This window comes from Sulfuritalea sp., assembly GCF_031426875.1.
Taxonomy (GTDB): Bacteria; Pseudomonadota; Gammaproteobacteria; order Burkholderiales; family Rhodocyclaceae; genus Sulfuritalea.
In genome coordinates this window covers 1-54,938 of sequence record NZ_JASJPC010000028.1, presented here as the reverse complement: position 1 = coordinate 54,938, position 54,938 = coordinate 1, and the positions used below count along the sequence as shown (strand labels likewise).

The 54,938-nt window shown below is 64.5% G+C and carries 60 protein-coding genes (1 of these 60 running past the window's edge); 35 read left to right on the top strand and 25 right to left on the bottom strand.

All coding sequences use genetic code 11. The features are described from left to right. The 14 genes from RMO95_RS13095 to RMO95_RS13030 all read right to left on the bottom strand — a co-directional run. Window positions 1-180, bottom strand: the 5' portion of a protein-coding gene (locus tag RMO95_RS13095) for an iron-sulfur cluster biosynthesis family protein (RefSeq protein ID WP_310451078.1). 162 nt of this gene lie to the left of the window's left edge; the window shows 180 of its 342 coding nt (coding positions 1-180); it begins with the start codon at window positions 178-180; its stop codon lies off the left edge, out of view. After that, a complete protein-coding gene (locus tag RMO95_RS13090) occupies window positions 168-1,616 on the bottom strand; it encodes a cobyrinate a,c-diamide synthase (RefSeq protein ID WP_310451077.1) in 1,449 nt (482 codons plus the stop codon). Before RMO95_RS13090 ends, RMO95_RS13095 begins: the two co-directional genes overlap by 13 nt. Beyond that, complete coding sequence (nrfD, locus tag RMO95_RS13085) at window positions 1,613-2,812, bottom strand: NrfD/PsrC family molybdoenzyme membrane anchor subunit (protein WP_310451076.1); 1,200 nt, start codon at window positions 2,810-2,812, stop codon at window positions 1,613-1,615. Before nrfD ends, RMO95_RS13090 begins: the two co-directional genes overlap by 4 nt. A gap of 2 nt (window positions 2,813-2,814) precedes the next feature. Further along, complete coding sequence (gene dsrO, locus RMO95_RS13080) at window positions 2,815-3,576, bottom strand: sulfate reduction electron transfer complex DsrMKJOP subunit DsrO (protein WP_310451075.1); 762 nt, start codon at window positions 3,574-3,576, stop codon at window positions 2,815-2,817. Beyond that, window positions 3,573-3,965, bottom strand: coding sequence for a hypothetical protein (locus RMO95_RS13075; protein ID WP_310451074.1), 393 nt, complete (start codon window positions 3,963-3,965; stop codon window positions 3,573-3,575). The genes dsrO and RMO95_RS13075 overlap by 4 nt, the downstream gene beginning before the upstream one ends. 6 nt (window positions 3,966-3,971) lie before the next feature. Continuing rightward, complete coding sequence (locus tag RMO95_RS13070) at window positions 3,972-5,942, bottom strand: NAD(P)-binding protein (protein WP_310451073.1); 1,971 nt, start codon at window positions 5,940-5,942, stop codon at window positions 3,972-3,974. Between the two features lie 27 nt (window positions 5,943-5,969). Next, window positions 5,970-7,574, bottom strand: a complete 1,605-nt coding sequence (dsrK, locus tag RMO95_RS13065; RefSeq protein ID WP_310451072.1) for a sulfate reduction electron transfer complex DsrMKJOP subunit DsrK — start codon at window positions 7,572-7,574, stop codon at window positions 5,970-5,972. Window positions 7,575-7,688: 114 nt separating this feature from the next. Beyond that, window positions 7,689-8,414, bottom strand: a complete 726-nt coding sequence (locus tag RMO95_RS13060) for a respiratory nitrate reductase subunit gamma (RefSeq protein WP_310451071.1) — start codon at window positions 8,412-8,414, stop codon at window positions 7,689-7,691. Window positions 8,415-8,547: 133 nt separating this feature from the next. Continuing rightward, window positions 8,548-8,883 (bottom strand): TusE/DsrC/DsvC family sulfur relay protein, encoded by a 336-nt coding sequence (locus RMO95_RS13055; RefSeq protein WP_310451070.1) that lies wholly within the window; start codon window positions 8,881-8,883, stop codon window positions 8,548-8,550. Between the two features lie 53 nt (window positions 8,884-8,936). Next, on the bottom strand, window positions 8,937-9,239 hold the full coding sequence (gene tusB, locus RMO95_RS13050) for a sulfurtransferase complex subunit TusB (protein WP_310451069.1): 303 nt from the start codon (window positions 9,237-9,239) through the stop codon (window positions 8,937-8,939). A gap of 89 nt (window positions 9,240-9,328) precedes the next feature. Then, complete coding sequence (tusC, locus tag RMO95_RS13045) at window positions 9,329-9,700, bottom strand: sulfurtransferase complex subunit TusC (RefSeq protein ID WP_310451068.1); 372 nt, start codon at window positions 9,698-9,700, stop codon at window positions 9,329-9,331. Window position 9,701: 1 nt separating this feature from the next. Then, window positions 9,702-10,061, bottom strand: coding sequence for a sulfurtransferase complex subunit TusD (tusD, locus tag RMO95_RS13040; protein ID WP_310451067.1), 360 nt, complete (start codon window positions 10,059-10,061; stop codon window positions 9,702-9,704). A gap of 23 nt (window positions 10,062-10,084) precedes the next feature. Then, window positions 10,085-11,173: a dissimilatory-type sulfite reductase subunit beta gene (gene dsrB / locus RMO95_RS13035; protein WP_310451066.1), complete on the bottom strand. Its 1,089-nt coding sequence runs from the start codon at window positions 11,171-11,173 to the stop codon at window positions 10,085-10,087. An 11-nt stretch (window positions 11,174-11,184) separates the two neighbouring features. Further along, entirely contained in the window at window positions 11,185-12,492 is a 1,308-nt protein-coding gene (locus RMO95_RS13030; RefSeq protein WP_310451065.1) for a sulfite reductase, dissimilatory-type subunit alpha, read from the bottom strand. A gap of 192 nt (window positions 12,493-12,684) precedes the next feature. Here RMO95_RS13030 and RMO95_RS13025 point away from each other — a divergent pair, with 192 nt between their 5' ends. From RMO95_RS13025 to RMO95_RS12990, 8 genes are all read left to right on the top strand, one after another. Next, window positions 12,685-12,924, top strand: coding sequence for a DUF6967 family protein (locus tag RMO95_RS13025; RefSeq protein WP_310451064.1), 240 nt, complete (start codon window positions 12,685-12,687; stop codon window positions 12,922-12,924). Further along, complete coding sequence (gene cas6, locus RMO95_RS13020) at window positions 12,921-13,550, top strand: type I-MYXAN CRISPR-associated protein Cas6/Cmx6 (RefSeq protein ID WP_310451063.1); 630 nt, start codon at window positions 12,921-12,923, stop codon at window positions 13,548-13,550. Before RMO95_RS13025 ends, cas6 begins: the two co-directional genes overlap by 4 nt. Before the next feature lie 25 nt (window positions 13,551-13,575). Beyond that, the gene (locus RMO95_RS13015) at window positions 13,576-14,058 is read left to right on the top strand and encodes a sulfurtransferase TusA family protein (protein ID WP_310451062.1); all 483 of its coding nucleotides are present in this window, start codon (window positions 13,576-13,578) and stop codon (window positions 14,056-14,058) included. Window positions 14,059-14,144: 86 nt separating this feature from the next. After that, window positions 14,145-14,483: a TusE/DsrC/DsvC family sulfur relay protein gene (locus RMO95_RS13010; protein ID WP_310451061.1), complete on the top strand. Its 339-nt coding sequence runs from the start codon at window positions 14,145-14,147 to the stop codon at window positions 14,481-14,483. Between the two features lie 111 nt (window positions 14,484-14,594). Next, window positions 14,595-15,203, top strand: a complete 609-nt coding sequence (locus RMO95_RS13005) for a hypothetical protein (protein ID WP_310451060.1) — start codon at window positions 14,595-14,597, stop codon at window positions 15,201-15,203. 137 nt (window positions 15,204-15,340) lie between these two features. Further along, entirely contained in the window at window positions 15,341-15,625 is a 285-nt protein-coding gene (locus RMO95_RS13000; RefSeq protein ID WP_310451059.1) for a type II toxin-antitoxin system prevent-host-death family antitoxin, read from the top strand. Continuing rightward, window positions 15,622-16,062, top strand: coding sequence for a type II toxin-antitoxin system VapC family toxin (locus RMO95_RS12995; RefSeq protein WP_310451058.1), 441 nt, complete (start codon window positions 15,622-15,624; stop codon window positions 16,060-16,062). The genes RMO95_RS13000 and RMO95_RS12995 overlap by 4 nt, the downstream gene beginning before the upstream one ends. 30 nt (window positions 16,063-16,092) lie before the next feature. Next, entirely contained in the window at window positions 16,093-16,995 is a 903-nt protein-coding gene (locus tag RMO95_RS12990; protein ID WP_310451057.1) for a TauD/TfdA family dioxygenase, read from the top strand. Window positions 16,996-17,010: 15 nt separating this feature from the next. Here RMO95_RS12990 and RMO95_RS12985 read toward each other — a convergent pair whose 3' ends face one another. Both RMO95_RS12985 and paaX read right to left on the bottom strand, forming a co-directional pair. After that, the gene (locus RMO95_RS12985) at window positions 17,011-18,333 is read right to left on the bottom strand and encodes an FAD-dependent oxidoreductase (protein WP_310451056.1); all 1,323 of its coding nucleotides are present in this window, start codon (window positions 18,331-18,333) and stop codon (window positions 17,011-17,013) included. Further along, entirely contained in the window at window positions 18,330-19,280 is a 951-nt protein-coding gene (gene paaX / locus RMO95_RS12980; protein WP_310451055.1) for a phenylacetic acid degradation operon negative regulatory protein PaaX, read from the bottom strand. The genes RMO95_RS12985 and paaX overlap by 4 nt, the downstream gene beginning before the upstream one ends. A 325-nt stretch (window positions 19,281-19,605) precedes the next feature. Here paaX and RMO95_RS12975 point away from each other — a divergent pair, with 325 nt between their 5' ends. From RMO95_RS12975 to RMO95_RS12965, 3 genes are all read left to right on the top strand, one after another. Beyond that, window positions 19,606-20,412: a Phenylacetic acid catabolic protein gene (locus RMO95_RS12975; protein WP_310451054.1), complete on the top strand. Its 807-nt coding sequence runs from the start codon at window positions 19,606-19,608 to the stop codon at window positions 20,410-20,412. Window positions 20,413-20,415: 3 nt separating this feature from the next. Continuing rightward, the gene (locus RMO95_RS12970) at window positions 20,416-20,814 is read left to right on the top strand and encodes a hypothetical protein (RefSeq protein WP_310451053.1); all 399 of its coding nucleotides are present in this window, start codon (window positions 20,416-20,418) and stop codon (window positions 20,812-20,814) included. A 113-nt stretch (window positions 20,815-20,927) separates the two neighbouring features. Next, window positions 20,928-21,311, top strand: a complete 384-nt coding sequence (locus RMO95_RS12965; RefSeq protein WP_310451052.1) for a hypothetical protein — start codon at window positions 20,928-20,930, stop codon at window positions 21,309-21,311. 36 nt (window positions 21,312-21,347) lie between these two features. On the opposite strand, the gene RMO95_RS12960 is transcribed toward RMO95_RS12965, so the two are convergent. The 4 genes from RMO95_RS12960 to RMO95_RS12945 are packed head-to-tail and all read right to left on the bottom strand — an operon-like array spanning window position 21,348 to window position 24,686. Beyond that, complete coding sequence (locus RMO95_RS12960; RefSeq protein ID WP_310451221.1) at window positions 21,348-21,533, bottom strand: hypothetical protein; 186 nt, start codon at window positions 21,531-21,533, stop codon at window positions 21,348-21,350. 43 nt (window positions 21,534-21,576) lie between these two features. Then, the gene (locus RMO95_RS12955) at window positions 21,577-22,461 is read right to left on the bottom strand and encodes a DUF6279 family lipoprotein (protein WP_310451051.1); all 885 of its coding nucleotides are present in this window, start codon (window positions 22,459-22,461) and stop codon (window positions 21,577-21,579) included. After that, a complete protein-coding gene (locus RMO95_RS12950; protein WP_310451050.1) occupies window positions 22,442-23,068 on the bottom strand; it encodes a response regulator transcription factor in 627 nt (208 codons plus the stop codon). Before RMO95_RS12950 ends, RMO95_RS12955 begins: the two co-directional genes overlap by 20 nt. Then, window positions 23,055-24,686 (bottom strand): ATP-binding protein, encoded by a 1,632-nt coding sequence (locus RMO95_RS12945; protein ID WP_310451049.1) that lies wholly within the window; start codon window positions 24,684-24,686, stop codon window positions 23,055-23,057. Before RMO95_RS12945 ends, RMO95_RS12950 begins: the two co-directional genes overlap by 14 nt. A gap of 178 nt (window positions 24,687-24,864) precedes the next feature. Here RMO95_RS12945 and RMO95_RS12940 point away from each other — a divergent pair, with 178 nt between their 5' ends. The 14 genes from RMO95_RS12940 (at window position 24,865) to RMO95_RS12875 (ending at window position 37,772) form a co-directional block, all read left to right on the top strand. Further along, window positions 24,865-25,341, top strand: a complete 477-nt coding sequence (locus RMO95_RS12940) for a Na+/H+ antiporter subunit E (protein WP_310451048.1) — start codon at window positions 24,865-24,867, stop codon at window positions 25,339-25,341. Then, window positions 25,338-25,637, top strand: coding sequence for a monovalent cation/H+ antiporter complex subunit F (locus RMO95_RS12935; RefSeq protein ID WP_310451047.1), 300 nt, complete (start codon window positions 25,338-25,340; stop codon window positions 25,635-25,637). The genes RMO95_RS12940 and RMO95_RS12935 overlap by 4 nt, the downstream gene beginning before the upstream one ends. Then, window positions 25,634-25,972: a monovalent cation/H(+) antiporter subunit G gene (gene mnhG / locus RMO95_RS12930; protein ID WP_310451046.1), complete on the top strand. Its 339-nt coding sequence runs from the start codon at window positions 25,634-25,636 to the stop codon at window positions 25,970-25,972. Before RMO95_RS12935 ends, mnhG begins: the two co-directional genes overlap by 4 nt. After that, complete coding sequence (locus RMO95_RS12925) at window positions 25,957-26,502, top strand: DUF4040 domain-containing protein (protein WP_310451220.1); 546 nt, start codon at window positions 25,957-25,959, stop codon at window positions 26,500-26,502. Before mnhG ends, RMO95_RS12925 begins: the two co-directional genes overlap by 16 nt. Then, window positions 26,492-26,929, top strand: coding sequence for a Na(+)/H(+) antiporter subunit B (locus RMO95_RS12920; RefSeq protein WP_310451045.1), 438 nt, complete (start codon window positions 26,492-26,494; stop codon window positions 26,927-26,929). The genes RMO95_RS12925 and RMO95_RS12920 overlap by 11 nt, the downstream gene beginning before the upstream one ends. Before the next feature lie 2 nt (window positions 26,930-26,931). After that, a complete protein-coding gene (locus RMO95_RS12915; protein WP_310451044.1) occupies window positions 26,932-27,315 on the top strand; it encodes a cation:proton antiporter subunit C in 384 nt (127 codons plus the stop codon). Beyond that, window positions 27,312-28,826 (top strand): monovalent cation/H+ antiporter subunit D family protein, encoded by a 1,515-nt coding sequence (locus RMO95_RS12910; RefSeq protein ID WP_310451043.1) that lies wholly within the window; start codon window positions 27,312-27,314, stop codon window positions 28,824-28,826. The genes RMO95_RS12915 and RMO95_RS12910 overlap by 4 nt, the downstream gene beginning before the upstream one ends. Next, window positions 28,823-30,280 (top strand): proton-conducting transporter membrane subunit, encoded by a 1,458-nt coding sequence (locus tag RMO95_RS12905; protein WP_310451042.1) that lies wholly within the window; start codon window positions 28,823-28,825, stop codon window positions 30,278-30,280. Before RMO95_RS12910 ends, RMO95_RS12905 begins: the two co-directional genes overlap by 4 nt. Further along, window positions 30,277-30,534 carry a hypothetical protein gene (locus tag RMO95_RS12900; protein WP_310451041.1) on the top strand — a complete coding sequence of 86 codons (258 nt, stop codon included), beginning with the start codon at window positions 30,277-30,279 and terminating at the stop codon, window positions 30,532-30,534. The genes RMO95_RS12905 and RMO95_RS12900 overlap by 4 nt, the downstream gene beginning before the upstream one ends. Beyond that, window positions 30,527-32,227 carry a Na(+)/H(+) antiporter subunit D gene (locus tag RMO95_RS12895; RefSeq protein ID WP_310451040.1) on the top strand — a complete coding sequence of 567 codons (1,701 nt, stop codon included), beginning with the start codon at window positions 30,527-30,529 and terminating at the stop codon, window positions 32,225-32,227. Before RMO95_RS12900 ends, RMO95_RS12895 begins: the two co-directional genes overlap by 8 nt. 113 nt (window positions 32,228-32,340) lie before the next feature. Next, the gene (locus RMO95_RS12890) at window positions 32,341-32,823 is read left to right on the top strand and encodes a universal stress protein (protein WP_310451039.1); all 483 of its coding nucleotides are present in this window, start codon (window positions 32,341-32,343) and stop codon (window positions 32,821-32,823) included. 184 nt (window positions 32,824-33,007) lie between these two features. Continuing rightward, complete coding sequence (locus RMO95_RS12885; RefSeq protein ID WP_310451038.1) at window positions 33,008-35,248, top strand: trehalose-6-phosphate synthase; 2,241 nt, start codon at window positions 33,008-33,010, stop codon at window positions 35,246-35,248. Then, window positions 35,245-36,006 carry a trehalose-phosphatase gene (otsB, locus tag RMO95_RS12880; protein ID WP_310451037.1) on the top strand — a complete coding sequence of 254 codons (762 nt, stop codon included), beginning with the start codon at window positions 35,245-35,247 and terminating at the stop codon, window positions 36,004-36,006. Before RMO95_RS12885 ends, otsB begins: the two co-directional genes overlap by 4 nt. Continuing rightward, window positions 35,994-37,772, top strand: coding sequence for a glycoside hydrolase family 15 protein (locus RMO95_RS12875; protein WP_310451036.1), 1,779 nt, complete (start codon window positions 35,994-35,996; stop codon window positions 37,770-37,772). Before otsB ends, RMO95_RS12875 begins: the two co-directional genes overlap by 13 nt. A 63-nt stretch (window positions 37,773-37,835) precedes the next feature. On the opposite strand, the gene RMO95_RS12870 is transcribed toward RMO95_RS12875, so the two are convergent. Next, window positions 37,836-38,003 (bottom strand): EF-hand domain-containing protein, encoded by a 168-nt coding sequence (locus RMO95_RS12870; RefSeq protein WP_310451035.1) that lies wholly within the window; start codon window positions 38,001-38,003, stop codon window positions 37,836-37,838. Between the two features lie 305 nt (window positions 38,004-38,308). Beyond that, a complete protein-coding gene (locus RMO95_RS12865) occupies window positions 38,309-39,127 on the bottom strand; it encodes an IclR family transcriptional regulator (RefSeq protein WP_310451034.1) in 819 nt (272 codons plus the stop codon). 77 nt (window positions 39,128-39,204) lie between these two features. Here RMO95_RS12865 and RMO95_RS12860 point away from each other — a divergent pair, with 77 nt between their 5' ends. The 5 genes from RMO95_RS12860 (at window position 39,205) to RMO95_RS12840 (ending at window position 46,336) form a co-directional block, all read left to right on the top strand. Continuing rightward, complete coding sequence (locus RMO95_RS12860; RefSeq protein WP_310451033.1) at window positions 39,205-39,999, top strand: 3'-5' exonuclease; 795 nt, start codon at window positions 39,205-39,207, stop codon at window positions 39,997-39,999. Further along, window positions 39,993-40,535, top strand: a complete 543-nt coding sequence (locus RMO95_RS12855) for an isochorismatase family protein (protein WP_310451032.1) — start codon at window positions 39,993-39,995, stop codon at window positions 40,533-40,535. Before RMO95_RS12860 ends, RMO95_RS12855 begins: the two co-directional genes overlap by 7 nt. A 143-nt stretch (window positions 40,536-40,678) precedes the next feature. Continuing rightward, the gene (locus RMO95_RS12850; protein WP_310451031.1) at window positions 40,679-42,469 is read left to right on the top strand and encodes an acyl-CoA dehydrogenase C-terminal domain-containing protein; all 1,791 of its coding nucleotides are present in this window, start codon (window positions 40,679-40,681) and stop codon (window positions 42,467-42,469) included. 145 nt (window positions 42,470-42,614) lie between these two features. After that, entirely contained in the window at window positions 42,615-45,002 is a 2,388-nt protein-coding gene (locus RMO95_RS12845) for a 3-hydroxyacyl-CoA dehydrogenase NAD-binding domain-containing protein (RefSeq protein ID WP_310451030.1), read from the top strand. A 137-nt stretch (window positions 45,003-45,139) separates the two neighbouring features. Beyond that, window positions 45,140-46,336: an acetyl-CoA C-acyltransferase gene (locus RMO95_RS12840; RefSeq protein ID WP_310451029.1), complete on the top strand. Its 1,197-nt coding sequence runs from the start codon at window positions 45,140-45,142 to the stop codon at window positions 46,334-46,336. A 62-nt stretch (window positions 46,337-46,398) separates the two neighbouring features. On the opposite strand, the gene RMO95_RS12835 is transcribed toward RMO95_RS12840, so the two are convergent. Together RMO95_RS12835 and RMO95_RS12830 are read right to left on the bottom strand one after the other, a co-directional pair. Further along, window positions 46,399-47,670: an EAL and HDOD domain-containing protein gene (locus tag RMO95_RS12835; RefSeq protein WP_310451028.1), complete on the bottom strand. Its 1,272-nt coding sequence runs from the start codon at window positions 47,668-47,670 to the stop codon at window positions 46,399-46,401. A 70-nt stretch (window positions 47,671-47,740) separates the two neighbouring features. Further along, window positions 47,741-48,316: a TetR/AcrR family transcriptional regulator gene (locus tag RMO95_RS12830; protein WP_310451027.1), complete on the bottom strand. Its 576-nt coding sequence runs from the start codon at window positions 48,314-48,316 to the stop codon at window positions 47,741-47,743. A gap of 130 nt (window positions 48,317-48,446) precedes the next feature. Here RMO95_RS12830 and RMO95_RS12825 point away from each other — a divergent pair, with 130 nt between their 5' ends. Genes RMO95_RS12825 through RMO95_RS12810 form a run of 4 tightly spaced genes read left to right on the top strand, consistent with a single transcriptional unit; the run spans window position 48,447 to window position 52,665 of the window. Then, window positions 48,447-49,211 carry an electron transfer flavoprotein subunit beta/FixA family protein gene (locus RMO95_RS12825; RefSeq protein ID WP_310451026.1) on the top strand — a complete coding sequence of 255 codons (765 nt, stop codon included), beginning with the start codon at window positions 48,447-48,449 and terminating at the stop codon, window positions 49,209-49,211. Then, window positions 49,208-50,152: an electron transfer flavoprotein subunit alpha/FixB family protein gene (locus RMO95_RS12820; RefSeq protein WP_310451025.1), complete on the top strand. Its 945-nt coding sequence runs from the start codon at window positions 49,208-49,210 to the stop codon at window positions 50,150-50,152. The genes RMO95_RS12825 and RMO95_RS12820 overlap by 4 nt, the downstream gene beginning before the upstream one ends. Before the next feature lie 17 nt (window positions 50,153-50,169). Continuing rightward, a complete protein-coding gene (locus RMO95_RS12815; RefSeq protein WP_310451024.1) occupies window positions 50,170-50,847 on the top strand; it encodes an energy-coupling factor ABC transporter permease in 678 nt (225 codons plus the stop codon). Window positions 50,848-50,862: 15 nt separating this feature from the next. Further along, on the top strand, window positions 50,863-52,665 hold the full coding sequence (locus RMO95_RS12810) for an acyl-CoA dehydrogenase (RefSeq protein ID WP_310451023.1): 1,803 nt from the start codon (window positions 50,863-50,865) through the stop codon (window positions 52,663-52,665). Window positions 52,666-52,743: 78 nt separating this feature from the next. Here RMO95_RS12810 and RMO95_RS12805 read toward each other — a convergent pair whose 3' ends face one another. Further along, window positions 52,744-54,375: an electron transfer flavoprotein-ubiquinone oxidoreductase gene (locus tag RMO95_RS12805; protein ID WP_310451219.1), complete on the bottom strand. Its 1,632-nt coding sequence runs from the start codon at window positions 54,373-54,375 to the stop codon at window positions 52,744-52,746. 111 nt (window positions 54,376-54,486) lie between these two features. On the opposite strand from RMO95_RS12805, the gene RMO95_RS12800 reads away from it, so the two are divergent. Continuing rightward, a complete protein-coding gene (locus RMO95_RS12800; RefSeq protein WP_310451022.1) occupies window positions 54,487-54,858 on the top strand; it encodes a thioesterase family protein in 372 nt (123 codons plus the stop codon). Window positions 54,859-54,938 lie beyond the last annotated feature (80 nt).

The following is a 54,938-nucleotide window of genomic DNA, read 5'->3' as shown; positions in this document are numbered from 1 at the left end:
GCCGCCGCCGGCGTCTAGCACCAGGTCGTCTTCGCGTTCCTCGTCGAAGCCCATGCCATAGACCAGTTCGCCATCGTCTGCGTCGTGCTTGGCGGCCACGCGCAGCATCGGCTTGCTCTCGGCTTGTTCGGCGGCGGCGCGCGCGATTTGTTCGGCAGCGAGAGGGGTCAGGGTGAACATGGGATGGCTTCCTTGGTATCGGTAGTGAGGCAGGCGCGCACGTGCTGGACGAACTTCGCCGGCCAGTCGCAGCCGGTGGTGGCGCGCAGATGGGTGTAGGAGGCGAGCAGGCGGTGCAGCAGCACGCCGTCGTGCTTGCCATCGACACCATAGCCGCGGCGCACCGTGTAGGCGTAACGGGTGTCGGCGGGCAGGCCGTCGAGGCTCGAATAGTGGAATTCGTGGGCATGCAGCGGGGCCGACGCAACGCCCATCGCGGCCTGGCGCCAGGGGTGCTCGGCGTTGGCTTCGAGGATCACGTAGCCGCGGCCCACGGGTTTGGCATGCATCTGGATGTCGCCGGGGATCACGCCGACCATTTCGGCGCGCCGCCCTTGCCATTCGATGCTGCGCGCCAGATACATCAGGCCGCCGCATTCGGCGTAGGTGGGCAGGCCGCCTGCGATGGCGCGGCGGATGTCGGCACGCAGCGCGGCGTTGGCTTCCAGTCCGTCGAGGAAGCATTCGGGAAAGCCGCCGCCGATCAAGAGGCCGTCGCAGGGCGGCAGTTTGGCGTCCTTCAGGGTATCGAAATACACGGTCTGCGCACCGGCCGCGGCCAGCGCATCGAGGTCGTCGGCGTAATAGAAGCCGAAGGCGGCGTCGCGGGCGATGGCGATGCGCACCGGCTTCTCGCGACTCGGTGCCGGCAGCGCGGGTGCCGCCAGGGCCGTGTCGGTATGGCTGATGGCGAGCAGGCGGCCGAGGTCGACCTGGTCGGCGATGCGCTCGCCGATGGCGGCGATGTGGCGTTCGGCCTCGGCGGTTTCGTTCGCCGGCATCAGGCCCAGATGGCGTTCGACCAGCGCCAGTTCGGCGTCTTCCTGCACCGCGCCGATCACCGGGACGTCGGTGTAATGCTCGATCACAGCGCGCAGCTTGGCTTCATGACGGCGGCCGCCGAGGCGGTTGAGGATCACGCCGGCGATGCGGATGTTGCGGTCGAAGGCCTGGTAGCCGAGGATCAGCGGCGCGATGCCGCGCGTCATGCCGCGCGCATCGAGCACCAGCACCACCGGCAGGTCGAGCAGGCGCGCCAGCGCGGCATTGCTGTTGGAGCCCTGCAAGTCGAGCCCGTCGTAGAGCCCCTTGTTGCCTTCGACCAGGCAGACTTCGGCGTCATGGCCGTGGCGGGCGAACTGCTCCTTCAGCTCGGCATCGGGCGAAATGAAGAAGTCCAGGTTGTAGCAGGGACGGCCGGCGGCAACCGAAAGCCAGAGTGGATCGATGTAGTCCGGCCCCTTCTTGAAGGGCTGCACGGAGCGCACGGGCTGACCGTGCTTGCCGGAGCTCAGTGCCGCCGCCAGGCCGATGCTGATGGTGGTCTTGCCCGAGGACTTGTGCGCGGCTGAAATCAGGAAGCGATGCATGGCGCGCTGGCCGTACTGCGAAATCAATCCGTGATGCCGGACGCCGCTTCGAGTTCGGCCAGGTCGTCCTGCGGCAGGAAGTGCAGGATGCGCACGCCGATCGTGGTCATGGTGAAGGCGATGGCCAGACCGCCGACGGCGAGCAGGACTTCCGGCAGGCTGGCGCTGTAATGATCGACCGCACCATCCATGAAACTGCTCTTGACGTCGTAGCCGGGGAATATCTCCAGCGGGAAGGCCTGGCCGCCGATGATGAAGACATAGAGCTGGAAGTAGGCGCCGAGGATCACCAGCAGGGCCGCGACATTGACCCACAGCACCTTGTCGCGGGTACTCGGGCTGAACAGCAGGACCAGCGGCAGCAGGCTGCCGAGCAGCACCTGGCCGATCCAGAACTGGCTGGCGAACTCGCTGTCGAACAGGATGAAATATTCGAAGGCGATGTTCTTGGCGAAATAGGCGTTGACCAGGTGCAGCATGAAGGTGAAATACAGCACGGCGGCGACGAACGTGGCCAGCAGGTTCTTCATGCGCTTCTGGATCAGCGGCGGCAGGCTCATGTTGTTCCAGGCATACATCGTGGTTTGCACCACGAGGAACACGGCCAAGCCCCAGGAGAAGGACATGATGATGAACATCGGCGCCAGCAGGGCACTGCCGTAGGCCTGGCGGGCGACCAGGAAGGCGAAGATGGAGCCGGTGCCGCTGGTCAGCACGACACGCCAGACAAAGGTCGCCAGGCCGGCTGCCTTCGAATAGGGGTTCATGCGGCGTTCCATCATGGTCCACAGATAGACCCCGACCAGGGCGTAGAACACCGGGTAGAGGATCACGTTCCAGCCGAACACCGAGGTCGGATTGAAGTGCGTCGCGGCGACGATCAGCCGGTCGGCGCGGCCGAGGTCGAGCATGATGACGAACAGGCCGCCGCTCAGCATGGCGATGGCGAGCAGGCCGGACAGCGGCGCGCGAGGCTTGTAGAGCACGCGGCCGAAGACCGAGCCCATCGAAGCGACGTTGAGCACGCCGGAGGCGGCGATGATCAGGAAGATGGCAATGACGTGGGGCAGGCCCCAGACGATCTGGTTGTTCATGCCGGTCACGACATGGCCCGAATGTTCCATGTAGAGCGCGGCGGCGAAGCCGATCGCCGACACCAAGCCGCCGATGCCGGCCAGCAGGTAGAAGAAGCCTTCTTCGTGGCGGGGATTGAGGATGGCCATGGTCAGATTCCCTGGTAGCGCACGCCTTGATTCAGGCGCAGGTCGCTACGAACTTGCGTGGTCGGCACGCTGGCGATGCGCTTGGCAATATCGCTGGCGGGGTCGTTGAGGTCGCCGAAGGTCATTGCGCCCGTCGGACAGGATTCGACGCAGGCCGGGGTCTGGCCCTTGTCCACGCGATGCACGCAGAGCGTGCAGGATTCGACGCAGCCCTGGCCGCGCGGAACTTCGGGGTTCTGCTCGGTCAGCGGCGCATGGACGAAGGAGCGCGCCTTGAACGGACAAGCCATCATGCAGTAGCGGCAGCCGATGCAGGTGTGACGATCGACCAGCACGATGCCGTCGGCGCGCTTCATCGAGGCGCCGGTGGGGCAGACGTCGACGCAGGGCGGCTCGGCGCAGTGCTGGCACATCATGGGAAGTTGCGTGACGCGGCCGTCGCGGCGATCGACCAGTTCGATCTTGCGTATCCATTGCGAGTTCTGGCGCGGATCGGGCAGCTTCTCGCTGACGCCGTTTTCGGTGTGGCAGGCATCGATGCACTTGGTGCAGCCCGGCGCGCACTTGTTGGCGTCGATCAGCAGGCCCCAGCGTACGGCGGGCGAGGCGGCGGTGCCGGCCTTGCGCGCTTCGGTGGCGGCTACAGCTTCACCGACAGCCATCAGGTGCAGCCCGGGGGCGATCACCGTGAAGCCGAGGCCGGCAACGCCGGCGCCGGCGGCGGCGATGAATTTGCGACGCGGATTGTTGTCGGGGGTATTCATGGCTTCAATCCTGCGGCCTTGAATTTGGCCTTGGGCTGGTGGCACTCGAAGCAGTCGAGCTTCACCGCGACGTAGCTGTGGCAGCTTTCGCAGAAGTTTTCCTTGCCGCCCAGCACCGAACCGGTTTTCTGGCTGGCATGGCACTCGATGCAAGCGTTGAGCGAGGCCGGCTCGCCACGGATACCGGCGCGCAAGGTGCGGTCGCGCTGGTGCTTGAGCATTTCCATGTGGTTGCGGCGCATCTCCTCGGCCGGCGCCACGCACTTGCCGGGGTTGGCGATCGTTATCACCGGCTTGGCCGTGCGGCCACCTTCGCCGGCAAGAGTCGGCGCTGGCGACACGGCGACAAAAGCCGTGACAGCGGTGACGAGGAGGCGCAGCAGCTTCATGGCAGCTTATTCACCTAAACCCATTTGAATATAACCCGTCGGGCAGACATCGGCACAGATGTGGCAGCCGATGCACTTGTCGTAGTCGGTGGCGACGTAGCGGCCGGTCATGGTCTCGGTCTTCTTGACCTTGTACACGGCGGTCTGCGGGCAATACACGACGCAGTTGTCGCACTCGAAGCACTGGCCGCAGCTCATGCAGCGCTTGGCCTCGGCGACGACTTGCGCTTCGGTCAGCGCATCGATGCGCTCGTCGAAGTTGCCCAGCGCCGAATCCTTGTTCAGGTGCGTGATGTGGCGCTTGTTGCGATCGGTGTATTGGAAGTGACCGAGGAACAGCTGGTCGTGCGGAATCACGTAGCGCTCGGAACGGTTCTCATAGTTGTGCACCACTTCCTTGCTCTTGTCGGTACCGAGCGTGGCGCCCTTGACCTCGCCGAACTGGATGCCCTTCTCGACGTACTTGCGCATCAGGTCGAAGGCATGCACGTCGATCTTGGGCCGGCGCACCATTTCCTGGCCGGCGAGGAACTGGTCGATGCCGTCGGCGGCAATTGCGCCATGGCCCACGGCGGTGGTCAGCAGGTGGGGGCGGATCACGTCGCCGCCGGCGAACACGCCCGGCTTGCCGGACACCTGGTAGTTCTTGTCGGCCGCGACCATGCCCTTGCCGGCGTTGAATTCCTCGATGCCGGTGAAATCTACGGCCTGGCCGATGGCGGAAACGATCAGGTCGGCCGGCAGTTCCTTTTCCGTGCCTTCGATCTTCTTGATGTCGAGGCGGCCGGAAATCATCTTGGCTTCGCACTGCATGACGCGCAGCGCGGTGGCGCGGCCGTCCGCGCCCTTGACCACGCCGATCGGCATCCAGCCGCCCATGATGGTGATGCCTTCGGCCTGGGCGTGGTCGATTTCCGGCTGGCTGGCGGTCATATAGACGGAGGTCAGCGTCACTTCAGCGCCCTGGCGCAGGGAAATGTCGGCGACGTCCTGGGCCATGTGGCCGGCGATGGCGCCTTCGAAATCCGTCGGATTGACCTTTTCGATGTGGCCGAGGCGACGCGCCACGGTGGCGACGTCCATCGAGGTGTCGCCGCCGCCTACCACCACCACGCGGTGGCCGACGGTCTTCAGGCGGCCGTCGTTGAAGGCCTTGAGGAAGGAGGTGGCGGTCACCACGTTCGGCGCGGCATGGTCTGCCGGATCGCCGGGCAGCGGCAGGGCGCGGCCGGCCTGGGCGCCGAGGCCGAGGAAGATCGCGTCGTAGCTGGCGCGCAGTTGTTCCAGGGTGACGTCGGTGCCGATGCGGGTCTTCAGGTGCACGTCGACGCCGAGGTCGAGGATGCGCTGGATTTCGGCATCGAGCGTGTCGCGCGGCGTGCGGTAGCCGGGAATGCCGTAGCGCATCATGCCGCCGAGGAATTCATGCTCGTCGAATATGGTGCAGCTGTGGCCCTTGAGCGTCAGATGGTAGGCCGCGGAGAGGCCGGCCGGGCCGCCGCCGATGATGGCGACCTTCTTGCCGGTCTTGTGTTCGGGTGCCTTGAACTTCAGATTGTTCTGGATCGCCCAGTCACCGAGATAGTGCTCGACCGAGTTGATGCCGACGTGGTCTTCGACCTGGTTGCGGTTGCAGCCGGTTTCGCAGGGCGCCGGGCAGACGCGGCCCATCACCGCGGGCAGCGGATTGGCTTCGGTCAGGCGGCGCCAGGCGTATTCCTGCCAGGTCATGCTGGGCTTGCCGTCGGCGCCGACCGGGGGCTTCTCGATGCCGCGCACGATATTCAGGTAGCCGCGGATGTCCTCGCCGGACGGGCAGGAACCCTGGCAGGGCGGCGTCGACTGGACGTAGGTCGGGCACTTGTAGGAGTAGCTGGCCTGGAAGATCTGCTCCTGCCAACGTTTGACCTTGGTATCGCCTTCCTTGTAGCGGCGGAAAGTCAGTTTCTCGGTGCGTGTTTCAGGCGTGGCGGACATAAGGGGTCTCCGAATAAGTCTTGTTCGTCATTGCTCGTTGTTGAGCACGATCGCGGTACTGACCAGTTGATGCACGCCGCCGACCATGCTCATCTTGAAGCCGTAGTAGGGCAGCACCTTGGTGAATTGGGCCTTGCAGATGGCGCAGATGGTGGCCATGAAATTGACGCCGTTGTTCTGCACGATCTCGTTCAGCGCTTCCATGCGCGGCAGCGCGCCCTTGACTCGCAGGTCGAGCAGTTCGTCGGTCAATAGACCGCCGCCACCGCCGCAGCAGAAGGTCTTTTCGCGCGTGGTGCCTTCCGACATGTCGACATAGTGGTTGGCGACGGCGCGGATGATGTTGCGTGGGATGTCGAACTGGCCGCCGGCGTAATCGCCCATGCGCGAGCCGCGCGCGACGTTGCAGGAATCGTGGAAGGTGACGATGCGGTGATCGTTGGCTTCCTTATTGAACTTCAGGCGCCCGGCCTGGATCAGGTCCCAGGTCACTTCGCAGATGTGCGAGGGCTGCTTGTAGTTCGGATCGAGCTGCTTTTGCAACTGGATCGCGAAAGGATCGTTGGCGCCGGCGCCGATGCCGGTCAGGGTGTTCCAGAAGGCGTAGGCGACGCGCCAGGCGTGGCCGCATTCGCCGACCACGATGCGCTTGACGCCGAGTTCCAGCGCGGCTTCGCGCACGCGCATGGCGATCTTCTGCATCTGCTCGTAGCTGCCGATGAACATGCCGAAGTTGCCGGCTTCCGAGGCCTTGCTTGAGAGCGTCCAGGAAATGCCGGCGGCGTGGAACACCTTGCCGTAGCCGATCAGGCTATCGACGTGCGGCTCGGCGAAGAAGTCGGCCGAGGGCGTGACCAGCAGGACTTCGGCGCCCTTGACGTCGAGCGGATATTTGACCGCCGCGCCGGTGTCTTCCAGCACGTCCTCTTCCAAACCTTCCAGCGTGTTTTCCAGCGCCGGGCCGGGCAGGCCGAGGTTGTTGCCGATCTTATGCACCTTGCCGATGATCTCGTTCACGTACTTGTGGCCGAGGCCGACGCTGTGCATGATCTCCTTGGCCGCCATGGTCACTTCGGCGGTGTCGATGCCGTAGGGGCAGAACACCGAGCAGCGGCGGCACTCGGAACACTGGTTGTAGTAGCGGAACCAGTCGTCGAGCACGTCCTTGGTCATGTCGCGGGCGCCGACCAGCTTGGGAAACAGCTTGCCGGGCAGGGTGTAATAGCGGCGATACACCGAGCGCATCAGATCCTGGCGCGCCACCGGCATGTTCTTCGGATCGCCGGTGCCGATGAAATAGTGGCACTTGTCGGTGCAGGCGCCGCAGTGCACGCAGGCATCCATATACACGCGCAGCGAGCGGTACTTGCCGAGCAGTTCGCCCATCTTGGCGACGGCCTTCTGTTCCCAGCCATCGACCAGGGTGCCCGGGAAGCCGACCGATTCGTTATGCACGGCGGCTGAAACATAGGGGTTGGACTCGACCATCGAGTCGATCTTCAGGGCCGGAATGGTCGGGTACTCGCGGAAGGCCGGGGCGACCACCTTGGCCTTTTCGGCGGGCTTTCCAGCCGGTTTGGCTGCAGGCGCAGGAGTTGGCGCTGGCGCTACGGCGGTAGGGGTATCAGACATGGGTCAAAAACCTTTTAGCCACAGAGGACACAGAGGACACAGCGAAAGGCGCACATGCTTCCAGCGATCCAGGGTTTTCTCTGTGATCTCTGTGTCCTCTGTGGCTAATGGTTCTCATGCCTTTCTCTCCAGTTGCGCCGCCCAGGGTGCCAGATGGCGCGTTTCGCGCGGGTTGTCGACCTGGTTGCGGGTCGGCGAGAAGAACAGGCCGGGGGCGTGCAGCAGTTTGCTGACCGGGAAGATGATCATCAGCAGCACGACCATGCCCAGGTGCAGGTAGAGACCGGGGTGGGCCGGCAGCGGATTGATTTCGAACACCATCAGGCCGAGGAAGAAGGTTTTCACGGCGACGATGTCGGTATGCATGACGAATTTCATCAGCAGGCCGGTGACGGCGATGCCGAGCAGCAGGGCCAGCATCAAATGATCGGAAGGGGTCGAGATGTAGCGGATGCGTTCGACCAGGAAACGTCGCGCCCAGAGCCCGGCCAGGCCGGCGGCCATGGCGAAGCCGGCATACATGCCGAAGGGCTGGATGAAGGCGATGATGAAATTCACCGGTTCGGTGAAATAGCGCAGATGGCGCAGCAGCACCAGCGCGAGGCCGACATGGAACAGCCAGCCTAGAGCCCAGATCCACAGGTTGGACTTGAACAGGCTTTCAAAAAACACCACTTCGCGGAACATGCGGAAGACCACCCCGCCTGTCGTGGTCGGTGCCGGCGTGGTAGGAATCTTCAGCGGCGCCGGGGCCTGCGCGTACTCGTAAACCCTGTACGCGATGCCGCCCACCAGGATCAGCGTGGCAACGTAGAACAGCAGGGCGAAGAGTAGATTCATCGGTCGGAAAATGCTCAGGTCAAGGAATGCGGGTGACGCAGGATGAAAGGGAAAAAAAGAGGCGCCGGAGGCTCAAGGAGGACCATAGTCCGACGCCTACACCAATCGATCGCGAACCAGTTCGCGCCAGTCTTCAGACGCAGCCGGTCGGCTTCGGCAGGCCGGCGATCTTGCAAGCCTGCTTGGCGGGACCGTAGGGGAACAGGTCGTACAGGTACTGGCTGGTGCCCTTGTCCGGACCGAGCTTCTTGCCGATGGCCTTGGTCAGCACGCGCACGGCCGGGGCGATCTGGAACTCGTTGTAGTAGTCGCGCAGGAAATTGATGACTTCCCAGTGCTGGTCGGTCATTTCAACGTTTTCGGTCTGCGCCAGATAGGTGCCGACGTCCTCGTTCCATTCGGCGAGGTTGACCAGATAGCCTTCTTCGTCGGTTTCGTAGGACTTGCCGCTGACTTCGATGCTGGACATGAATGTCTCCTTGAAAAATATGGGGTGTGAATGTCTCGGTTACAGCGTATGCATTACAGCCAGGATTGGCAGTTCTTGTGCTCTGCGACCAGGTCGACGAAGCCACCGTAATCCACGGTGGTGACGCCTGCCATGACGCGGTCGCCCATGCCGCGCGCTTCGAGATCCGGCGCGAGGGCATAGACCTTGAAGCGCGACAGCGCATCGCGCAGGTGGTTTTCGGCCGCATTGCCGCGGGTGGCGGCATACACGGCATCCTCGATCAGCAGAATGGCGCCGCCCTCTTGTACAACCCGCAGGCAGGATTCCAGCGCATTGCGTTCCAGCGACGATTTATTGACGATGTGCAACATCATGCCTCCTGAAGGGCCGTCCCGAGGGAGGCATGCGCCCCCTCGGGGGGCAGCGAACGAATGTGAGCGTGGGGGTACATATTGTTTCTCCCTTAGAAGCTGAGGACGACGTCCATCTCGTCCATGAGCTTGCCCAGTTCGGCGCGCGACATGACGGAGACGTCGACCAGCAGGTCGTCTTCGGTCAGGCCGCGGGCGGCCAGGGCTTCGGCTTCGACATAGAGCTTCTCGATGTCGTAGCCGTCCAGCGCGCGGTAGGTCGGCGAGAAATTCTTGTTCTCGATGCCCTTGGTCTGCTGGCCCTTCTTCAGCTGGAACACGCCGTCGTCCATGAAGACGAGGCTGACGTCCTGGTCGAAGGCCGCCGTGATCAGCACCACTTCCAGCGATTCGAGCGCGTAGATGGTGCCGTAGGGGGCCTTGCGATTGACGAACATGAACTTCTTGATGGTGCCTTCGCTCATGTCAGTCTCCAAACGTCACGAGGCGGTCGGCCTCGATGCCGGCTTCGACCAGTTGGCCGAGTCCCGAAATGCGGAAGCCCGGTGCCAGGTTCTCGTCGCGAATGCCGCGCCGCAGGGCGGCGGCAACGCAGACCACGAGGTCGAGCTTGTGTTCTTCGGCGAGCTTGGACCAGCGCGTGACGATGTTGCGATCGTCCAGCGGCGGCTCGGTCAGCGAGGAGGCGTTGTTCACGCCGTCGTTGTAGAAGAACACACGACGAATCTCGTGGCCCTTCTCCAGCGCGGCCCGGCAGAACAGGTAAGCCGAGTCGCTGGCCTGGTGCTGGTAGGGTCCTTCGTTGATGGTGACTGCAATTAGCATGAGCTGGTTTTCCTGGAATGCGCTCAGAAGCGGATGTGGGTCGAAGCGTTGAGATTGGCGCGCGAACCACGCCAGTCATCAATCAGGTACTTGGTGAAGGGCAGGCCGGTCTTCTCGAAGAAACGCGGCCAGCCGATGCGGTCGATCCAGTCCGACAGGCGTTCCCAGGGACGGGCATCGGCCTTGTAGGTGCGCAGGATGTTGCCCACCACGGCGTTGACTTCGGGCCAGCGCGGGGCGTTGTTGGGCAGGCCGGAAGCGACCATCTTCATGAAGGTGGGCTTGCCGCGTGCATTGGAGTTCTTGCCCCCGACCCAGATCGCCAGCTTGGAATGTTCCGGATCGTTGATTTGCATCGGCGGGCAGGGGGGATAGCAGGCGCCGCAGCAGATGCACTTCTTTTCATCGACTTCGAGCGAGGGCTTGCCATTGACCAGCGCCGGACGGATCGCGGCGACCGGGCAGCGGGCGACCACGGTCGGGCGCTCGCAGACGTTGGCGACCAGGTCGTGATTGATCTTGGGCGGCTTGGTGTGCTGGATGATGACTGCGATGTCGGCCTGGCCGCCGCAGTTGATCTCGCAGCAGGAGGTGGACATATGCACGCGGTTGGGCATTTCCTCGTGCTTGAACTCGTTGTACAGCTCGTCCATCATCGACTTGACCACGCCGGAGGCATCGGTGCCGGGGATGTCGCAGTGCAGCCAGCCTTGGGTGTGGGACACCATCGAGACGGAGTTGCCGGTGCCGCCGACCGGGAAACCGTTCTTTTCGAGTTCGGCGATCATCGGATCGACCTTCTTCTGGTCGGCGACCATGAACTCGATGTTGGAGCGGATGGTGAAGCGGACGAAACCTTCGGCGAACTGGTCGGCGATGTCGCACAGCTTGCGGATGGTCCATACGTCCATCTGGCGCTGGGTGCCGGCGCGTACGGTCCAGATTTCATCGCCGGTATGCGACACATGGTGCAGCACGCCGGGACGGGGCCGGTCATGATATTTCCAGTTGCCGTAGTTTTTCAGCATGGTCGGGTGCAGATGCGGCTTGTTGTCCGGCACGCCGCATTCGATGGCCTTGCGCAGCGGGGCGGGTGGGGTAGGTGCGTTCATGCTCGATCTCCTCAGGCGGCAGCTTTTTTGGCGTTGATGCGGGCGACTTCCTCGTCCCAGCCAACGGTATTGACATAGGGATTCATGCGCGGCGTCGAAACCATGTTGGCGTCGATTTCGACTTCGATGCCTTCGAGGAAATTGACCAGGCCGATGCGTTCGATCATTTCGCCGGTGCGCTCATGCTCCAGTGCGTTTTCGGCGAAGAAGTCGATGATCTTCTGACCCAGTTCGGTCAGCTTCTCGTAATCCTCGTCCTTCTGCAGCGGCATGAAGGGGATCACCACTGTGCCCATCAGGTCGCCGATCTTCAGCGTGCGCTTGCCGCCGACCAGGATCGTCGCGCCCTTGTCCACGCCGGTGGCGAGTGCCCCGGTCATGACGTTGATGCAGTGCATGCAGCGCACGCAATCCTTGTTGTCGATTTCCAGAGCCTGGGCGTCGTTGATGGCGACGCTGGAGAAGTGGCTGTCACCGGTGGCAGACCCGCGGACGTCCTTGATTTCCTTGATCTGGATCGCCTTGGTCGGGCAGCGGGCAACGACGTCGTTCACCAGTTCGTTCATGCCGTGCTTGGCGAACCACTTCTTGGCCAGCGCCTCGTCGGTGCGGATATTGTCGCGCCAGGTGCCGATCACGGCCATGTCCGAACGCTGGATGGAATTCATGCAGTCGTTGGGGCAGCCGGAGAACTTGAACTTGAACTTGTAGGGCAGGGCCGGACGATGGATGTCGTCGAGGAAGGTATTCAGCACTTCGCGGTGAGCCTTGGCTTCGTCGTAGCACGACTGCTCGCAGCGCGCCGCGCCGACGCAGGACATCGAGGTGCGCACGGCCGGGCCGGCGCCGCCGAGGTCGAAGCCCATGTCGTTGATTTCGTCGAAGGCCTTCTGCACGTTTTCCGTGGTGGCGCCCTGGAACATGATGTCGCCCGACTGGCCGTGCAGCGCGATCAGGCCGGAGCCGTGCTTTTCCCAGATGTCGCAGAACTGGCGCAGCGTCGCGGTGTTGTAGTGCATGCCGGGAGGCGGCATGACGCGAATGGTGTGGAACTCGGCGGCATCCTTGAATACCGGCTGGCCGTTTTCGTCCTTGATCTCGGTGAAGCGCGGAATGATGCCGCCGCCGTAACCGCGCACGCCGACCGTGCCGCCCTTCCAGTAGCCCTTGCGGGTCTGGTAAGAATGTTCCAGATGGCCGAGAATGTCGACCACGTAGTCCTTGTCCTTGGCCAGGCGCTTCAGGCCGGTGACAAAGCTCGGCCAGGGGCCGCTTTCCAGTTGATCCAGATTCGGTGTTGGGTGCATGGGCTTGGCCATGGTTTGTCTCCTCGTTGTCGGGGGGGGTAACTCGATGGAGCGATGTTAGGAGTCTGTGCGGTGCACAAACCATACTCCCGGCAGGTAATTCGACCTACCCCAAAGGGTTATATGCTTGCACTCCCATCCGGTGATGGCTGTTGACCCGTCGCTGGTGCCATAGTCCGCCCCCATAGAGTCATAGGAAACCCATTGGATACCGTCACCTCGCTCGACAAGTTCCGTGTGCCCATCGGCAACCAGGAGATCGAACTGCAGCAGTTCATCTTCGAGGCCGGCGGCATGCCGCTGCTGCGCACGCGGATTCGCGAGCGCAGCCGCTTCACCATTTTCGACATCGATCCCGCCACCGCCGCCCGCTGGGGCAAGGTGCTCTGCGCCTGGGCCGCGACGCAGCCGGGTGGGGCCGACGTGGACAAGGAGGGCGAGTGAACTATTCGCCGGACGAGGCTTCGGCCGTGATGGTCGACGTGGTGTTCTCGCTCGAAGAGGGAACATTCGCCGACGACCATGCCGAGGCTTTGGCGCGGGCGGTACGGCGTGCCCTGCCCTGGTTCGACGAGGAAGCCGAAGCCGGCATCCTGCCGCTGTCCGGGTTGGCGCACGGCAACAATGGCGTGTGTTTCGTCGGCCGTCGCAGCCGACTGGTCTTGCGCATGCCGATTCACCGTAGCGCCAGCGCCAACTTTCTGGCCGGCACCCGGCTCGACCTCGATGGCGCGGTGCTGACCGTAGGTGCGGGCAGCGTCCGGCCGCTGCTGCCGGCGCGTGGGGTCGTCTACTCGCATCTGGTCAGCGTCGGCGCCGACGACGAGATCGAGTTTCTCGCGCGTTGTAAGTCGCTGCTGGCCGGGCGCAGCCTGCAGCCGCAACTGATTACCGGCAAGGCGCACGAGCTGCGCACGGCGCAAGGTCCGGTGCGTGGTTTCAGCCTGATGTTGCATGGCCTGGCTGCCGCGGAATCGCTGGCCATGCAGGAAATCGGCCTGGGCGGGCATCGCGCGCTCGGCTGCGGTTTATTTATTCCACATAAATCGGTCGTTGCCGTCGGCAACTGACCCCAATCGAACGAGGAGAACCCTGATGTCCGAAGTTGCCACCGTGACGCTCGATGTATGCGGCCTGCCCTGTCCGGCACCGCTCCTGGGCGCCAAGAAACTAATCGACGACCTGCAGCCCGGACAGACGCTGCGTCTGATTTCCGATTGTCCGGGCACCGCCGACGACCTGTTCTCCTGGGCCAAGGTCACCGGCAATGTCGTGCTCGGCACCGAAAAGCTCGACGGCCACAAGAGTGCCTACATGATCCAGCGCGCCGGCGGCGCCAATGCCACGCCGGTTGCCCATGTCACCCTGGACATGCGCGGCGTGTCCTGCCCCGGCCCCATCGTGCAGGCCAAGAAGCTGCTCGACGGCATGCAGCCGGGCGAGGTGCTGCAACTGATCAGCGATTGCCCCGGCTCGGCCGACGACATCACGTCCTGGGCCAAGGCCGGCGCCGCCAATCTGGTTTTTACACATGAATCCGGGCGCGGCGTGCACGAGTTTTATCTGCGCAAGGCTTGAAGGCCTGCTTTAAATCGATTTTTGATTGACCCATCCCCCAGCCCCTTTCCCAAGGATAGGGGTGACTAACTCAGAGAGGAGACCTTATGAGCTACACCATCAACGGCGTCGAGAAGGAAGTCAACGAATACGGCTACCTGCTGGAGCCCGATTTCAGCGAGGAAGCGGTGCAAGTGATCGCCGCCGCCTGCGGCATCACGATGACCGACCAGCACTGGAAGGTCGTCAATTTCCTGCGCGAGAAATACAAGGAAGACGGCCATACGCCGAACATGCGCAACCTGATCAAGGGCCTGCAGGAAGAAGGCGACATGCCCGAGGCCGATAGTGCGCTGTTGTTCGAACTCTTCCCTGACGGCGGTGCGGCCAAGGAAGGCTGCAAGGTCGGTGGTCTGCCCATGCCTCTCGGCAAGGGAGGCTATTGAAAATAGCCTTCCTTGCCTTCGGCATGGCCAATTAATCGCCCCCCACCCCCTGGCCCCCGCCCCGGGGCGGGGGTAACCAGTCGGCTCGCTGCGCTCGAATAGGTATGAACCATGGCAATTAGGATTCGCTCCAGCTTCCATTCCGGGGGCAAGCCGCGCACCATGGCGGAGCTTGCCAGCGTCATTGCGATGCTGGCCTGGAAGCTGGCGATCGACTCGATCAAGCGCATGCGCGAGGCCGAGTACGACATCGACCTGGGCAGCGCCTATTTCGATTTCGTCTGCGAGTTCATGATCTTTCTGGCGCTGGCGGCGGATCGCATCGCCTATCGCGAGCTGACGCCTGAGCAGCGCCTGGAGTTCACCACCGCGCTGGCGCAGCGCATCGCCGCGGCGATCGACGACAACCGCGACATGCTGCTCTATGACGTGGCGCCGGGCAAGATCCAGCAGCATGTGCTGGAGCTGTTCAACCGCCGCGGCGCCGAGTATGCCGATCACGGCTATACCGAGGACGGGCCCGACTTCGGCTTTCGCCGCTGCTTTGCCGCCTGCCTGAAGGAAGTGCTGCCGGAAAAGGACCAACTCTGGGCCGTCGACCAGGTCATGGAAATCGAATCGCCGGAAGCCATCAAGGCGCTGGAAAAGACCCTGGCCGGACTGTTCCACCCCGGCGAGGCCAAGAGTCGGCGCCCGCGCCGCGGCGTAACGGGCGACTGACGACTTGTCCCTCCGCTCCGCGCTGAGTGGGCTGCAGCGTGATCACCGCGTGCCGGCTGCCGGCTTTCTTGCCGGCGCTGGGCGGATGGGCTAATATTAGCCCACTAGGCAATCGCTGAGTCGTCAAGGAGGTTCCCATGTCATCGGCCGCCAATGAATCGAAGCTCATGGAAGATCGCGCCATCTACAACATGCACGATGCCAAGAGCAATCTGTCGCGCCTGGTCGAACAGGCGGCGGCGGGGCGTGAGATCATCATCGCCCGCGATGGCAAACCGGCGGCGCGGCTGGTGGCGCTCGACAGCGGACGGCGCCCGGTGCAGCTGGGCTTGGCCGCGGGCAGGTTCGAAGTTCCCGACGATTTCGACGATCCGCTGCCCGACGAGTTGTGGGGCGATCTGCTGAATCCGCGCGCGCCTTGAAGCTGTTGATCGACACCCATATTGCCTTGTGGACGCTGGCCAGGCCCGAGCGACTTCCGGTCGCCCTGGCGCAAGGCATGAGGGAGGGTGAATTCGAGGTCTTCCTCAGCCTTGCTTCGCTGTGGGAAGTGGCGATCAAGCATTCGATCTCGGTCGCCGGAGGGTTGCGCAAGCTCGACTGGAGCGCGGCCGACCTATTGACGTGGACCGAGGGCGCCGGAATCAACTTGCTGCCGATAACGCCCGCCCATTGCATACGCGCCGACAGCCTGCCTTACCGCATCAATCCGAAGACCGGCCGTGCGCATGCCGATCCCTTCGACCGCATGCTGGTGGCGCAGGCCCTGGCCGAACCGATGCGGCTCGTGACAGCCGATCCGCTGGTGGCGCTGCACGGCGTCGATGCACCGGGGCTGATCGAAAAGATTCCGGCCTGAACGATGGCAACAGACTGCGAGGGTATTTTGATGACCGATTTTCCGTTCGATCTCGACAATGCGGCTGCGTACGCGGCGTGGCGCGAGCGCAAGCTCGACAGCGCGCCGCGCCGCATCGAGGACATCGTGGTTGCGCTCGACGATCCGCGCAGGCTGACGCCCGGCGAGCTCGATGCCCTGCTGCAGCGCTGCGCCACGGCCAACATGGCGATCTACGCCAGCACTACGGCCGGCAATCCCGACAAGGAGATTCCGCGTCGCCTCGGCGCCCAGCTGGGCCTGCACAGTCTCGACAGCCACTGGCTGACCGACGACGATGCGATTTCGCCGATATCGGTGCGCGGCGCCGAAGAGCGCGGCGAACGCAAGGAATTCATACCCTATACCGACAAGCCGATCCGCTGGCACACCGACGGCTATTACAACCTGCCCGAGCGCACGGTGCGCGGCATGGTCCTGCATTGCGTGCAGCGCGCCGAATCCGGCGGCGAGAACCAGTTGCTGGACCACGAGCTCGCCTACATCCTGCTGCGCGACGAGAATCCGGACCATATCCGCGCCCTGTCGCAGCCCGACGCCATGACCATCCCGCCGCGCATGGACGAGACCGGCATCGCGCGCGCCGCGCAGCCGGGGCCGGTATTTTCAATCGATGCGCAGGGCTATCTGCACATGCGCTACACGGCGCGCAGCATCAGCATCGAATGGCGCGGCGATGCGGCGACCCAGGCGGCCGTGGCGGCCTTGTCCCGCATCCTCGCGACGCCGACACCCTGGACCCTGCATGGAAGCATGGAACCCGGCATGGGCCTGGTCTGCAACAACGTGCTGCACGACCGCGCTGTCTTCGTCGATTCGCCGCAACACCAGCGCCTGCTGTATCGCGCGCGCTATCACGAGCGGGTCGCGCCGGTGCCGCGAGAGCCGGCCTGAGCGACGCGTCGGCCCTCAGCCGCCGGCGGCCGCCAGCAGGTCTTCCATGCGTACCAGCTTTTCGCGCGGACGCCCCTGTGCCGCGGCGACTTCCGCGGCATTGATTTTCTGCCAGCCGGCGAAGTCGATCGGCCGTGCACCGCGCGTCGCCAGCAGGGAGTCGATCAGCGCGCCACCCGGTTTGTCGCCCGGCGCGCCGCCGGCGATGTCGGCGAGGATGAGTTCGGCCACTGCCAGCGAGTCGGCCCGGTTGGCCGGGATCACGCCCTGCGGTCCGCGCTTGCACCAGCCGGCCGTATAGACACCCGCTTCGACGCGGCCCTGATCGTTGGCCACCACGCCGCGCGCGGCGTCGAAGGGTAGCCCAGGGAAGGCAGTGCTGCGATAACCGATGGCGGATATCACGGTATCGGCCGCAATCGCGTAGCTTTCGCCGTCGGGAACCGCGCGGCCATGTTCGACACGGGTTCTTTCCAGCAACAGTTCGCGGGCGCGACCGTCGCCGTGGATGGCCAGCGGCCGGGCATTGAACAAAAAATGGATGCGCAGCGGGCGCTCGTCCTGTGTACCGCGCTGCGCATAGCCGCGCAGCACCTCGATATTTCGTTGGGCCAGCTTCCGCTGTTCCTCGCCGAGTTCCGCGGGAAGTTCCGTCGGCAATTGCGCAGCATCGACTCGCGTCGCCGCGCGCGAAAGATCGCCGAACTCGCTCAGCTCCGCGGTGGTGAAGCTGGCGTCGGCCGGCCCGCGGCGACCGATCAGCCAGATGTCCTCGATGCGGGCGGCGGCGAAGGCGGTGCGGGCGCGGGCGCAGAGGTCCGAGGCGGCCAGCTCGTCGGCGGTCTTCGCCAGGAGACGTGCGATGTCCAGCGCCACGTTGCCGTTGCCGATGATGGCGACCGACTTGCCGTCGAGCCTGGGTTCGAGATCGCGGTCAGCGGGAATGCCGTTGTACCAGGCGACAAATTGGCCCGAGCCATACACGGCATCGAGTTCTTCGCCGGAGATGCCCAGGCGGCGATCGTCCAGCGCACCGATGGTGATCACCAGCACGTCGTAGGCGGCCTTGAGTTCCTCGTAGGAAATGTCGCGGCCGACGGTGACGTTGCCGAGAAAGCGCACGCCTTCCTTGCCCAGCGTGCGCTCGAACTGCCGGGCGATGTTCTTGGTGCCCTGATGGTCGGGCGCGACGCCGCCGCGCACCAGGCCGAAGGGCGTCGGCAGCCGGTCGAAAATGTCGATGCGCGCGCCGGGCAGCTTGCGCCCGAGGGCGTCGGCGACATAGCAGCCGGAAGGGCCGGCGCCGACGATGCCGATATGGATGGGAGCCTGATTCATGCCAGAGCCTCGATTCTGCTTGTCGTCGCGTCGTTGAAGCGCCGCTGAAAATATTCGGCCGCTTCGGGCAGCCGCCCGTCGGCGGTTTCCAGCACGCTCGTCAGGTGCTGCTCGGACTTGGGCGCGACCAGCGTGTAGAGCTCGCCGCAGATCTGTCTTGCACTGTCGCCGGGCCAGTCGGCGGGGAGCAACTGCCTGGGCAATTGCGGATCGCGCAACTGGACGCGGCGAAATTCGTGGATCAGCAGCGAGCGCACGCAGAAGGCCTGTTCCGGATCCAGGTTGCGCGCCGCTTTGATGGCCCTTGCCAGGGGGCGGAAACAGTCGATGAAACGCTTGTAGTCGGCAGCGATGGTGTCGAGATTCCAGCATTCGCGCACCAGTTCCTGCAGCGGACGGCTGGCCAGCGCGCCCAGGCTGCGTCCCTGGATCACCACCACCTTGTCGTGGGTGCCGGTGCTTTGCAGGATTTCCAGCACCGCGTCATGGTTGGCGTAGGGGTGCGCCAGCACGCCCGGTGCAATCACGCCGAAACCCTCCCAGAGCAGTTCGCGGCGCAGCACGTCGCGCTGCGCCGCGCTCAGGATTCCGCCGCCGGCAAACACCACCTGCCAGTCGCCGTCCCATTGCCGGTGCGGATCATCGTAGATGCGGCGGAAGGCATGTTCGAAACGCCGGCGACCGATCGCTGTCAAACTGTAATAGCTCTTGCGTCCGATGCGCTCCGAGACCAGCCACTTTTCCCTGGTGAGGCGGAACACGCTGGTTCTGACCAGCCTTGCGTTCGGGCCCAGCGGCTCGATCAGCGTGATCAGGCTGCCGATGCCGACGGTGCCGCCGTGGGGGGCGATCGCATCGCCGTAGATGGTGATGATCAGCGAGTTGGCGCGCAACTTGTGGTCGGCGAGGAAGGCATTCAGCCATTGGCTGATGAAGCGGCTCTTCATGAGTGGAACGCTCCCTGGGTAATTTCTTTAAATGATATCACTGGCTGTGATGTGTTGTAACACTACTCCTGAAAGCATTGCTACTCACTTGTCGATGTCAGCTTGCGCTATTTTGCCGAAGCCAAAAAAACAAAGACAAAACAGAGTAAAGCGACAGTATGGTTGAAGTATAAAAAATAAATTGACACTTTTGAAGTGATACATTACTATTTTACGCAGCAATTGAATTTGTATCGCAATTAAGAATTTTCTGAAATATGGCTTTGCCCATGCGCCGGTGTGCAAGTCGGCGCGATGGCCTGTTGGCACTACCTGGAGAGCTGAAATGAGAACATTCAAGACTTACGACAAGGGCGACGTACTGCCCGACGACTACCGGAAGGCCCTGATCAACCTGATGTGTTTCCAGGCCGACTCGGAATACGCCGGCGGTCAGCGCGTGGCCGAGAACCATCAGTATGCGACGCGCCCGGAAGAGGCCTATCGCCTGTCGAAGAAGGTGTTCGAGGAAATGGGCCACGCCTTCTATGTCTGGAACCTGCTGCAGGAGCTCGGCGTCGATGTCGATGCCCGCCTCTACGAGCTGTCGCACAATCCCGAGAATCCGGACCCGAAGAAGGTGAACGTGATCAACGGCTTCCGCAAGGAAAACTGGTCGAAGTTCTTCGAGTGCTGGGAAGACGTGGCGCTGTTCTCGACCGTGGTCACGCCGGCCGCCGTGGCCTTCCTCGGCCAGTATCGCGAGTGTTCCTACCTGCCCTGGGCGCGCGTCAATGTGCGCATCCACAAGGAGGAATACGGCCACTTGGCCTTCGGTGTCTGGGCCTCCAAGCGCTGCATCGAGTTCGGCGGCGAGAAGACGCGCGAATTCATGCAGCAGCGGATCCCCAAGTTCATGCAGATGGGCCTGGGTTTTTACGGCCGCCCGTCCGCCGGCGACAAGAAGTCGGAAATGTTCGACATCTATTACGAGTACGGCATCAAGGTGAAAAAGCCGGAAGAACTGCAGGCCGAATACCTCGAACTGCTGGATTCGCGGCTCAAGGAAATCGGCCTGGTCATGCCCACGGACGTCGAGGCCGACTACGACATGCGCATGGGTTACGAAGCCGCACATCCGCTGGCCGCCTGAGCCATGCCTGCTTTACCCCAGCATCTGCTCGACGGCGAAGTTGCCGAGCTGAGGCGCTTCGGCTATACGCCCTTCGGCGATGCGGCGCCCGACTGGGCGGGCATGTGGCAACTGCTGCAAGGCGACTTTGCCACGCTGCAGCGGCCCCAGGTGCCCGGCTATGCGGAGCTGAGTCCCTGGCCTCAGGAAGGCGCGCGCATCTACATGCGGCGGCGCCTGCTGGCGGATCGCCTGTTCGAGGAATGCCAGGTCCTGTATCGCCGGCTGCACGGCGAGGGCATCAATACCGAGCTGGTGGAGGCCTACACCCTGGCGCGCGAAGCCTACGAAGACGCCGTGCTGGATTTCGGCCGGGCGCGCGAAATGCTCGAAGAGGTATTCACGCGGACCGTCGATGTCTGACGCGGCCAGGCGTGCCGCCTGCGGGTGAGACGTCCGGGAATCGGGGAACTCCGTACGGGTATACTGGCGGCAGGCATGTTCCTGCCGACCTTCAACCAACCACAGGAGTTTTCATGAGGATTCTATCCATCGCTTTCGTCGGCTTCATCGGCACCATCGGGCTGGCTTCATTCAATGCAGGCGCCGCAGATGCCAAAGTGCAGACTGTCGCCGCCCTGAATCAGAACAAGGCCACCCTCGCCGGCAAGACGATCAGCGCCCAGGGCAAGGTGGTGAAGGTCAACAACGGCATCATGGGCCGCAACTTCGTGCACGTGCAGGACGGCACGGGCGATGCCGCCACCGCCACCAACAACCTGATCGTCACCAGCAAGCAGACCGCCGCCGTCGGCGACCAGGTGACGGTTTCCGGCGTGGTCGTGGTGAACCGCGATTTCGGCGCCGGCTATTCCTATCCGCTGCTGATCGAAGAAGCCAGCATCACGCCCAAGAAGTAAGGGCGGAACCCGGGGGCCGACACGGCCCCCGGCGGGCTAGTGCCGCAACTTGCTGTAAGCCGCCAGCAGGCTCTGGTGCAGGTCGCAGCCTGTTAGGTCCAGTCCCGGTGTTTCGATGTTGAAGAAGCGTTGCTGTCTTTGCAGCATGGCTTCGGCCGAGGCCAGTGTAGCGTCGCCGTACAGGCTTTGCAGTGCGCTGCGGTGTCCGTCGGCGCTGCCCAGGTCGAGCAGGGTCTCGATGCAGCGATAGACCAGGCAGCGTGGCCTAGTCTGCCTGCGACAACTCGGTGAAATCGTGGATCAGGTCGTCCAGCTTGTGCCGGGCATGAGCGCGCTGGTCCGGCGTGGTCAGGGCATGGATGGCAACGGCGAGTTCCGCCGCGGCACGGCGCAGTGCCACAGCCTGTGACAGTCGCGCCGGATCGGCGGGCAGATCGAAGCGTGCCGCGTAATCGTGGAGCAGTCGCATCAGCTTGTCGCGCGGCGGGCGCTCGCGCTCGACCAGGCGCACCAGGTCCAGCCACTCGCGCTGACGGCGCAACCTTTCCTCGTACCAGAACTGGCTGCCGGCGCTCTGCCCGCCTATGAGTTGCCGCAAGCTCGCCGCCTGGGCGTCGCTGAAGTCGCCGAACCAGTACTCGGTGCGCTCCAGCAGGCGCTTGTAGCGCGCCCGGCGCTGGGCGTTTTCGTCCTCGGCGAGCTTCGCCTCCTTGGCGTAGTCGCTGTTCTTCTCCGTGAAACGCCCGGCCATGCGCGCGATCTGCGCGGAACTGACGGTTGCCAGGAAATCCGCAATGTCGGGAGTCGCCCGGTCGGACAGATTGCGTGCGCGGCGGATGATGCCTTCGCTCAGTTTCATCATGTCGCCGACCGTGGGCTGGCCGCCGACCAACTGCTGGCCCTGGCGCAGCACCAGCACGTAGTCCGGCAGCTGGGTCTTGCGGTGCCAGGCCAGGAAGCCGGACAGGCGCTCGCGCAGCAGCAGGTCCTGGTCCGGCGACAGGTCCACGTACTGGTCTATCCACCAGCGCGCCAGGCTGTCGGCATTGCCATAGCCGAGGCGCACCGCACTGCAAGCCTGCAACAGCAGGCAGATGGCGACAAGAAGGGCCAGGCGGCGCATGAAGCGGTCAGTCGATGCTTCGGCCATGGCCGAGCAGGCTCAGGCGGACCAGGTCCGGCACGTTTTCCACCTGCAGCTTGGCCACCATGCGCGCCTTGTGCACCTCCACCGTGCGCGGACTGATGCCCAGGCTTTCGGCAATTTCGCGGTTGTGCCGACCGGCTACCACGAGTTCCATGACTTCGCGCTCGCGCGGCGTCAGGCTGGCCAGCAAGCGTTCGAAATGCGCGCGCTGGCCGGCCTGGTCGAGGGTCGAGCTTTGACGGACGATGGCTTCCTCGATTGCGGCGACCAGCTTCGCGTGGTCGATCGGCTTCTCCAGGAAATCGACGGCATGGGAGCGGAACGCTGCGCGTGCCGATTCGACGTCGCCGTGCCCGGTCATGACGATGGTAGGCATTTGGCAGCCGCTCTCCCGCAAGCGTTTTTGCAGCGCCAGGCCGTCCATGCCGGGCAGGCGGATGTCGATCAACAGGCAGCCCGACCATTGCGGCCGGTAGGCGTCGAGAAAGCTTTCGGCATCGGCGAACAGGGTGACCGGATGGCCGCGCAGACCGAGCAGCAAGCCCAGGGCATCGCGCACGGATTGGTCGTCCTCGATAATGAATATCGTGAAGCCACTAGCTTGCATCATCGGACTTTCCTTCGGTCGGCAACACCAGCTTGAACAGGCCGTGATCGGTTACCTCGGCCCAGAGGCTGCCGCCGTGCGCCTCGGCAATGGCTCGGCTGATGATCAGGCCGAGGCCGAGGCCGGTCGCCTTGGATGACTGGAAGGCTTCGAACAGCCGTGCCGCCATTGCACTGGTCAGGCCGGGCCCGCTGTCTTCGACGCAAATGCACACCCGCCCGGCTCTGTCCGGCTCGGCCGACAGACGGACCCGTCTTTGCCCGGCGGGCTGGTCGGCCGCCGCATCGAAGGCATTGGCCAACAGATTGCGCAACACCACTTCCAGTTGCAGGCGGTCTGCCAGCACCATGCAGGGCGGCGCCGGGTCGACGCTCAGCTCGATGTCATGCTGCCGCGCCTTGGCGGCAAAGGAGGACGCTGCGGCGCCGAGCAGGTCGTTCAGCCCGATTGCTTCGAGCCTCGTGGCGCCGGTGCGGAAGAAGTCCCGCAAGCGACGCACCACGTCGGCGGCACGGAAGGATTCGGCCACCATGCGGCGGATCGTATCGCGCAGCCGTTCGCCCGTCTCGCCTTGCGCCAGCAGTTGCTCGCAGGCCGTGCCATAGGCGGACAGGGCCGTCAGCGGTTGGTTCAGTTCGTGGGCCAGGGCACCGGCCATCTCGCCGGCCGCTGCCAGGCGCAGCGTTTGCCGCAGTTCAGCGCTGACCCGCTGCTTTTCATCGACCACGACGCCGATGAAGAATCCGGACATGACCAGCACCACCGCCAGGGTCTGGATCTCCAGTACCGTTACCGCCGAAAATCCCAGCAACTGGACTGCGCCGATGATGCCGAGCTGGATCACGGTGGCACTGGCCACGGCGCCGGCGATGCCCTGCCGCGCCGCGGCCCAGGCGATCGGCAGGAACAGCACGTAGAAATACTTGAAATCGGCGGCAGCGCCGACATCGAAGGCGACCCAGAGCGCAAGGGAAGTGGCCAGCAGGTGGCCCAGCGACTCCCAGGTCAGCACGGTCGCCCGCAATTGAGCGCGCCCGCGCTGGTCCAGCAGCATCCACAGGATCGGCATTGACACCAGGATGCCGACGCCATCGCCCACCCAGTAGCGGACGAAGGCCTCGGGTATGCCGCCGCCGGGAATCAGGTCGGCCAACGACAGCGCAAAGACGAAAGCCAGGCTGGTCACCAGCGTGCCAACGGCAACTATGCCGGCCCATTCGAGCAGTTCGCGCCGGTCGCCGAAGATGCCGCCACGCGTCAGGCGGTGGCGCAATGTCTCGGCGATGGCCCAATACCCCAGCGTCAGCAGGGCGGACAGGCCGATGGATATCGGCAAGGACGCCGGCAGGTCGCGCACCCAGGCATCGGCGATCACGATCGTCAGCGCCAGCGGCAGCGCGGCGTTTCTGCCGAAGCGCAGCATAAAAACCAGGCCGAGCGCCGGCGCCGGACTCCACGGCGTGATGTTGAGGCCGTGCAGCGGATGGAAGTAACTGGCCCAGTCGAGCACGACGTAGCCCACAAGCAGGATCAGAACGTCGCGCCAACCGAGCCGCAATGTTGGCAATGTCGGCAAAATCGGCTCGTTCCAGTGGATCGACGGGGCATTGTGCTCGGGCATGGGCGGATTCGTAATTCGTCAAGGCACGTAGGGGAAGCCCGTATCTTGCTCCAAAGCCGCGCCCAGCGCAGCTTTCGCGCTGCTCTCGACATGAATCCCCAGGGCTGCCGGACTGCGGATGCACTTACGCGCAAGCCCGAATTTTCAGCCAGGCGGCATCGTCCTAGGATGCCGTTCCATGGCTCGTTCATCAAGTGCGCTGATTGCGCTATTCCTCTTCTGGCTGCTGCTGTCCGGACTGTTCACGCCCTTCCTCCTGGCGGCCGGCGCCGGCAGTGCGCTCGCCGTGATGCTGCTGGCGCGGCGCATGGACGTAATCGATCACGAAGGCTTCCCGATTCATCTCGGCTGGCGCGCGCTGTTCTCCTACTGGCCCTGGCTGGCGAAGGAAATCGTCAAGTCGGCCTGGGATGTCAGCAAACGCATCCTCGATCCGCGGCTGCCGATCTCGCCGACCCTGGTCGAGTTCGTTCCCCTGCAGCGGACCGATATCGGGCTGGTGATCCATGCCAATTCGATCACGCTGACGCCGGGCACCATCGCCATCGAGGTCGAACCTGGCCGCTTCCTGGTGCACGCATTGACCCGGCAAGGCGCGGCCGGACTGGCCGGCAGCGCAATGGATCGCCGTTGCGCCGCGCTGGAGCGGCCATGAGCATGCTCGCCGCCGCCACCGTCGCCTTGCTCGTCACCGTGGCCATGGCTTTGACGCGCGCGGCGCGGGGGCCGACGGTGTTCGACCGTCTGCAGGGCGCCAACAGCATCGGCACCTGCGCCATGCTGCTGCTGGCCCTGTTCGGCTTTGCCAACGGGCGACCGGAGTTTCTCGACCTCGCGCTGGTGTATGGCCTGCTCAACGTGATCGGCGTGATCGCCGTGCTGAAGTTCTTCCGCCAGGGCGATCTGGGCGACTCCGGCAGCGCAGACCGCTCGCCGCGGGCGACGCCATGACAGCCTTTACCGACCTGCTCAGCGCGGCCTGTCTCGCCGGCGGCGCATTCTTCTGCCTGGCCGGCGGCATCGGTCTGCTGCGCATGCCGGACTTCTATACCCGCATGCATGCCGCCAGCGTGATCGAAACCCTGGGTGCCGGACTGATCCTGCTCGGGTTGATGCTGCAGGCCGGCCTGACGCTGGTCGCGGTGAAGCTGCTGATGGTCGCGCTGCTGGTCATGTTCACCAGCCCGACGGCGAGTCATGCGCTGGCCCGTGCCGCCCTGCTGCGCGGTCTGCTGCCGCAACTGGCCGGGCGGCCGAGCGAGGAGGACGCATCATCGAAACCCTGATCGTCGACCTGCTGCTGGTGCTGATGGCGCTCGCGGTGCTGGTGCTGGCGCGCACGCGCAACCTGTTCGCCGCCGTGGTGCTGCTGGGCATTTACAGCTTTCTGATGGCCACCGCGATGGTCGCGCTGGATGCGGTCGATGTGGCGATGACGGAGGCCGCCGTCGGTGCCGGAATTTCCACGGTATTGCTGCTCGGCGCCCTGCATCTGTGCCGGAGCCAGGAGGCCAAGCCGGTGCATCGGCCCTGGCTGCCGCTCGCGCTCTCGGCGTCGACCGCGGTACTGCTGATCCATGGCGCCCTGGGCCTGCCGGATTTCGCCGACCCGCAGGCGCCGATCCACCAGCATGTCGCGCCGCGTTACCTGCAGAACGAAGTCGACTTGCCGAACGTGGTCACTGCCGTGCTGGCGAGCTTTCGCGGCTTCGACACGCTGGGCGAGACCACCGTGGTTTTCACCGCCGGCATCGGCATCATCGCCCTGCTGCGGCGGCGCCGGCCCAAAGCGGAAGGAGGCGCCGATGAGGCATGACCTCGTGTTGCGCGTGGTGGGCAAGCTGCTGATTCCCTTCATCCTGCTGTTCGCGCTGTATGTGCAGTTCCATGGCGATTTCGGGCCCGGCGGCGGCTTTCAGGCCGGCGTCATTTTTGCCGCGGGGATGGTGTTCTACGCGCTGATCTTCGGCCTCGAAAACGCGCGCAGGGTGATGCCGGACCGGCTGGTGGAAACCATGCTGGCCGCCGGCGTCCTGCTGTATGCCGGTGTCGGCGTCGCCGGGCTGCTGCTCGGCGGCAACTACCTGGACTATTTCGTGCTCGACCGCAATCCCGTGCTGGGCCAGCATCGCGGCATCTTCTGGGTCGAGGTCGGGGTTGCCGTTACCGTCTGCGGCGTGATGCTGAAGATCTTCTACATGTTCGCCTCGCGCGGCGGTGCCGACGGGCAGGGGCCGCAGTGAACATGGCGGCGCACTTCAGCCACTTCAGCTACATCGTCACGGTGCTGCTGATGGTCGCCGGGCTGTTCATCGTCATCGCGCGCGGCAACCTGATCAAGAAGCTGATCGGCCTCTCGGTGTTCCAGACCTCGGTGTATCTGCTGTATATCGCGCCGGGCAAGCTGATCGGCGGTACCGCACCGATCCTGGCGCCGCAGTTCAGCGTCTATTCCAACCCCTTGCCGCATGTGCTGATTCTCACCGCGATCGTCGTCGGCGTCGCCACCCTGGCGCTCGGCCTGGCGATCGCGGTGCGCATTCGCGAGGCCTACGACAGCATCGAGGAAGACGAAATCCTGGCCCTCGATCACGCCGCGGCAGATGCGCAGGGGGATGGCTCGCCATGACGCTCGCCGCGCATCTGCCGGCCTTGCAGGTGGTGCTGCCGCTGCTCGCGGCGCCCGTGGCGGTGCTGTTGCGCCACGGCGGGCTGGCCTTTGCCGTGGTCACGGCAGCGGCCTGGGCCGCCTTCGCCACGGCGATCGGCCTGTGGCTGCAGGTCGGCCAGGGCGGCGATGGCCATGTCATTTCCTACCACATCGGCAGCTGGCCGCCGCCCTGGGGCATCGAATACCGCGTCGACCGCCTGAGCAGCTTCGTGCTGGTGCTGGTCTCGGGCATGGCCGCGCTGGTGCTGCCCTATAGCCGCAGCAGCATCGCGCGCGAAATCGCGCCGGAAAGCCACTATCTCTACTACGCCATGTTCGCGCTGTGCCTGACCGGCCTGCTCGGCATCACCATCACCGGCGATGCCTTCAACATATTCGTGTTTCTCGAAATATCGTCGCTCGCGACCTATGTGCTGATCGCCCTGGGGCGGGACCGCCGCGCGCTCACCGCGGCCTACCAGTACCTGATCATGGGCAGCATCGGCGCCACTTTCATCGTCATCGGCATCGGTTTCCTCTACCTGATGACCGGCACGTTGAACCTCGCCGACATGGCGGGACGCCTGGGCGCCATCGAAAGCTCGCGTCCGGTGCTGGTGGCGCTGGCCTTCCTCACGGTCGGCATTTCCCTCAAGCTGGCGCTGTTTCCGCTGCACCAGTGGCTGCCCAACGCCTACACCCACGCACCCTCGGCCGTGACCGCCTTCCTCGCCGCGACCGCGACCAAGGTCTCGGTGTACGTGCTGATCCGTTTCTACTTCTCGGTGTTCGGCGAAAGCCTGGTATTCGACCAGCTGCCGCTGCCGCAGGTCATGCTCGGGCTGTCGTTGTGCGCGATGTTCGGCGCCAGCTTCGTCGCCATCTTCCAGAACGACCTGAAGCGCCTGTTCGCCTATTCCAGCGTCGGCCAGATGGGCTACATCACGCTCGGCCTGTCCTTCGATTCGGTGAATGGCCTGGCCGCCTCGATCGTCCATTTGTTCAATCACGGCATTGCCAAGGGCGCGATCTTCCTGCTGATCGGCGGCATCGTCGCGGCCTCGGCAGCACGCGGCGCCGTGTCGCCAGCGCCAACTTTTGCCAACCTCGCCGGGCTGGCCAGGCGCATGCCGCTGACCTGCTTCGGCATCGTGCTCGGCGGCCTGAGCCTGATCGGCGTGCCGGGCACCGCCGGCTTCATCAGCAAGTGGTATCTGATCCTCGCCGCGCTGGAAAAGGGCCAGTGGTGGCTGGTCGGTGCGATCCTGCTGAGTTCGCTGCTGGCCGTCGCCTATGTCTGGCGCTTCGTCGAGGTGGCCTACTTCCGCGCCGCGCCGGCCGGCCAGGACGCGCGCGGCGAAGCCCCGCCGGCACTGCTGATCCCGGCCTGGTTGCTGGTGGCGGCGACGATCTGGTTCGGCCTCGACACCTCGCTCAGTCTCGGCTCCGCGCTGGACGCCGCGCAACAACTGGTCAGAACAGGACGATGAGCGCGGAGCAGGCCATCCTCGCCGCACTCGTGCTGCCGCTGCTGGGCGCCGCGCTGATCGCGCTGGCCCACCGCTGGCCCAATCTGCGCGAGGGCATCACCCTGTCCACTGCCGTCGGTCTGTTCGCCTGCGTCGCGCAACTGCTGGCCCCGGTGCTGGCCGGCAGCCGTCCCGCCGTGACCTTGCTGGAGCCGCTGCCCGGCCTGCCGATCGCCTTCGAGGTCGAACCGCTGGGCATGCTGTTTGCGCTGATCGCCTCGGGGCTGTGGATCGTCAATTCGGTGTATTCCATCGGCTACATGCGCGGCAACAAGGAGCAGCACCAGACGCGCTTTTACCTGTGTTTCGCGCTGGCGATCGCCGCCGCGCTGGCGATCGCCTTCGCCGCCAATTTGCTGACCCTGTTCCTGTTCTACGAACTGCTGACCCTGGTCACCTATCCACTGGTAACCCATGCCGGCACCGAGCAGGCGAAGCGCGGCGGGCGCGTCTATCTCGGCATCCTGATGGGCACCTCGGTGCTGTTTCTGCTGCCCGCCGTGATCTACACCTGGCACCTTGCCGGCACCACGGATTTCCGCGTTGGCGGCATCCTGCCGTCCGGCATGGACAAGGGCGAGGTGGCGATCCTGCTGGCCTTGTTCATGTTCGGCATCGGTAAGGCCGCGTTGATGCCCTTCCACCGCTGGCTGCCGGCCGCGATGGTGGCGCCGACTCCAGTTTCGGCGCTGCTGCACGCGGTGGCTGTGGTCAAGGCCGGGGTGTTCACCGTGGTCAAGGTGGTGGTCTATGTCTTCGGCCTCGATGCGCTTGCGGGCGCCACCGACTGGCTGGTGGCGATTGCCAGCTTCACCATCGTCGCCGCGTCGCTGGTGGCGCTCAAGGCCGACAACCTGAAGCGCCGCCTGGCCTACTCGACCGTGAGCCAGCTGTCCTACGTGATCCTCGCCGCCGCCATCCTTGCCCCGCTTTCCGTGGTCGGTGCCGCGCTGCATATCGCCGCCCACGCCTGCGGCAAGATCACGCTGTTCTTTGCCGCCGGCTCGATCTACACCGCCGCGCACAAGACCGAAGTCAGCCAGCTCGACGGCATCGGCCGCCGCATGCCGTGGACCATGGCGGCCTTCGGCGTCGGCGCGCTGTCGATGATCGGCCTGCCGCCGGCCGCCGGCTTCGTCAGCAAGTGGTACCTGGTCTCGGGCGCGATCCAGCAGGCGCACTGGTTCGCGCTGGCGGTGGTGCTGCTCAGCACCCTGCTCAACGCCGGCTACTTCCTGCCCATCCTGCATCGCGCCTTCCTGCGCCCGCTCTCGGCCGAGTCCGTCGCCCATCCGCACGGCGAGGCGCCGCTGCCCATCGTGCTGGCGCTGATGCTTGCCGCCGCCGCCACGCTGGCGCTGTTCTTTTTTCCCGACGTTCCGCTGGCACTGGCGCGGCAACTGGTGAAACCATGAAGCACGAACACTGGCTCGACCATCGCGACAACGTGAAGAAGCTCTGGCGCGGCTTTCTTGTGCTGCTCGCGCTGACCGTGGTCGCCGGATTGGTGGTCGACCTGCATCCGCATTTCGCGATCGAAGGCTGGCCCGGCTTCGACGCGGCCTACGGCTTTGTCACCTGCCTGCTGATGATCGTCGGCGCCAAAGCGCTGGGCCTATTCCTCAAGCGCGGCGATGCCTATTACGCCGAGGACCAGCAAGATGAATGAGCTCAATTTCCATCCGGCGCTGATCCTGATCGCAGGCGCGCTGCTGCTGCCGCTGTTGCGCGGCACGGCCCGCAGCATCGCCGTGCTGTCAGCGCCAACTCTTGCGCTGATCGCCCTGTGGCTGCTGCCCGAAGGCCGGCTGTGGCAGGTGCAGTGGCTCGACTACACGCTAGCGCCGCTGGCCGTGGACAAGCTCTCGCGCCTGTTCGCCACCATCTTCGCCCTGATGGCTCTCGCCGGCGGCCTGTTCGCCCTGCGCCAGGAAAGCCGCCTGGAAATCCCGGCCGCCTTCCTCTATGCCGGCGCGGCGATCGGCGTGGTGCTGGCCGGCGACCTCGTCACGGTCTTCCTGTTCTGGGAATTCATGGCCGTCGGCTCCACGCTGGTGCTGTGGAGCGCCGCCACGCCGGGCGCCTGGGCCGCGAGCCGGCGTTATGTGGCAGTGCATCTGGCCGGCGGCGTGATCCTGTTCGCCGGCATCACGGGCCACATCCTCGCCACCGGCGAGGTCGGCTTCGACCGCATGCAGGCCGACTCGGTCGCCACCTGGCTGATCCTGATCGGTTTCCTGATCAATGCCGGCGCGCCGCCGCTCGCGGCCTGGCTGCCCGACGCCTATCCGGAAGCCTCGTGGAGCGGCACCGTGTTCCTCTCCGCCTTCACCACCAAGACGGCGGTGTATGTGCTGCTGCGCGGTTTCCCCGGCACCGAGCTCCTGATCTGGATCGGCATGTTCATGATCTTCTACGGCATCGTCTATGCGCTGCTGGAAAACGACATGCGCCGGATACTGGCCTATTCGATCGTCAACCAGGTCGGCTTCATGGTGGTGGGCATCGGCATCGGCACCGAGATGGCATTGAACGGCGCCGCTGCGCACGCGTTCGCCCACATCATCTACAAGGGGCTGCTGCTAATGTCGGCCGGCGCCGTGCTGGCGGCGACCGGCAAGCGCAAATGTTCCGAACTCGGCGGCTTGTTCCACAGCATGCCGCTGACCACGATCTGCGGCACCATCGGCGCGTTGGCGATCTCGTCCTTCCCCCTGACGTCGGGATTCGTCTCCAAGTCGATGGTGACGCAGGCCGCCGCCGATGGTCACCTGCAGGCCGTGTGGCTGTTGCTCGCCGCCGCCTCGGCCGGCGTCTTCCTCCATGCCGGGATCAAGTTCCCCTGGTTCGTGTTCTTCCAGAAGGACTCGGGATTGCGTCCCGCCGACCCGCCGGCCTCGATGCGCTGGGCCATGATCCTGTTCGCCTTCCTCTGCATTGCGCTCGGCGTCTGGCCCGGGCCGCTCTACGCGCTGCTGCCTTATGCGGTCGACTACGTGCCCTACAGCGCGGCCCATGTCATCACCCAGTTGCAGCTGCTGCTGTTCTCCGGACTGGCCTTCTTCGTCATGCTCGATTATCTGAAGCGCACGCCGACCATCACCCTGGACGCGGACTGGATCTGGCGCGTGTCCGGACCGGCCATGGCGCGCGTGTTCGGCGATGCGCTGCGCATCACGCGCGCCGGGCTCGGCAACGATCTGGCGGCAGGCATGCGCGCGCTGGCCGAGGCCGTGGTGCGCCAGCGCCGGCCCGGCGGCCTGCTGCTGCGCTCCTGGCCCACGGGCAGCATGGCGCTGTGGGTCATGGTCATGCTGCTCGCCTACCTGCTGCTGTATTACAGCGGTAACAGCCATGCCTAGAACCAGCGCCCAACAGCATTGATTCGACCATGCATGCATTCGCTCAACACTGCGCTTCAACCGCCGGAACCGTCGGATCGATCCCGGCGCAGCACCGCCAAAAGGAGGTACCCATGACCACGCTGCACGATTCCAGAGTCGACCACAAGCGCCTGCGCATCCTGATACCGATCAATGCCAACGAGGATTCGCGCTGGGGCATACGTTACGCATTGCGGCGGCAGCAAGCAGGCCGCGCGGTGGAGGTGATCCTGCTCAACGTCGGCGAACCGATCACCGAGTGGGAGGTATTGCGCTTCCGCACCCAGCAGGAGATATCGCGCTTCCAGGAAGAGAGCGCGCAGCGCTTCATCGGCGAAGCCACCGCGCCGCTGATGACCGCGAACATTCCCTGCCGTGGTATCTTCAGACAGGGCGAGCTGGTGTTCTCCATTCTCGACAGCGCCGAGCAATCCGGTTGCCATGAGATCGTCATGGCGCGGTCCATGGCAGGCCTGTCGAGCTGCTTCTCGCGAAATATCGTGCGCGCCGTGAAGCGTGGGCAGCGTGACATTCCCGTCGTGGTCGTTAATGGCGATGGCATAGTCGTGAGCTGAACTTCCGAGGAGGAGGAGCTTACGGGCGGAAGCGGGGCGACCCAATTCCGCCCGCTTTTTTGCACCCGGCAAGCCGAATCGGCAAGAGTTGCCGCTGGCGCCACGCCGACTCATCGTCGGTCCGGCCCTATTCATCAGGATCGGCGTGGCAGAATAGGCCTCGCCGGACAAAAAGGATCAAGACATGCGACTTTCCCTGCGCTTTGTGCTGCCATTGATACTCGTGCTGACCGGCTTCGCCTACGCGGTTTCGCCACTGGTCGATCGGATGATCCTGCGCTGGTTCACGCGCGACCTGGACATTCGCGCGGTGCTGATCGCCAACACCATCAGCGAGTCCCTGTTCGAACAGCTGGCGGCCGGACGCAAGGCGAAAATCGGCGAGTTCTTCTTCCGCATCACCCAGGATGAGCGCCTCTATGCGATCGGCTTCTGTCCAGGCAGCGAAGGTACCGCGGTGGCCTCCAAGTCGATGCCGGCCGAGGTGCGCTGCAATAATCTTGAGCGTTGGCCCGCGGGCGGCGAGAACGCGTTGCCGAGCAAACGTGGTCCGCTGCATGTGTCTATCCAGCCGATGGCGAACGACGCCTATCCCACCGGCAAGCTGGTTCTGGTGCACGATCTGAGTTTCGCGACCCGGCGCAGCGAAGAAACCACGCGCTACATCTTCTATGCCTTCATTGGTCTCGCTGCCGTCGTTTCACTCTTGACTGTGGTGATCGCCCAACTCTCCTGGCGCGGCTGGCTGGCCGGGATGCGCTCGCTGCTGCGCGGCGAAGGCCTGCTGCGCGATCCCGCTGCAACAGTGGCAAAAATGGGCATGCCCGAATTCCGGCCGATCGCCCGCGACCTGCAGCGTCTGGTGCGCGAACTCGAATTCGAATATCGGGCGCGCGACGAATCGCAAATGAACTGGACTCCCGAAACCCTGCGGGCGATCCTGCATGGCGAATTGCGCGGCGATGACGTCATCGTGGTGTCCAACCGCGAGCCCTACATCCACCAGCGTCGCGGCGATCGCATCGAGGTGCAGCGGCCGGCCAGCGGCCTGGTGACGGCACTGGAACCGATCATGCGCGCCTGCTCGGGTACCTGGATCGCCCACGGCAGCGGCTCGGCCGACCGCGACGTGGTCGATCGCCACGATCGGGTCGGCGTTCCGCCGGAAAAGCCGGTGTACAAGATTCGCCGGGTCTGGCTCAGCGCCGAGGAGGAGGCCGGCTACTACTACGGCTTTGCCAATGAAGGGCTGTGGCCGCTGTGCCACATCGCGCATGTGCGTCCCGTCTTCCGTTCGTCGGACTGGGCGCATTACGTCGCGGTCAACCGAAAATTCGCCAAGGCAGTGGCCGCCGAGGCGCGCACCAAGAATCCGATCGTGCTGGTGCAGGACTACCACCTGGCCCTGCTGCCGCGCATGATCCGCGAGGAAATGCCGGATGCCACCGTGATCACCTTCTGGCATATCCCGTGGCCGAACCCGGAATCCTTCGCCATCTGCCCCTGGCGCCAGGAAATCCTTGCCGGCCTGCTCGGCAGCAGCATCCTTGGCTTCCACACCCAGTTTCACTGCAACAACTTCGTCGATACCGTGGACCGCTTCATGGAGGCGCGGGTCGATCGGGAAAACTTCACGGTCTCGCTCGGCGGCAAGTCCACCGCGGTGCGGCGCTACCCGATCTCGGTCGACTGGCCGCCCGTTGCGGGCTTGCTGGCGAAGCCGGTCGACCAGTGCGCTGGCGACATCCGCGCGCTGAATGCGCTGCCGCCCGGCCACCGGATCTGCATCGGCGTCGATCGGCTCGACTACACCAAGGGCATCCTCGAGCGCTTCCGCGCCGTCGAGCGCCTGCTCGAACTCAATCCGGAATGGATAGGCAAGTTCAGCCTGATCCAGATTGCCGCACCGACGCGCTCCAGCATCGACGAATACCAGAGCCACGAGGCCCAGGTAAGGGCGCTGGCGGCGCGCATCAACGAGCGTTTCGGCCGCGGCCGGCGCGACCTGCCGCCGCCGATCGTGCTCAAGGTCGAGCACCACGATGCGCAGCAGGTTTATGAGTACTATCGCGCTGCCGACTGCTGCTTCGTCAGCAGCCTGCACGACGGCATGAATCTGGTCGCCAAGGAGTTCGTCGCGGCGCGCGACGACGATCGCGGCGTGCTGATCCTGTCGCAATTCACCGGCGCGGCGCGCGAACTGCCGGAGGCGCTGATCGTCAATCCCTACGATACCGACGAATGCGCGGCGGCACTGCATCTGGCGCTGACCATGCCGCTGGCCGAGCAGCGCGACCGCATGCGCCTGATGCGCGGCCTGGTGGCGGAATTCAATGTTTACCGCTGGGCCGGCCGCATGCTGCTCGATGCGGCGGCGATGCGCCAGCACAGCCGTCTCATTGAAAGAGGGGGCGGGGCGGCATGAACCCGAGATCCAGAACGCTGCCGCCCGCGCCGAGGGTCGAGTGGGCCTTTTTCCTCGATGTCGATGGCACGTTGCTGGAAATCGCCGACAAGCCGTCGGCGGTGCGGGTGGATCTGGAACTGCTGGACCTGATCGGGCAGGTGTACCGCTTGAGCGGCGGCGCGCTCGCCCTGGTCAGCGGACGCTCGATCTCGGACCTGGAAGGCCTGCTGGGCACGTTGCGCCTGCCGCTGGCCGGCCAGCACGGCCTGGAGCGGCGCGACGCCGCCGGACGGCTGTGGATCCATGCCGCACCGCCTGCGGCCAAATGCGCGATCAAGGAGGCGCTGCGGCCGGTGCTGGAGCGTCACCCCGGACTGCTGCTGGAGGACAAGGGTCTGACCCTGGCCCTGCATTACCGGCTGGCGCCGCACCTGGCTGCCTATGCGCAGCGGCTGATGCAGCGGCTGATGAACGAGGTGGGTGGCGGGCTGGAACTGCAGAAGGGCAAGCGCGTGGTGGAACTCAAGCCGGCCGGTATCGACAAGGGCACGGCTGTGGCGGAATATTTGACCGAGTCGCCCTTCAGCAACCGGCATCCGGTGTTCATCGGCGACGACCTCAACGACGAACACGGCTTCGCCGAAGTGAATCGGCTGGATGGAACCTCGATCAAGGTCGGGCCCGGCGCGAGTTGCGCCCGCTTCCGCCTGGCCAATGTCGCTGCCGTGCGGCGTTGGCTGGCGGACACACTGAAAGGAAGGGAATGCCAAATCTAGACCTGGCCTTGATCGGCAACTGCACGGTGGGCGCGCTGGTCGATGCCCGGGCGAAGATCGTCTGGGGCTGCTTCCCGCGCTTCGACGGCGATCCGGTGTTCTGCTCGCTGCTGCGGGACAGCGACGACTACGGCTTTTCCGCGGTCGAGCTTGCCGATTGCGAGCGCATCGAGCAGCACTATCAGGAGAACACGGCGATCCTGGTGACCCGTCTCTACGACTGCCATGGCGGCGGCATCGAAGTCACCGATTTCGCGCCGCGCTTCGGCCAGTACGGCCGCATGTTCCGGCCGATGATGCTGGTGCGCCGCATCCGCCGCCTTTGCGGCAGCCCGCGGCTGACCCTGCGCGTGCGGCCGGCCTGCAACGACGGTGCCGCACGCCCCGAAGTGACCTGGGGCAGCAACCATATCCGCTATGTGGCGCAGGGTCTCAGCTTGCGGCTGACGACCGATGCCTCGCTGACCGCGATCCTGCAGGAGACTCCCTTCTTTCTCGAAGACACCGTGACGCTGTTGCTGGGCGCCGACGAGACCGTGCATGAGGCCGCGAACGAGGTCGGTCGCCGTTTTCTGGTGGAAACCACCGAATACTGGAGCGAGTGGGTGCGCTTCCTCGGCATCCCCTTCGAGTGGCAGGAGGCGGTGATTCGCGCCGCGATCACGCTCAAGCTGAACGCCTACGACGACACCGGCGCGATCATCGCCGCCATGACCACCTCGATTCCCGAAGCGGCAGGCAGCGGCCGTAACTGGGACTACCGCTATTGCTGGGTGCGCGACGGTTACTTCGTGGTCAATGCGCTGAACCGGCTCGGCGCCACCCGCACCATGGAGCGTTACCTCGGCTATATCGTCAATGTCGCCGCCAGTGCCGGCGGCGGAGTGTTGCAGCCGGTGTACGGCATCGACGGCAGGGCAGGGCTGGACGAGCGGGAGGTGCCGGCACTGGCCGGCTATCGCGGCATGGGGCCGGTACGCATCGGCAACCTGGCCTATCGCCAGGTGCAACACGACGTCTATGGTTCGGTGATCCTCGCGGCGACCCACATTTTCTTCGACCAGCGGCTGACCCGGCGCGGCGATGAAGCCCTGTTCCGTCGCCTCGAAGCCCTCGGAGAACAGGCCCGGCGCTGCTACGACCAGCCCGACGCCGGGCTTTGGGAACTGCGCGGCAGCGCGCGGGTGCACACCTTTTCGTCGGTAATGTGCTGGGCGGCCTGCGACCGCCTCGGACGCATCGCTGCCCGCCTCGGCCTGGCCGAGCGCGCGGCCTACTGGTCCGACCATGCCACGCAGATGCACGCAACCATCAGTCAGAGGGCCTGGAATGAAAAGCGTGGTGCCTTCGTCTCGACCTTCGACGGCGCTGCGATGGATGCCAGCCTGCTGTTGCTGGCCGAGGTCGGTTTCCTCGATGCCGCCGATCCGCGCTTTGCCGCCACCGTCGGCGCCGTCGAAGAGGACCTGCGCCATGGCGATTACATTTTCCGCTACATCGAGAAGGACGATTTCGGCGAGCCGGAGAATGCCTTCCTGGTGTGCACCTTCTGGTATGTCAATGCCCTGGCGGCGCTGGATCGCCGCGACGAAGCGCGAGTACTGTTCGAGAAACTGCTGGCCGGCCGCAATCGTCACGGTCTGCTGGCTGAACACATCGATCCCCGCAGCGGCGAGCAGTGGGGCAACTTCGTGCAGACCTACAGCATGGTGGGCCTGATCAACGCCGCAATCCGACTGTCGGTGCGCTGGGACCAGGCATTCTGATCAATGAACTTCCGTCCTGTTTGACGCCGACGGCATATAAGGCCTATTGCGGAGCTGACTCGGCTATTTCGGCCAGCGGTCATGGCCGATGAATTCTTCCCAACTGAGATAGCCGTCCTTGCTGGTGTCGAGCCGGTCGAAGTTGTCCGTCAGGTAGCGGGACTGCCTGGCGACTTCCTCCCGCGCGAGCCGGCCGTCCTTGTCCGCGTCGGTGCCGTCGAACTGTGCCACCGACCTTCTCCAAGCCATTCTCGCCATATCGCCCTTGTGCCCGGGTTCGTCGAGACTTGGAACTATGGACTGGGCATGGATCGCGGCCGGCGCGGTACACAAGGCCAATACGCACAACACTGGATAACGCATGATTTCCCCGCAAGTGATCATCGAAACCCGAAATCCGCTCAAGGATTTTCGATGCCTGCACCATGCGCCCGTTCGTTGGGAAATGGAATTCCACGAAAGTGGTAAATCGGCGGAAATTTGCAGCCTGTTTGATCTGAATCAAACGCGGGCGAGCGCCGGCTTTCGCTGCCTGCTCAGGCGCTGTCGCCCGACGCCTTGGGGCGCCAGCCCAACTGGCGCGATATGCTTTTTGCCGCGGCGCTGATCGCCTGCGCCATCGGGCTGTTCCAGTCCGGCGGAAACAGGCCCGCCGGGCCGAGCCCGGTAATCGCCAGCGCCATTTTCCCTTCGCGGTCGAATACCGGCGCACAGAAGGCATTGATGCCGGGAATCACCGAGCCGACGACCCGTGACATGCCGTGCCGGCGGAAGTCGGCGATCAGCGCGTCGAGTTGGGCGCGCGAGATCGGCGCCCGGGTATCCTCGCCGCGGGCGTTGATCAGCAGCTCCTCCTCGACCCGGCGCTGCAGCAGCGGCGAAGCGAAGAAGCTCACGAAGCACAGGCCGATGGCGGAATGCAGCAGCGGCATCACGGCGCCGGTACGCAGGTTGACGCTGACCGGCCGCCGCGAGTCCACCCAGCGCACGATGGTCGGCCCCATGTTGCCCCACACCGCGAGGGCGACGGTTTCGCCGATTTCCTCGCCCAGGGCGTCGAGTATCGGCGTCGCCACGCGCACCGCGTCGAGCCGGGCGAGGCTGGCGAGTCCCAGCTCCAGTGCAAAATGGCCGAGATCGTAGCGGCCCGAGAGGCTGTCCTGGGTCGCCAGCCCGGTACGCACAAAGCTGACCAGGTAGCGGTGGGCCTTGGCCGCGGGCATGCCGGCGGCGGCCGCGAGATCGCGCAGCATCATGGGGGCGCCGTGATCGGCCAGCACGCGCAGCAGTGGCACGCCGACTTCGATCGACTGGATTCCCTGGCGGCCGTCTGCGTCTTTTTCTTCACCTGACATGGAGCGGGATTATAGAATCGGCGGGTTGCCAGCGCCGACTCTTTGCGGACATGGCGCATTTTCACTGGATCCAGCCCATGACTCCCGTTCTCGTCTTCGATATCGAGACCATCCCGGACATCGCCGGTTTGCGCACGCTGCACGAACTGCCGCCGTCGCTGCCCGACGCCGAAGTGGCCGAGCTCGCCTTCCAGCGCCAGCGGGCGAAGAACGGCAGCGACTTTCTGCCGCTGCATCTGCAGCGCGTGGCGGTGATTTCCTGCGCCTTGCGCAGCGACGAGGGTTTTCGCGTCTGGTCGCTGGCCGAGCCGAAGTCGAACGAGGGCGAGATCATCCAGCGCTTCTTCGATGGCGTCGAGAAGTTCACGCCGCAGATCGTGTCCTGGAACGGCGGCGGCTTCGACCTGCCGGTGCTGCACTATCGCGGCCTGATCCATCGCATCACGGCGCCGCGCTACTGGGACATGGGCGAGGGCGACTACCGCGACTCGAAGGATTTCAAGTGGAATAACTACATCAGCCGCTATCACTCGCGTCATCTCGATTTGATGGATCTGCTGGCGATGTACCAGCCACGCGGCAGTGCGCCGCTCGACCAGCTGGCGCGCCTGATGGGATTGCCGGGCAAGCTCGGCATGGACGGCTCGGCGGTCTGGGGCGCCTGGCTGGACGGGCGCATCGCCGAGATCCGCGACTATTGCGAAACCGACGTGGTCAATACCTGGCTGGTCTTCCTGCGCTTCCAACTGATGCGCGGCCTGCTCACGGCGGCGGAACACGACAGCGAACTGGAACTGGTGAAGACCACGCTGGCGGCCACCGGCATGCCGCACTGGAAGGAATTCATTGCCGCCTGGGAGGCATCATGCTGATCGACGCACGCAATTCCGCGCTGCTGGTGGTGGATGTACAGGGCCGCCTGGTGCCGGCCATCGCCGGCTGGCAGGCTTTGCTGGACCAGGTCATCTGGCTGATCCGAGTGGCGCGCCGCATGGAAATTCCGGTGCTGGCCTGCGAGCAGTATCCGCAGGGGCTGGGTCCGACCCATCCGGCGGTGGCGGCCGAACTGCCGACCGGTTGCATCGCCGGCAAGCTGCATTTTTCGGCCGTGGCCGGTGCCTGTCATGGCTTCGAGCAAGCCGGCGGTCCTGGGCAGCTCGTGGTCTGCGGCATGGAATCCCACGTCTGCGTGATGCAGACGGTCATGGACCTGCTGGCGGGCGGCCGACAGGTGTTCGTGGTCGAGGAGGCCGTCGGTTCGCGCCGCGACTCCGACAAGGCGCTGGCCCTGGCGCGCATGCGCGAGGCCGGCGCCAGCATCGTCAGCCGCGAGATGGTGGCTTTCGAATGGCTGCGCAAGGCGGATTCCAACCTGTTCCGCGAGATCAGCAGGAACTTCCTGCGCTGAATCGCCGCCGTCCCGCGGTTTCCGTTTTAGAGTCGTGCAACTACACGCCGCCGACAAACTGCGCTATTATTAAAACGTTTGTTTGAAACGATCGTTCGCTCTGCTGCGGTCAACCTAAGCCAATAACAACCCAGGAGGACACCATGGGCCAATACAACGCCCCTCTGCGCGACATGCACTTCGTGCTGCACGAACTGCTCGACGTCACCAACGAACTCAAGGTATTGCCGGCATACGCCGACATCGATACCGACACCATCAACCAGATCCTCGAAGAAGGCGCCAAGTTCACCTCCAAGGTGCTGTTTCCGCTGAATCATGTCGGCGACCACGAGGGCTGCAAGCTCGATCCCGCGACCCACGAAGTGACGACGCCGACCGGCTTCAAGGAAGCCTATCGCCAGTTCGTCGAGGCCGGCTGGCCGGCGCTGACCTGCGACCCGGAGTATGGCGGCCAGGGATTGCCGGTGGCGGTCTATAACCCGCTGTCGGAAATGCTGAATTCATCGAACCAGGCCTGGTACATGTATCCCGGTCTCTCGCACGGCGCCTACGAATGCCTGCACGAGCACGGCACGCCGGAGCAGAAGGCGCTCTACCTGCCGAAGCTGGTTTCCGGCCAATGGACCGGCACCATGTGCCTGACCGAGCCGCACTGCGGCACTGATCTTGGCCTGCTGCGCTCGAAGGCCGAGCCGCAGGCGGATGGCAGCTACAAGATCAGCGGCGGCAAGATTTTCATTTCCGCCGGCGAGCACGACATGGCGGAGAACATCGTGCATCTGGTGCTCGCCCGCCTGCCCGATGCGCCTGCCGGCACCAAGGGCATTTCGCTGTTCATCGTGCCGAAATTCATTCCCAATGCCGACGGCACGCTGGGCGCGCGCAACGCCATCACCTGCGGCGCGCTCGAGGAGAAGATGGGCATCCACGGCAACTCGACCTGCCAGATGAACCTCGACGACGCCACCGGCTGGCTGATCGGCCAGCCGAACAAGGGTCTCAATGCCATGTTCGTGATGATGAATGCGGCGCGCCTCGGCGTCGGCATGCAGTCGCTGGGGCTGACCGAAGTGGCCTTCCAGAATGCGCTGGCCTATGCCAAGGAGCGCCTGCAGATGCGCAGCCTGTCCGGGCCCAAGGCGCCCGACAAGCCGGCCGATCCGATCATCGTGCACCCCGATGTGCGGCGCATGCTGCTGACGGCGAAGGCTTATGCCGAGGGCGGCCGTGCCTTCTCGTCCTTCATCGCGCTGCAGATCGATCGCGAACTGAATCATCCCGACGAAGACGTGCGCAAGGACGCCGCCGACCTGGTGACCCTGCTGACACCGATCATCAAGGCCTTCATGACCGATAACGGCTGGATTGCCACCTCGGAATCGATGCAGGTGTTCGGCGGCATGGGCTTCATCCGCGAGACCGGCATGGAGCAGTACGTGCGCGATGCCCGCATCAACATGATCTACGAGGGCACCAACACCATTCAGTCGCTCGACCTGCTGGGGCGCAAGGTGCTGATGGACAACGGCGCCAGGCTGAAGAAGTTCGGCGCGCTGGTACAGGCCTTCGTTGAGGAGAACGGCACCGACGAAGCCATGAGCGAATTCGTCACGCCGCTGGCCGACCTTGGCGACAAGGTCACCAAGCTGACCATGGAAATCGGCATGAAGGCCTTCCAGAATCAGGACGAAGTCGGCGCCGCCGCGGTGCCTTATCTGCGCGTGGTCGGTCATCTGGTCTACAGCTACTTTTTCGCCCGCATGGCGAAGATCGCCCTGGAAAAACTCGATTCCGGCGATGTGTTCTACAAGGCCAAACTCGCCACTGCGCGTTTCTACTTTGCCCGGCTCTTGCCCGAGACGGCCATGCTGATCCGCCAGGCGCGTTCCGGCGCCAAGCCGCTGCTCGATCTCGAAGCCGAACTGTTTTAAGGAAACCTCTCACGACGCAGAGAGCGCAGAGACGCAGAGGACACAGAGAAGTTCAACAACGTTCTTGCAGTGGTTTTCCTCTGCACCTCTGCGTCCTCTGCGTTGAAAGCGGTTGCTGTAATTACTTTGAAAAGGACCATCCGTTATGAGCAATTTCATCGTCAGGAAAGTCGCCGTGCTCGGCGCCGGCGTCATGGGCGCGCAGATCGCGGCGCATTGCGTCAATGCGAAAGTGCCCGTGGTGCTGTTCGACCTGCCGGCCAAGGAAGGTCCGAAGAACGGCATCGTGCTGCGCGCCATCGAAGGCCTCAAGAAGCTCAGCCCGGCGCCGCTGGGCAACAAGGATGATGCAGCCTGCATCGAGGTGGCCAACTATGATGACAACCTCGAACTGCTCAAGGGCTGCGACCTGATCATCGAGGCCATTGCCGAGCGCATGGACTGGAAGCACGACCTGTACAAGAAGGTGGCTGCCTTCATCGCGCCGAATGCGATCTTCGCCTCGAATACCTCGGGCCTCTCGATCACCGCGCTGTCCGACGGCTTCGATGCGGGGCTCAAGGAGCGCTTCTGCGGTGTGCACTTCTTCAACCCGCCGCGCTACATGCATCTGGTCGAACTGATCCCGACCGCGGCGACGCGGCCCGAAATCCTCGACCAGCTCGAAGGCTTCCTCGTCACCACGCTGGGCAAGGGCGTGGTGCGGGCCAAGGACACGCCCAACTTCATCGCCAACCGCGTCGGCGTCTTCAGCATGATGGCGACCATGCACGAGGCCGAGAAGTTCGGTTTGTCGTGCGACGTGGTCGATGACCTCACCGGTGCCAAGCTGGGCCGCGCCAAGTCGGGCACCTTCCGCACTGCCGACGTGGTGGGCCTTGACACCATGGGCCACGTCATCAAGACCATGCAGGACACGCTGCCTGACGACCCGTTCGCGGCGATCTACAAGACGCCTGACGTACTGACGAAACTGGTAACGGCGGGTGCGCTGGGCCAGAAAACCGGCGCCGGCTTCTACAAGAAAGTCGGCAAGGAAGTGCAGCGCCTCGATTTCGCCACGGACCAGTATGTTACGGGCGGCGGCAAGGCCGACGAACTCGTGGGTCGCATCCTCAAGGAAAAGGATCCGGCCAAGCGCATGAAGGCGCTGCATGATTCGACCAATCCGCAGGCGCAATTCCTCTGGGCCATCTTCCGCGACGCCTTCCATTACATCGCAGTGCATCTGGAAGCCATTGCCGACAACGCGCGCGACGTCGATTTCGCCATGCGCTGGGGCTTCGGCCAAAAGCTCGGTCCCTTCGAGACCTGGCAGGCCGCGGGCTGGCACCAGGTCGCCACCTGGGTCAAGGAAGACATCGAGGCAGGCAAGGCGCTGTGTTCCGCGCCGCTGCCGGCCTGGGTGTTCGACGGGCACCACGGCGTGCATGGCGCCGACGGTTCCTGGTCGCCGGCGCGCCGGGCCAATGTGCCGCGCTCCACGCTGCCCGTCTATCTGCGCCAGCGTTTCCGTGCCCCGGTGCTGGGTGAGGAAGCGGTCAGCGGCACCACCGCCGGCATCACCGTGTTCGAAGACGAGTCGGTGCGCATCTGGCACCAGGGTGACGAAATATTGATCCTGTCGCTCAAGACCAAGCTGCACGTCATCGGCGCCGGCGTCATCGCCGGGTTGGCGAAGGCCATCGCGGAAGCGGAACAGCACTACAAGGGCTTGGTGATCTGGAGCGCCGATGCGGCCGAAGGCGGCGCCTTCTCCGCCGGCGCCGACCTGCAGTCGATGCTGCCGCTGTTCATGTCGGGTGGCGTCAAGGCCATCGAACCCGAAGTCGTCAAGCTGCAGAATGCATTGCAGGCGATGAAGTATGCCAACGTCCCGGTGGTGGCTGCCGTCGCCGGCCTGGCGCTCGGCGGCGGCTGCGAGTTGATGCTGCATGCGGCGAAGCGCGTCGCCTCGATCGAGTCCTACATCGGCCTGGTCGAAGTCGGCGTCGGCCTGATCCCGTCCGGCGGCGGCCTCAAGGAAGCGGCGCTGCGCGCGGCGGCCGATGCCAAGGGCAACGACCTGCTGCAGTTCCTGAAGAACAACTTCATCAACGCCGCCACGGCCGTCGTCTCAAAGTCGGCGCTGGAGGCACGGCAAATGGGCTATCTTAAGGCCGACGACACAGTCGTCTTCAACCCCTACGAGCTGCTGCACGTGGCCAAGGTCGAAGCGCGCGCGATGTTCGACGCCGGCTACCGGCCGCCGCTGCAGAAGCTGGTGCCGGTTGCCGGGCGTTATGCCATCGGCACCATCATGATGCAGTTGGTCAACATGCGCGACGGCGGCTTCATCTCCGCCCACGACTTCAAGCTGGGCCAGATGATCGCCACGGTGGTGTCAGGCGGCGACGTCGATCAGGGCAGCCTGGTCAGCGAGCAATGGCTGCTCGACCTGGAGCGCAAGGCCTTCATGGAACTGCTGAACCATCCCAAGACCCAGGAACGCATCATGGGCATGATGCAGACCGGCAAGCCGGTGCGCAATTGAAGCCCCATCCCCTCCCTGGCCCTCCCCTTGAAGGGGAGGGAAAATTGTGCCTCCTCCCCCTTCAAGGGGGAGGTTGGGAGGGGGATGGGTCAAACCTGCAAGGTCAGACGAACGAATTTGAAAAATAGGAGCCAGAGATGAGCAAACAACTGCAAGATGCCTACATCGTTGCCGCCACCCGCACCCCGATCGGCAAGGCGCCGCGCGGCATGTTCCGCAATACGCGCCCCGACGACCTGCTGGTGTACGCGATCCAGTCCGCCATGGCCCAGGTGCCTGGCCTCGACCCGAAACTGATCGAGGACGCCATCATCGGCTGCTCCTTCCCCGAAGGCGAATCCGGACTCAACATGGCGCGCAATGCCGTGCTGCTGGCCGGCCTGCCCAACACCGTCGGCGGCGTCACCGTCAATCGCTTCTGCGCGTCCGGCATCACCGCCGTGGCGATGGCCGCCGACCGCATCCGCGTCGGCCAGGCCGATGTCATGATCGCGGGCGGCGCCGAGTCGATGTCCATGGTGCCGATGGGCGGCAACCATCCCTCGATCAACATGGGCGTGTTCAGGGACGAGAACGTCGGCATGGCCTACGGCATGGGCCTCACCGCCGAGAAGGTGGCCAACCAGTGGAAGGTCACGCGCGAGATGCAGGACCAGTTCGCGCTGGAATCCCACCAGCGAGCCATCGCCGGGCAGCAGGCCGGCGAATTCGACGCCGAGACGACCGCGGTCGAGATCATTGATCGCGTGCCGAATCTCGCTACCGGCGAGGTCGAACTGAAGAAGCGCAGCGTCAACCGCGACGAAGGCGCGCGCGCCGAATCCACTCTCGCGGCGCTGGCCAAGTTGAAGCCCGTGTTTGCCGCCAAGGGATCGGTGACCGCCGGCAACAGCTCGCAGACCTCCGACGGCGCCGGTGCGCTGATCCTGGTCAGCGAAAAGATACTGAAGCAGTTCAATTTGACGCCGCTGGCGCGCTTCGTCTCCTTCGCGGTGCGCGGCGTGCCGCCCGAAATCATGGGCATCGGCCCCAAGGAAGCGATTCCGGTCGCCTGCCGGCTCGCGGGGATCACGCAGGACCAGCTCGACTGGATCGAACTCAACGAGGCCTTCGCCGCGCAGTCGCTGGCGGTGATCAAGGACCTCGGCCTTGATCCGGCCAAGGTCAATCCGATCGGCGGCGCCATCGCGCTCGGCCATCCGCTCGGCGCCACCGGCGCGATCCGTTCGGCGACGGTGATTCACGCCCTGCGTCGGCGCAACCTCAAGTACGGCATGGTCACCATGTGCGTCGGCACCGGCATGGGCGCGGCGGGAATTTACGAGCGCATGTAACCAGCTTCGGGTCTTGCCGCCGCAGGTCGGATTTGCGGCGGCGACCCGGGGAGGAATGGCGCCTAGCTCGCTTCGCTTCCCAGCTCTTGCACCCAGGTCAGCGATTCGGCGAGTATCTCGCCCAGCATCGACATGGGGGCTTTGCTGCCGAATGGCGCCAGCAGGGCTTGCACGGCATTGATGTCATTGTCGTCGTAGCTTTCGGTCAGCGCGAGCAGCGTCCCCAGCGTGCCTTGCTTGTGGGATAGGGCGAGGCGGACGTCGTGGTCCACGGCTATCTGCGCCAGGACATCGGTCATCGACATGTGCAGCGCGGCGGGTACCACCGACATCAGGCCGGTGAGAAAGGCCGGGTCGCGCAGGCGGCCGTCTCCCGCATGCAGGCGGTCGACCAGCAATTCCATGAATCGCCCGCGCAGGGCGGCGAGCTGCAGCAATGGATTTCGGGCGAAATCCAGTTCGGCTCCGCGCCTGAAGATCAGCAGGTGCAGCCAGCGCCGCAGCTGGTTGCGACCGAGCGCGGTGATCGCATGGCGCACGGACGTGATGCGCGCGCGCAGGCCGGCGCCGACCGAATTGGTGAGGCGCAGCAGATTGATGACCAGCGCCGGCTCGCTGCGGAAGGCGGCGTCGAGGCGGCCGAGATCGGCTTCTTCCGCCAACAGCTTGATCAGGCGCAGCAGCCCCTGCATCGATGCGTCCAGCTTGCGGCCTTCGAGCACCACCGGCTCGGCGAAATAGGATCCTTGGAAAAGCTCGAAGCCGAGCAGATGGCACAATTCCATTTGTGCCTGCGATTCGACGTGGGTGGCAATCAGTTTGCGGCGCGTGGTGGCCAGGGTGCGGGCGATCGCCTGCAAACTGTCCGCGGCAACGGCGTCGAGGTCGACCTTGATCCAGGTGGCGAGATCGATCAGCGGCCAGGCCGCATCGCTGACGTCGGTGACACCCGACAGCGCGAAGGCATAACCCAGGCGCTTGAGTTCGCGGCAGCGCTCCAGCAGGGCGTCGTCCGGGAAACTTGCGGCGGCAATCTCCAGCACCACCGTTTCCACGGGCAGGAGTTCGACGAAGTTGCTCGCAACGAATTCGCCCTCGATTTTGATGAAGGCGCGCACCTGCCCGAAAACATCGGCCAGACCAAGTTCCGCAAACGCCTTCGAGACGACGTCTGCCGTCGCAGCAGCGGCGTTGGTGGGGCCGGCATGGTGCTCCATCGTGTCGTGGAACAGCAGCTTGTAGCCGATCAAGGTCTGGTTCTTGTCCAGGATCGGCTGGCGGCCGATAAAGACTTCTCGGAGCTCGTCTCGCGTATTGTCGGGCGTATCAGTCATGGGTTTGGAACGGCCTGTACCGTGAAATGTCGCGTCCGAGCATACTTGATTCCATTTTCCGGTCGACGATTCAGCGGGCGATGCGTTCGGCGATGCGCGCCTTGAGGGAAGCCATGTCGTCGGTGAACCCGCCGTAGCGCATCAGGCTGACACCGAATACATAGGCATAGAGCAGCACGCTGCGCGCTTTGGCCTCCTCTGCTTCCATGCCGCAGGCCAGGAACAGCCGGCAGGCGCAGGCCAGGCGTTCGACATCGACTTCTTCGACGACGGCCACCGCCTGCGGGTCGCGGCGCGCCCAGTCGCGCACGGCGGCTTCGATGGCGATGCCCTTGCGGTTGCGTGCCGAGGCATAGACCTCGATGGTGTGGAGCAGGGCGGCGGCCTCGCCGCCGGGCTGGGCCTGGGTCTGCTTGCGGATGTCGCGGATGCGGCCTTCCTTCCAGAATTCCAGCACCGCGTCGCGCAGGTCGCGCCGGTCCTTGAAGTGCCAGTAGAAGCTGCCCTTGGTGACGCCGAGGCGCTTGGCCAGTACCTCGACGCGCAGCCGCTCGGCGCCATGGTCGGCCAGGATGGCGATCGCTCCCTTGATCCATGCCTCCCGATCCAGTGCGACTCGGGGTGCTTTTGCAGGCTTTGTTTCCATACGGTAGGGTATTGACTTTTTTGTTGGGCAGGGAGTAGTATCTCACATGCCATACGTAAGCGTATGGGTTCGTCCTGCTGAATTGTCGTTAAAATGATTTTTTCGGTCCAAACAAAATAAGGAGACCCGCTTGAAAATCCTCGTCCCGGTCAAGCGCGTGATTGACTACAACGTCAAGGTTCGCGTCAAGGCAGACGGCACTGGTGTCGATCTGGCGAATGTGAAAATGTCGATGAATCCCTTCGACGAAATTGCGGTCGAGGAAGCCATGCGGCTCAAGGAAGCCGGTGTCGCGACGGAAGTCATTGCCGTTTCCTGCGGTCTCACCGCCTGCCAGGAAACCCTGCGCACCGCGATGGCCATCGGCGCCGATCGTTCGATACTGGTCGAGACCGAGGTCGAACTGCAACCGCTGGCGGTGGCCAAGCTGCTCGCCGCGGTGGCGAAGAAGGAAGCCCCGCAAATCATCATCCTCGGCAAGCAGGCGATCGACGACGACGCCAACCAGACCGGCCAAATGCTGGCCGCATTGCTGGGCTGGTCGCAGGCCACTTTCGCTTCCAAGGTGGTGATTGCCGACGCGAATGGGCAAAAGCGGGCGACGGTGACGCGCGAAGTCGACGGCGGCCTGGAGACCATAGAGATCAGCCTGCCGGCCATCGTCACCACTGACCTGCGCCTCAACGAGCCGCGCTATGCCACGCTGCCCAACATCATGAAGGCCAAAAAGAAACCGATGGAGACCGTGAAGCCGGCCGATCTCGGCGTCGACGTCGCACCGCGTCTGGCCACGGTCAGCGTCAGCGAACCGCCCAAGCGCAGCGCCGGCATCAAGGTGGCCGACATCGCCGCGCTGGTCGACAAACTCAAGAACGAAGCCAAGGTGATCGCATGAGCCTCCTCGTCATCGCAGAACACGACAACGCCGTCCTCAAGACCGCGACCCTGAATGCCGTCACCGCAGCCGCCAAGATCGGGGGCGAGATACATATCCTCGTCGCCGGCGCCAACTGCGGCGCCGTGGCCGATCAGGCCGCCAAGGTTGCCGGCGTGAGCAAGGTCAAAGTGGCCGACGCCGCCCATTACGGCGACCAGACCGCGGAGAACCTCGCCGCGCTGATCGTCGCCGAAGTTGCCAATGCGGCCGGCGGCTACAGCCACATCATCGCCGCGGCCACCAGCAACGGCAAGAACACCCTGCCGCGCGTGGCGGCGCTGCTCGACGTGGCGCAGATCTCGGAAATCATCAGCGTGGTCGACGCCGATACCTTCGTTCGTCCGATCTACGCCGGCAATGCCTTGGCGACCGTCAAGTCCAGCGACGCGACCAAGGTCATCACGGTGCGCACCACCGGCTTCGATGCCGCGGCGAATTCGGGCGGCAGTGCCGCCATCGAAGCGCTTGCCGCCGGCGCCGATCTTGGCCAGTCGAAGCTGCTGGGCCGCGAACTGACCAAGTCGGCGCGGCCGGAACTGGGCGCGGCGAAGATCATCGTCTCGGGCGGGCGCGGCATGGGCAATGGCGAGAACTACCACAAGCTGCTGGAGCCCCTGGCCGACAAGCTCGGCGCGGCGCTGGGCGCCTCGCGCGCCGCGGTCGACGCCGGCTTCGTGCCCAACGACTACCAGGTCGGCCAGACCGGCAAGATCGTCGCGCCGCAGCTGTATATCGCGATCGGCATCTCGGGCGCGATTCAGCACCTGGCCGGCATGAAGGATTCCAAGGTGATCGTGGCGATCAACAAGGATCCGGACGCGCCGATCTTCCAGGTCGCCGACTATGGCTTGGTCGCCGATCTGTTTGCCGCGGTACCGGAACTGACCGCGGCACTCTAAGACGCCGTTCCAAGCTCATGAATTTCCCCGACGCCCTGTTTCCGCAAGCCTGGGCGCTGGGGGCTTTCCTGCCTTTGCTGGCGGTCTGGCTATGGTGCTTCGGGACTGGGCCATGGCGACGTCTGAGCGATTCCGCGCAGTTGAATGTCTGGCTCGGCGCCGTCGTGCTGCTGGTGCTGGTCTGGAGCATGAAGGCCGGGGTCAAGCCCGGACTGAACCTGCATCTGCTCGGTGCGACGATGTTCACGCTGATGTTCGGTCGACAGCTGGCGATCGTCGGCTTGTCCGCGGTGCTCGCCGGCGTGACCCTCAACGGCGAATTGCAGGGCCAGTCCGCTTGGCTGGCGTACGGCCTCAATGCGCTGGTGCTGGCGGTGTTTCCGCCGCTGCTGGCGGATGGCATTCGGCGCGGCGTCGAACGCTGGCTGCCGCGAAATTTCTTTGTCTATGTATTCGGCACCGCCTTTTTCGGAGCGGCGGCGGCGATCGTGGCGACCGGCCTGCTGGCCAGCGCGCTATTGTGGCTGGCCGATGTCTATCCGGCGGCCGCGCTGCTCGACGACTATCTGCCCTTCTATCTGCTGCTGGGTTTCGCCGAGGCCTGGCTCAACGGCGCCATGGTGACGCTGATGGTGGTGTATGTGCCGCACTGGGTCGGCAGCTTCGACGACCGGCGCTATCTTCTGATCAAATGATAACGGAGTAAGAACATGAGTAGCTATGCCGCCCCATTGAAGGACATGCAGTTCGTATTGACGGAACTGGCCGGCCTCGACAAGGTCGCCGCACTGCCGGGTTACGAAGAGGCGACGAGCGACGTGGTCGAGGCGATTCTCGACGAATCCGCAAAGTTCACCGGCGGCGTGCTGGACCCGCTCAACTACAGCGGCGATCAGGAAGGCGCCAAGTGGGCCGACAAGTCCGTGACCATGCCCAAGGGCTTCAAGGAGGCCTACCGCCAATTCGTCGACAACGGCTGGAACGCGCTTTCGGGCAATCCCGAGCACGGCGGCCAGGGTCTGCCCAAGGTAGTCTCGGCCGCGGTGCAGGAAATGTGGAAGTCCGCCAACATCTCCTTCTCGCTCTGCCCGCTGCTGACGCTGGGCGCCATCGAAGCGCTGGAACTGGCCGGCAACGAGCAGCAGAAGGCCATGTACCTGCCCAACATGATTTCCGGCAAGTGGACCGGCACCATGAACATCACCGAGCCGCAGGCGGGCTCCGACCTCGCGGCGATCCGCTCGCGCGCCGTGCCGCAGGGCGATGGTACCTACCGGATCTTCGGCCAGAAGATCTTCATCACCTACGGCGACCACGACATGGCGGAAAACACCATCCACCTCGTGCTGGCCCGCACGCCGGATGCGCCCGAGGGCGTCAAGGGCATTTCGCTGTTCGTGGTGCCCAAGTTCATGGTGAATCCTGACGGCTCAGGTGGGTACACTTTGGGTGAACGCAACGACAGCTATTGCGTCTCCATCGAGCACAAGCTCGGCATCCACGCCAGCCCGACCTGCGTCATGGCGCTGGGCGACCACGGCGGCGCGATCGGCACGCTGGTGGGTCAGGAGAACCAGGGTCTCAAGTACATGTTCGTCATGATGAACGCGGCGCGCTTCGCGGTGGGACTCGAAGGCCTGGCGATCGCCGAGCGTGCCTACCAGCATGCCGTGAGCTATGCCCGCGACCGGGTGCAGGGCCGTGCCATCGAAGGTTCGGCCGCCGGCGTGGCTATCATCAAACATCCGGACATCCGCCGCATGCTGATGCTGATGCGTTCGAACGTGGAAGCCATGCGCGCGCTGGCCTATTCGGTCGCCGCCGCGCACGATGCGGCCGCGCGCCATTCCGACGCTGACGAGCGCGCGCAGAATCAGGCCTACGTCGACCTGATGATTCCGGTGGTCAAGGGCTGGAGCACCGAGACCGGCAACGAAATGGCTTACCTGGGCGTGCAGATTCATGGCGGCATGGGATTCATCGAGGAAACCGGTGCCGCGCAGTTCATGCGCGATGCGCGCATCACGACGATCTACGAAGGCACCACCGGCATTCAGGCCAACGACCTGATGGGGCGCAAGATCGCCCGCGAAGGCGGCGCCACGGTCAAGTCCGTGATCGGCATGATGCAGCAGACCCGCAGCGAACTCATGCAGCAGTCGGGGAGCGGCTTCGCCGCCATCGATGCCGCGCTGGGCCGCGGCATCGAGGCCCTGCAGCAGGCCACCGATTACATCGTCGTCAACTACGGCAAGGATGTGCGCGCGGTAGCCGCCGGCGCCGTGCCTTTCCTGCGCCTGATGGGCATCGTTTCCGGCGGCTGGATGATGGCGCGCGCCGCACTCGTGGCGCAGGGCAAGATTGCCGCCGGAGATGCCGATCCCTTCTTCCCGGCCAAGATCGCCACGGCGCACTTCTACGCCGATCACGTCATGGCCTCTGCTGCCGGCCTGGCGCAGGAGGTGGTGCAGGGTGGGGCGAGCGCTTTGTCCCTCGACGAAGCGATGTTCTGATTTTGCTTCCGCCGTAACGCAAACGGGAACCCGCGGGTTCCCGTTTGCGTTACGGCGCCGTGTCGCCAGCGCCAACTATTACATCTGGGTGTAGATCGGCCCTTCGCCGCCCTGCGGCACCACCCAGTTGATGTTCTGCGTCGGATCCTTGATGTCGCAGGTCTTGCAGTGCACGCAATTCTGCGCATTGATCTGCAGGCGCGGATTGGCGCCGCTCTCGTCGCGCACGATCTCGTAGACGCCGGCCGGACAGTAGCGCTGTTCGGGGGCGTCGTAGAGCGCAAGGTTGGTACTGATCGGCACATCGGCGTTTTTCAACTGCAGATGGCAGGGCTGGTCCTCTTCGTGGTTGGTATTCGACAGGAACACGGAAGAGAGCCGGTCGAAGGTCAGCACGCCATCGGGCTTCGGGTAATCGATCGGCTTGCACTCTGCGGCGGGCTTCAGCTTGAGGTGATCGGCCGTGTTGTGCAGGGTCCACGGCGCCTTGCCGCGCAGCAGTACCTGGTCGATGCCGAACATGATCGAACCGGTCCACAGGCCCTTGGCCATCCAGGGTTTGAAGTTGCGCGCGGTGTGCAGTTCCTCGTGGAGCCAAGAATCGCGGAAGGCCTCCGGATATTCCGTCAGCGCGTCGTTGGCGCGGCCCGCGGCCAGCGCGGCGGCGGCGGTTTCACCGGCCAGCATGCCGCTCTTGATCGCGGCATGGCTGCCCTTGATGCGCGAGGCGACCAGCATGCCGGCATCGTCGCCGATCAGCGCGCCGCCGGGAAAGTCGAGCTTGGGCATGGACTGCAAACCGCCCGCGGCGAGTGCGCGCGCGCCATAGGCCAGGCGCTTGGCGCCCTTGAACAGGGGTGCTAGCTGCGGATGGGTCTTCATGCGCTGCATTTCCTCGAAGGGCGAGAGGAAGGGATTCTTGTAGCCGAGGCCGACCACCAGGCCCGCGGAAACCAGGTTCTCGCCGAAGTGGTAAATGAAGCCGCCGCCATAGGTGTCGGACTTCATCGGCCAGCCGAAGGTGTGCATGACCAGGCCCTTCTCGAACTGCTCGGGGTCGACCTCCCACAGTTCCTTGATGCCGATGGCGTAGGTCTGCGGATCGGAGTCGGCGCGCAGCTTGAACTTTTCCTCGATCTGCTTGCCCAGGTGGCCGCGACAGCCTTCGGCGAACAGCGTGTACTTGGCCAGCAGTTCCATGCCCGGCTGATGATTCGGGCCGGGCTGGCCGTCGCGCGTGAGCCCCATGTCGCCGGTGGCGACGCCGCGCACCGCGCCGTTCTCGTCGTAGAGCACCTCGGCGCCGGCGAAGCCGGGATAGATCTCGACACCCAGGGCCTCAGCCTGCGCACCCAGCCAGCGGCACATCTGGCCGAGGCTGATGACGTAGTTGCCGTGGTTCTGGAAGCAGCCCGGCAGCAGCAGGGTGGGCAGGTCGACGAAGCCGTGCCGTGTCAGGAAGGCGAAACGGTCTCGGGTCACCGCGGTGTCCATCGGTGCGCCCTGGGCCTGCCAGTCGGGGATCAGTTCGGTCAGCGCACGCGGATCCATGACGGCGCCGGAGAGAATGTGGGCGCCGATCTCCGAGCCCTTCTCGATCAGGCAAACGCCGAGGTCGGCATTGATCTGCTTGAGGCGGATCGCGGCGGCAAGTCCGGCCGGACCTCCACCGACGATGACGACGTCGAACTCCATGGCTTCGCGCTGCATGCTGACCCCGATCGATTGATTTGATCGCAAGATTATAATCTTGAACTCTTCTATAACACCTCAGACTTAACCCTCATGGAACACCATCGCAAGCTTGTCTACAGCAACCAAATGCCCATCCGCTGGGGCGATCAGGACGCCATGGGGCACGTCAACAACACGATCTATTTCCGCTACATGGAACAGACGCGCATCGAATGGCTGGAGAGCTTCGGTTTCGGCACCTCGCTGACGCAGACCGAAGGTCCGGTGATCGTCAACGCCAGTTGTACCTTTCTGATCCCCTTCACCTATCCGGGCACCGTCGACTGCCGCATGTTCTGCGGCGCGCCGGGGCGCAGCAGCGTGCCGACCTATTACGAAATGCGCCTGGTCGGTGAAGACCGCATCTATTCGGAAGGCGCGGCCAAGCTGGTCTGGATCAACCCGTCGACCGGCAAGTCGATCCCGTTGCCCGAGGCCATGCGCGCCAGCTGCCTATAACAGGAACCCATGATGAGCACATCCCCCGCACCGATCTGGCAGCCCTCGCCGCAGCGTATCGCCGCCAGCCGCCTCAGCGC

Coding starts and splice junctions, on each gene's coding strand:
- RMO95_RS12805 (WP_310451219.1), bottom strand. CDS start 54,375: ATGCAGCGCGAAGCCATGGAGTTCGACGTCGTCATCGTCGGTGGAGGT.
- RMO95_RS12800 (WP_310451022.1), top strand. CDS start 54,487: ATGCCCATCCGCTGGGGCGATCAGGACGCCATGGGGCACGTCAACAAC.
- RMO95_RS13055 (WP_310451070.1), bottom strand. CDS start 8,883: ATGTCCAGCATCGAAGTCAGCGGCAAGTCCTACGAAACCGACGAAGAA.
- RMO95_RS12920 (WP_310451045.1), top strand. CDS start 26,492: ATGAGGCATGACCTCGTGTTGCGCGTGGTGGGCAAGCTGCTGATTCCC.
- RMO95_RS12815 (WP_310451024.1), top strand. CDS start 50,170: ATGAATTTCCCCGACGCCCTGTTTCCGCAAGCCTGGGCGCTGGGGGCT.
- RMO95_RS12970 (WP_310451053.1), top strand. CDS start 20,416: ATGCCTGCTTTACCCCAGCATCTGCTCGACGGCGAAGTTGCCGAGCTG.
- tusD (WP_310451067.1), bottom strand. CDS start 10,061: ATGCTAATTGCAGTCACCATCAACGAAGGACCCTACCAGCACCAGGCC.
- RMO95_RS12850 (WP_310451031.1), top strand. CDS start 40,679: ATGGGCCAATACAACGCCCCTCTGCGCGACATGCACTTCGTGCTGCAC.
- RMO95_RS12830 (WP_310451027.1), bottom strand. CDS start 48,316: ATGGAAACAAAGCCTGCAAAAGCACCCCGAGTCGCACTGGATCGGGAG.
- RMO95_RS12885 (WP_310451038.1), top strand. CDS start 33,008: ATGCGACTTTCCCTGCGCTTTGTGCTGCCATTGATACTCGTGCTGACC.
- tusC (WP_310451068.1), bottom strand. CDS start 9,700: ATGAGCGAAGGCACCATCAAGAAGTTCATGTTCGTCAATCGCAAGGCC.
- tusB (WP_310451069.1), bottom strand. CDS start 9,239: ATGATGTTGCACATCGTCAATAAATCGTCGCTGGAACGCAATGCGCTG.
- otsB (WP_310451037.1), top strand. CDS start 35,245: ATGAACCCGAGATCCAGAACGCTGCCGCCCGCGCCGAGGGTCGAGTGG.
- RMO95_RS13000 (WP_310451059.1), top strand. CDS start 15,341: ATGTCATCGGCCGCCAATGAATCGAAGCTCATGGAAGATCGCGCCATC.
- RMO95_RS12975 (WP_310451054.1), top strand. CDS start 19,606: ATGAGAACATTCAAGACTTACGACAAGGGCGACGTACTGCCCGACGAC.
- RMO95_RS12895 (WP_310451040.1), top strand. CDS start 30,527: ATGAATGAGCTCAATTTCCATCCGGCGCTGATCCTGATCGCAGGCGCG.
- RMO95_RS12965 (WP_310451052.1), top strand. CDS start 20,928: ATGAGGATTCTATCCATCGCTTTCGTCGGCTTCATCGGCACCATCGGG.
- RMO95_RS13070 (WP_310451073.1), bottom strand. CDS start 5,942: ATGTCCGCCACGCCTGAAACACGCACCGAGAAACTGACTTTCCGCCGC.
- RMO95_RS12935 (WP_310451047.1), top strand. CDS start 25,338: ATGAGCATGCTCGCCGCCGCCACCGTCGCCTTGCTCGTCACCGTGGCC.
- dsrO (WP_310451075.1), bottom strand. CDS start 3,576: ATGAATACCCCCGACAACAATCCGCGTCGCAAATTCATCGCCGCCGCC.
- RMO95_RS12890 (WP_310451039.1), top strand. CDS start 32,341: ATGACCACGCTGCACGATTCCAGAGTCGACCACAAGCGCCTGCGCATC.
- RMO95_RS12985 (WP_310451056.1), bottom strand. CDS start 18,333: ATGAATCAGGCTCCCATCCATATCGGCATCGTCGGCGCCGGCCCTTCC.
- RMO95_RS12845 (WP_310451030.1), top strand. CDS start 42,615: ATGAGCAATTTCATCGTCAGGAAAGTCGCCGTGCTCGGCGCCGGCGTC.
- RMO95_RS12990 (WP_310451057.1), top strand. CDS start 16,093: ATGACCGATTTTCCGTTCGATCTCGACAATGCGGCTGCGTACGCGGCG.
- RMO95_RS12945 (WP_310451049.1), bottom strand. CDS start 24,686: ATGCCCGAGCACAATGCCCCGTCGATCCACTGGAACGAGCCGATTTTG.
- dsrK (WP_310451072.1), bottom strand. CDS start 7,574: ATGTCTGATACCCCTACCGCCGTAGCGCCAGCGCCAACTCCTGCGCCT.
- RMO95_RS12900 (WP_310451041.1), top strand. CDS start 30,277: ATGAAGCACGAACACTGGCTCGACCATCGCGACAACGTGAAGAAGCTC.
- nrfD (WP_310451076.1), bottom strand. CDS start 2,812: ATGGCCATCCTCAATCCCCGCCACGAAGAAGGCTTCTTCTACCTGCTG.
- RMO95_RS13060 (WP_310451071.1), bottom strand. CDS start 8,414: ATGAATCTACTCTTCGCCCTGCTGTTCTACGTTGCCACGCTGATCCTG.
- RMO95_RS12910 (WP_310451043.1), top strand. CDS start 27,312: ATGACGCTCGCCGCGCATCTGCCGGCCTTGCAGGTGGTGCTGCCGCTG.
- RMO95_RS12940 (WP_310451048.1), top strand. CDS start 24,865: ATGGCTCGTTCATCAAGTGCGCTGATTGCGCTATTCCTCTTCTGGCTG.
- paaX (WP_310451055.1), bottom strand. CDS start 19,280: ATGAAGAGCCGCTTCATCAGCCAATGGCTGAATGCCTTCCTCGCCGAC.
- RMO95_RS13005 (WP_310451060.1), top strand. CDS start 14,595: ATGGCAATTAGGATTCGCTCCAGCTTCCATTCCGGGGGCAAGCCGCGC.
- RMO95_RS12915 (WP_310451044.1), top strand. CDS start 26,932: ATGGCGGCGCACTTCAGCCACTTCAGCTACATCGTCACGGTGCTGCTG.
- dsrB (WP_310451066.1), bottom strand. CDS start 11,173: ATGAACGCACCTACCCCACCCGCCCCGCTGCGCAAGGCCATCGAATGC.
- RMO95_RS13010 (WP_310451061.1), top strand. CDS start 14,145: ATGAGCTACACCATCAACGGCGTCGAGAAGGAAGTCAACGAATACGGC.
- RMO95_RS12835 (WP_310451028.1), bottom strand. CDS start 47,670: ATGACTGATACGCCCGACAATACGCGAGACGAGCTCCGAGAAGTCTTT.
- RMO95_RS12810 (WP_310451023.1), top strand. CDS start 50,863: ATGAGTAGCTATGCCGCCCCATTGAAGGACATGCAGTTCGTATTGACG.
- RMO95_RS13030 (WP_310451065.1), bottom strand. CDS start 12,492: ATGGCCAAGCCCATGCACCCAACACCGAATCTGGATCAACTGGAAAGC.
- RMO95_RS12855 (WP_310451032.1), top strand. CDS start 39,993: ATGCTGATCGACGCACGCAATTCCGCGCTGCTGGTGGTGGATGTACAG.
- RMO95_RS13015 (WP_310451062.1), top strand. CDS start 13,576: ATGTCCGAAGTTGCCACCGTGACGCTCGATGTATGCGGCCTGCCCTGT.
- RMO95_RS12840 (WP_310451029.1), top strand. CDS start 45,140: ATGAGCAAACAACTGCAAGATGCCTACATCGTTGCCGCCACCCGCACC.
- RMO95_RS12955 (WP_310451051.1), bottom strand. CDS start 22,461: ATGGCCGAAGCATCGACTGACCGCTTCATGCGCCGCCTGGCCCTTCTT.
- RMO95_RS12860 (WP_310451033.1), top strand. CDS start 39,205: ATGACTCCCGTTCTCGTCTTCGATATCGAGACCATCCCGGACATCGCC.
- RMO95_RS12905 (WP_310451042.1), top strand. CDS start 28,823: ATGAGCGCGGAGCAGGCCATCCTCGCCGCACTCGTGCTGCCGCTGCTG.
- RMO95_RS13075 (WP_310451074.1), bottom strand. CDS start 3,965: ATGAAGCTGCTGCGCCTCCTCGTCACCGCTGTCACGGCTTTTGTCGCC.
- RMO95_RS12865 (WP_310451034.1), bottom strand. CDS start 39,127: ATGTCAGGTGAAGAAAAAGACGCAGACGGCCGCCAGGGAATCCAGTCG.
- RMO95_RS12950 (WP_310451050.1), bottom strand. CDS start 23,068: ATGATGCAAGCTAGTGGCTTCACGATATTCATTATCGAGGACGACCAA.
- mnhG (WP_310451046.1), top strand. CDS start 25,634: ATGACAGCCTTTACCGACCTGCTCAGCGCGGCCTGTCTCGCCGGCGGC.
- RMO95_RS12820 (WP_310451025.1), top strand. CDS start 49,208: ATGAGCCTCCTCGTCATCGCAGAACACGACAACGCCGTCCTCAAGACC.
- RMO95_RS12875 (WP_310451036.1), top strand. CDS start 35,994: ATGCCAAATCTAGACCTGGCCTTGATCGGCAACTGCACGGTGGGCGCG.